Consider the following 49,323-nt stretch of genomic DNA (forward strand, 5'->3'; position numbering starts at 1 on the left):
TCGAGGATCTGGGTATCCACACCCGGGAGCGCCGTTGGGATCTGCAGGTTAAACATCGGCAGGGTAAAGGTCTCCGCGTTGTCCAGCGAGCCATTGAGGATGGCGTCGATGATGGCGCGGGTATCTTTAATCGAGATACGCTTGCCGGTGCCGTTCCAGCCGGTATTGACCAGATAAGCCTGCGCGCCGGCCGCCTGCATACGTTTAACCAGCACTTCGGCGTACTGTGTCGGATGCAGCGACAGGAAGGCGGCGCCAAAGCAGGCGGAGAAGGTTGGCGTGGGCTCGGTCACGCCGCGTTCGGTGCCGGCCAGTTTGGCGGTAAACCCGGACAGGAAATGGTACTGGGTCTGATCGGCGGTCAGGCGGGAGACCGGCGGCAGGACGCCGAACGCATCGGCCGTCAGGAAGATCACTTTGGTGGCGTGACCCGCTTTGGAAACCGGTTTAACAATGTTGTCGATATGGTCGATGGGGTATGAGACGCGGGTGTTTTCAGTCTTCGAACCGTCATCGAAATCGATCGTGCCATCGGCGCGCACCACCACGTTTTCCAGCAGAGCATTGCGGCGAATGGCGTGATAGATATCCGGCTCGGCCGCTTCAGAGAGCTTGATGGTCTTGGCGTAGCAGCCCCCTTCGAAGTTAAACACGCCGTCGTCATCCCAGCCATGTTCATCATCGCCAATCAGGCGGCGTTTTGGATCGGTGGAGAGGGTGGTTTTGCCGGTGCCTGAGAGGCCGAAGAAAATGGCGACATCGCCTTTTTCGCCGACGTTGGCTGAGCAGTGCATGGAGGCGATGCCCTTCAGGGGCAGCAGGTAGTTCATGATCGAGAACATCCCTTTCTTCATTTCGCCACCATACCAGGTGCCGCCGATCAGCTGGATGCGCTCGGTGAGGTTGAAGGCGATGAAGTTTTCTGAGTTCAGACCTTGCTCTTTCCACTGCGGATTGGTGCACTTCGCGCCGTTCATCACGATGAAGTCGGGCTCGAAGTCCGCCAGCTCTTCATCGCTCGGGCGGATGAACATGTTTTTAACGAAGTGCGCCTGCCAGGCCACTTCGGTAATAAAGCGCACGCTGAGACGGGTATCGGCGTTGGCGCCGCAGAAGGCGTCGACGATAAACAGCCGTTTACCGGACAACTGATGGGTCACCAGCCCTTTCAGATGCTGCCAGGTTTCCTGTGAAAGCGGCTTGTTGTCGTTTTTACCTTTGCCTTTATCGGACCACCAGACGGTATCGCGGGTGGTGTCGTCGCGAACGAGATACTTATCTTTCGGAGAACGACCGGTAAAAATGCCCGTGTCGACGGCGATAGCACCCAGACTGGTTAATACGCCACGTTCGTAACCTTCCAGGCTGGGGTCGAGCTCTTCCTGAAACAACATATCGTAGCTGGGGTTGTGGACGATATCCTGAACGTCATTGATACCATAAGCCTTGAGATCCTGCGGGGTTAAACCATGATTAACGCGCATGTCACTGCTCCTTAGCCAAGATGTACTGCTGTAAATTGTAGGGTTTATTACCGGGTATTGACCGCGACCAGGCTCATAGATTTACGTATCTCGACATTCCTCAGAATGACGAAAAAAACGGTGACTCCTGTCACGAAGTGAAGTGGATTATCTCAGGAAATGGGCGGATGTTGGGGGTAGATGTTTATTAATGGTTAAAAAGTAATTAAAAAAACTACTGAATTGTGAATGTAATCGCTTTCCTGGAATAAAATTACGTAACTCTTTCAGGGAAAATCGATTCAACTCGTGAATAAATAAAAGTCAGGCACAAGGCGACGAACAACATCGCCACCCTGTACCTGTGGAAGACGCGGGGATTAATGGACCTGTGGGTCGGCCGGAGAGGCGTTATTACGGATCTCGGCAATATCCATGGCATTGAAGATATAGTGGTTACCGCAGTAGTCGCAGTGCATATCAATCTCGCCTTCATCGGCGAGGATGCTATCTATCTCTTCATCCGGCAGGGTCTTCAGCGCGCCAGCGCAGCGTTCACGAGAACACGTACATTTGAACTCGACGCTCTGCGGCTCGTAGACCGTGACCTCTTCCTCATGGTACAGGCGCCACAGCACATCGTTCGCCGGCAGGGTGAACAGCTCTTCCGCCTTGATGGTCTCGGTGAGCGTCGCCAGGTGCTCGAAGTCGGTCGTCTGGGTATCCTGCGCCGGCATCACCTGCAGCAGCATCCCACCGGCCATCGGCTGACCTTCATGTTCCCCGGTGCGAATGATGAGGCGCGTCGGCAGCTGCTCTGAACGCTGGAAGTAATCTTCCAGGCAGGCGGCCAGCGTATCGCCTTCCAGACCGACCACACCCTGATAACGTTCACCCTCTTTCGGGGAGATGGTAATGACCAGATAGCCGTTGCCGACCATCGTTTTCAGATCCGCATCGTCCGCAATATCGCCCTGCACGCGCGCGACGCCGCGCAACTGCTGCTGGTTATTGCCGTTGATCACCGCCAGCTGTAAAGGGCCATCGCCCTGCAGCTGAACGGTAATATCACCAGCAAACTTCAGCGTCGCGGTCAGCAGGCTGGTGGCGACCAGCAGCTCCGCCAGCACCGTTTTCACCGGCTGTGGATAGGTGTGATTCGCCAGAATCTGTTCCAGGGTTTCCGACACCGTCACCAGCTCGCCGCGTACGGCATAGTTTTCAAACAGATAACGATGTAATTGATCGTGTTGAGTCATAATCATCTCTCTTTCTGGCGCGAGTTACTCACTCTCGCCGTGTTTAAATCTCATCAGGTCGCGGCGCTCTTTCTTGTCCGGACGTCTGTCAGGGTGCGGCATGGTCAGGGCGTTCATTTTGCGCGCCAGGGCCACTTTTTCACGCTTCTCGATACTTTCCGCTGTCTCTTCATACAGGGCGACGGCTTCACTTGCCGGGCGGCGCTGTTCGGTAATACCGACGATCCGTACCGTACGCTCGTCATTGCCCTGGCGCAGCGTCAGCATGGCGTCCAGCTCGACAATTTTCCCGGGTTTGCTGCGTTGTCCGTTGTAATGCACCTTGCCGCCTTCAATCATCTCCCGCGCCAGCGCGCGGGTCTTGTAAAAGCGGGCGGCCCAAAGCCATTTGTCTAGTCTGACGGTTTCGCTGGGCTTCTCTTTCATCGCCTCTCCTTCGGGGTAAGCGAAGGGATCAGTCGCCGGTAATCATTCAGCCCTGGGTGGCGCAGATACTGCTTTTCCGCCAGCCCGGAGTCGGGATTGGTAATGCCCAGGCAGTAACGAATGCCAAATTCCCTCGCGGCATCCAGAATCGCCTCGCTGTCGTCGACAAACAGCGTTTTATGGGCCTCAAGGCCAGTCTCCTCCGCCACGGCGCGCCACAGGCGCTGATCCTCTTTCGGATAACCAAATGTGTGGGTGGAAAGTAATAAATCAAGGTGCGCATCCAGGCCGGTGTGTTTGAGCTTCACCGCCAGATTGTGGGGATGGGCATTGGTCAACAGAATGCGTCGCTTACCGCAGGCCTTGAGCGCATCAAGGAACGGCACCGTATCCTCGCGCAGCGTGGCGCGCGGACCCTGTTCGCTGGTCATCGCACAAATATCCAAACCCAGGCGCTCGCTCCAGTAATCCAGACAGTACCAGTTTAGCGTATGCTGCACGGCGTGATACTCCTGGCGCATGGCGTCTTTCGCCTCCTGCAGATTGAGGCCGCGGGCGGCTCCCCAGGTTTCAGGCACCAGCGTTTGCCAGAAATAGTTGTCAAAAGCGAGGTCCAGGAGCGTGCCGTCCATATCCAGCAGAACGGTATCAACCTCCTGCCAGGCGATATCAAAATGCATGATGACTCTCCAGCGAGCAGAAAATGGGCGACAGGGTATCATACCCTGTCGCCGGGAAAATTAATCTTGCGGGTCAGACGCGGGGAGCAGTACCGGGTTCAGGCAGCTTTCGTAATATTTCTGAATCTCTTCCATACGCTGGCGATGGCGTTGATAACGACGCAGCGCCTGTACGCCGTGGTAAGCCATGCACCCCAGCATCGACAACAGCAGCAGCGTAATGCCCAGATAGCGCCACAGTCCGCTGCGGTCGGGGATGCGGTGCAGATTGATATGCTGGGTGCCGTTGGCGTCGGTAAACAGATTGGTGACGATCCCTTCGGCGTGGAAAGGGGTATGCATGAGCATACCGGCCAGCCGCCGCAGCTCGCTCCACTGCTCATGTGCCGGATAATCATACAGGCTCACCGCCGGCCACGGCTGATTGACCAGCACGCTGCCTTCATCGCTGGCGATCAAGAAACCGCCGGGCGCCGGGCTGTTTAGCGCCTGCGCGGCTCGCGAAGTTTCACGCATTACAAAGGGGGCGGTGGAAGTGGTCACCAGATTCTCCAGCGACTCCGCGCTGACCGGGCGCAGCAGCACGTTCACGCCGTCCAGTTTTCCGGCGGTGGCGCGCTTGGTTAATGCCTCCCAGTTACGGGTATTCCCGAGATTGACCAGCGCGTTTTTCAGGCGCAGGCAGTCATCCTTTGCCGAGCAGAGATCGTTGGTTTTCAGGACGATATCGCCGAAATCATCCAGCAGCACCATGCCTGATTTCTGAATCGCGGAGCGCAGCGCCGGGCTGACGCGGGAGTCATCGTCGGTTTCCGGGTGCAGCTGGCGCTGGACGGACTGCATCAGGGCGGTCGCTTTGCTGACAATATCAGACTCCGGCAGCGGCAGAGGAGGGGCGTCGTTCCATACAATCTGTGAACAATCGAAAGGCAGGAACGGCGAATCCTCTTTGGCCGACCAGCTACCCGGCGTACGGATATTACACATCCCGGTGCCTGTCAGGCGCAGCGTATCGCCAATGCGCACATGGGCTTTTGCCAGCTGGTCGACGGTTGTCGCTTCAATCGTCTGGGCGCCCTTCAACCACGACAGGGTGAACTTAAACGGCATATTTAGCGGTACGCTGACCCACAGCATGATCACCACTACCAGCGCGCCGGCGGCGATAATCGCGCTGCGCAGCCAGTACTGTAGCGGGAAGTTTTTCACTTCATCATGGAGCGACAGGTAGCGTCCCTGGCGGGCCACGTGACGGTTGAGATAGATATCAATATCGGTCTGCTGTCCCAGGTCCTGGGCGATCCATGGCTGCCAGTGGCGCGGATAGATGAGATCGATAATACCCAGCGAAATGTTATTGATATGTTCCTGATCGTTTTCGCCAAACAGACCCCAGCGTTTGGGAACGCCCCGCAGGCAGTGAATTTCGCGCAACGCGGCGCGGCGCGGCGGGGCATAGATCCCCCCCACGCCAGCGGCGAGAAGCAGTACCCCCGCGGCCACCAGCCAGGGGGTAAAAACGGCTGGCCCAATCAGGCTGAAATAAAAGAACAGGAAGGAGGCGACGATCAGGATCGCTTCGCGCAGCCCATCCGGCCGGTTGAGGGCGTGTTCTTCCCGACTTTCCCGACGGATCTGCCGTAGCTCTACCTGTTCGCTCTCTTCGCCGCGAATGGAGGCCTGGGTGGCCGATGCGCGTTCCAGGGCGTAGCTTTGCGCCTCCTGACGATAGTCGCTCAGGCTATGTCCGTTAAGGGTGATAACCAGCGGCAGGCTGTCGGTGGGGATCAACTCAACGCTGTTTTCGTCGTTGATATGCTGTTCCCAGAACGGCGGCAGATGGACTTCCACCGAATCGAGAAAGTAGCGCCATTTATTCGGCGCGTCGGTAGTGATCCCGTAGCGAGTGATGGCTCGCGTCACCGCGTAGACCGTATCACTCTGTTCATTCAGCGCCAAAGCGACGGGTGCGGTCGTTGCGCCGGACGCCGGGACCTGCAGGGTGCGACTGAGCTCCGCAAGATACTTTTCGATAGCCTGACGCTCATCGGCAGGAAGCGGCCGCGTAGTGGCGTCGCTAAAGGCGTGCAGTAGAGGAAGGCGTCGGCGTCTGGCGTGAGCGCGGTACCACCATCCGATGAGCAATACGCAGATTAGCAGAGCTGTAAGGAAAATCAGAAAGGTGCCCATGCCCATCCCATCATAGTTATTTTTTCTTACGATATCGTCGGTGAACGTGAAGACTAACGTCAAGCTGCAGTGTTAGTGGCGCACCTGGTTACAGGGTAGTGAATATGTCATGCAGCAACGTATAAGCTTACCAAAAACGTTAATGCGCAGAAATCGGTAAATTCTCAAACAGAATTCAAGCTATTGACTTTTTTATCTTTATTACTTTCCCCTTTGCCGGTAAAAGGTTACAACTCTGTAAATAAGTAGCGATTTGGATTGCCGAAAGCGTGTTGCGTATCGCACAATGACTGCTTAATCACAGCATAGACCGATGACAATGAGCAAATCATTACAAAAACCCACCATTCTCAATGTTGAAACTGTCGCCCGTTCGCGCCTCTTTAATGTCGAAAGCGTCGATCTGGAATTCAGCAACGGTGTGCGTCGCGTTTATGAACGTATGCGGCCATCCACCCGTGAAGCGGTGATGATTGTGCCGATTGTTGATGATCACATTATTTTGATTCGCGAGTATGCCGTCGGCACGGAATCCTACGAGCTGGGTTTCTCCAAAGGGTTGATTGACCCGGGTGAAACCGTGGATGAAGCAGCGAATCGCGAGCTGAAAGAAGAGGTTGGCTTTGGCGCCAATAAGCTGACGTTTCTGAAGAAGCTCAGTATGGCCCCCTCTTACTTCTCCAGCAAAATGAATATCCTGGTGGCGGAAGACCTCTATCCTGAGTCACTGCCGGGCGATGAACCTGAGCCGCTGCCGCAGGTGCGCTGGCCGCTGGCGCAGCTGATGTCGCTGCTGGATGAAGAAGATTTTAACGAAGCCCGTAACGTCAGCGCGCTGTTTTTAGTGCGCGAGTGGCTGCTGGCTCAGGGCCGGCTCTGAGAGAAAGCGCGCCGTTAGCAGCAATAAAAAAGCGCCCGCAGGCGCTTTTTTTGTCAGAACAGTTCGTGGGTTTCACCACCGCCGTCAGTCAGGGTGGTGCCCACCTCATGGACCGCCTGCTGCGTGGGCTGGGTTCCTTCAATGAAGTATTCCGCGCGGCTGTTGCCCCCGTTAGCCAGCTGACCAGTGCTGCGGTCGATATTCACCGTGACGATCCCAGGCGGCGGGGTTAACGGCTCTTCCGGCACTCCTTCCAGCACGCTCTTCATAAAGCTGTCCCAGGCCGGCTGGGCACTTTTAGCACCGCCCTCATAGCCGGAGATCTGATCTTTAATCGCCCCGGAGGCGGTGGTGCGGCCAAGATCGCGACGATGATCGTCAAAGCCGATCCATACCGAAGTCACTACACCTGGGCCGTAGCCTGAGAACCAGGCATCCTTCGAGCTGTTGGTGGTCCCGGTTTTCCCGCCGATGTCATGCCGCTGCAGATCGCGTCCGGCACGCCAGCCGGTTCCCATCCAGCCCGGTTCGCCAAAGATGTTGCTGTTCAGTGCGCTTTTTATCAGGAACGACAGGGGCGTATTAATCACATGCGGCGCGTATTCCTGGGCGCCGCTCTGTGCAACCAGCGACTGGTTGGCCTGCTCCAGCTGCGGCTGTGGCGGCACGTTCCCGTTCTGCGGTTCCGTCGAGGTGGCGACATCTTCCACATCTTTATTTTCCAGCACGTTGGATTTTGGCGTATCACCGTAAATGACCGGTAAATCACACTGCGGGCAGGCGATTTTCGGACGTTCTTCGAAGAGAACGCCGCCCTGATCATTCTCAATCTTACTGATAAAGAACGGGTTGACCAGGAAGCCGCCGTTGGCCATCACCGAATATCCGCGGGCAACCTGCAGGGGCGTAAAGGAGGCGGAGCCCAGGGCCAGCGATTCTGTGTGGACAATGTTTTGCGCCGGGAAGCCAAAGCGCTGCAGATACTCGGCGGCATAGTCAACGCCCATGGCGCGCATAGCGCGCACCATCACCACGTTTTTCGACTGTCCAAGCCCCTGGCGTAAACGAATCGGACCGGCATACTGCGGCGGCGAGTTCTTCGGCCGCCAGTCGGATCCTGCGCCTGCGTCCCAGCGCGAGATCGGCACATCGTTGAGCATACTGGCCAGCGTTAAGCCTTTATCCATCGCGGCGGTATAGAGGAACGGCTTAATGTTGGAGCCGACCTGACGCAGCGCCTGAGTGGCGCGGTTGAACTTGCTCTGGTTAAAGTCAAACCCGCCGACGAGAGCAATAATCGCGCCGTTTTGCGGATTAATGGAGACCAGCGCTGAGTTGACGTCCGGGACCTGTGACAGCCACCAGCCGTCAGCCACTTTACGAACCCAGATCTGCTGCCCGGCCTGCAGGACGTCGTTGACTTTACGCGGGGTCGCCCCCTGCTGCGTATCCGAGATAAAGCGCCGGGCCCAGCGCACGCCGTCCATCGTCAGAGAAACCGAGTCGCCGTTAGCCAACAGCGCGACGGCCTCCTGGGCATTCGCGGAAGTGACCACCGCCGGGAAAAGCGGGCCGTAGCCAGACTGACGCTTCAGCGAGTCGATGATTTTCTTCGTCTCCCACGGCGTTTCACCGACTTTCCACAGCACGCTGGCCGGGCCGCGGTAGCCGTGACGCATATCGTAATCCAGCACGTTATTGCGTACCGCCTGCTGGGCTGCCTGCTGATTCTTGCGAGTAATGGTGGTGTAAACCCGGTAGCCATCTTCATAGGCCTGCTCGCCGTAGCGATTCACCATCTCCTGGCGCACCATTTCGCTCAGGTAAGGGGCGGAGAAAGCGATTTTCGGCGCGTGATAGCTGGCGTCGATCGCTTCGCTGCGCGCCTCATCATATTGCGCCTGGGTGATGTACCCCTCGCTCAACATACGCGACAGCACCACGTTGCGACGGGCGGTCGCGCGATCCATGGAATAGAGTGGGTTAAAGGTAGAAGGCGCTTTCGGCAGACCGGCAATCACCGCCATCTCACTCAGGGTCAACTGGTCGATAGGTTTGCCAAAATAGACCTGCGCCGCGGCGCCGACGCCATAGGCGCGGTAGCCGAGGTAGATCTTGTTCAGATACAGCTCAAGGATTTCATCTTTGTTCAGCAACTGCTCGATGCGGATAGCCAGAAAGGCCTCTTTAATCTTACGCATCAACGTCTTCTCGGGGCTGAGGAAGAAGTTACGTGCTAACTGCTGGGTGATGGTGCTGGCGCCCTGGGAGGCATGGCCTGAAAACATCGCCACGCTGGCGGCGCGGAAAATACCCACCGGATCGACGCCGTGATGCTCATAGAAACGGCTGTCTTCAGTGGCGATAAACGCTTTCACCAGCTCGGGGGGAATTTGCTGCAGCGTCACAGGGATACGGCGTTTTTCGCCATATTGCGCAATAAGCTCACCGTCGGCGCTATAGACCTGCATCGGGATCTGCAAACGCACATCCTTCAGGGTTGCGACGTCGGGGAGTTGCGGCTCTATGTATTTGTAGAGGCCAAAAATCGAGCCTGCTCCCAGCAGTACGCAACAGACTGCAAGGATCAATAGATACTTTACGAACTTCACCGGTGTTTTCCCATTTAGTTTTATTTGGGCAGTTTATAAACAAACGCGCGGTAGTATAAAGGCAAGCCAGGTGCATTGATATAGCCGGACAGTTTTGCCGGATAAGGAGATCGTAAGCATGGCTTTCAGAAACTGGCGGATCGGGATGCATATCCAGCAGGATAGCATCGCCATTGTCGCGCTATTGCATGAACGCTCACACTGGGCGCTGCGCCGCTGGTGGCGTATTCCGCTGCCGCCAGGCCTGGTACGGCAGGGGATGGTGGTGGACGTCAGCGCCCTTGGCGCACAGCTTAGCGCCTGGCGGCGGGAGCTACCGGTGCAGCATCAGGTCAGTATCGCTTTCCCCGCCGTTCGCACGCTGCAAAAGCGCCTGCCTTATCCCCAGTTCGCCCTGCGGGATCGTGAACAGGCGACGTGGATAGCCAGCGCGATGACCCAGCAACTGGCGATGCCCGCCGCCTCCTTAAGCATTGATTATGCTCCCACCTCGCGGGATGACGGTTGGCAGGTCACGGCGGCGCAGCGGCTGGACATCAATGTCCTGCGGGCGCTGGCAGGACGGCTACGACTGCGGGTCGCGGCCATCGTGCCGGATGCCAGCGCGCTCGGCGCGTTTGTCCCCTTGCTGAACCCGCAGTCGCAGGGCCTCGCGTGGCGGGATGAAAATCACTGGCTATGGGCGACGCAGGAGGCCTGGGGTTGTGTCACCTGCGATGAGGTGAAGTCGTTAAGCCAGCTGGCGGAGCAGCTTCAGGTTCCTTTGCGTCTGTGCGCTGACGCTGGCGACGAGGCCAGCAACTTAGATGTCTGGCAGGTCATTCACCGCCGGCAGCCTCCTCTGCCGGTCGATGGCGATCGCTACGCTATCGCCCTTGGGCTGGCGCTGGGGAGTGAACACCATGACGCATGCCGTTAATCTTCTCCCCTGGCGCGACCTGCGGCGGCGCCAGCGCCTGCGCTTCATCCTGCTGATTGCTACCGGCATTATGCTGCTGGGATTGATGATCCTGCAGGTATGTCGCACGGTCCGTCTGCAGCATCTCGCCCTGGCGACACTCCACGCGACGGCCGACGCGCAGTTGCTCGCCTCGCTTAAACAGCGCGAGCTTCCAATGCGCGAGGCGTGGCAGCAGCACCAGCGTCATCGTCAACAGCAACGGCGTAGAGCGGCGATCGCCGCCTGGCAACCCAGGCTGCTGGCGCTGGCGGCAGATCTGCCCGCGCAGGCGTGGCTGACGCGGCTGGATTACCAGGGCGCGGTTCTGACCGTGAATGGCCTGGCCCTCAACCTTCAGGCGCTGGCCGGACTGGAGCGCATTCTGACCAATGTGGCGGGATTCGCGCCGGCAAAAGCGGGCGGAACGCAGCGCGACGCCGAGGGACGCTGGCAGTTCAGTTTTACCCTTGCAGAAGAGCGTGCCGATGTGGATTAGCAGCCGGCGCAGCCAGGCGGTGCTGCTGACCCTGCTCGCGATGGGGGGGCTGGGCTTCGGCGTTACGCTCTGGTGCGCTGCCGGGCCGCCGCTGGCGGCAGTGTCCCGCGACCCCGTCCTGCAAACGCAGTGGCGCCGGGTGATGGCATTGCGCATGCCTGCCGGTGAAACACCCGGAGGGCGCATCGACAAGCAGCCGTTTTCGCCGATAGCCATTCCGCTTGCCGGGGTGAAGCTTATCGCCTGGCGACCTCAGGGAAGCGGGGGCGAGATGGAGCTGACCCTGCCCTGGCAGACGCTGCCCGCGTTTTTTTCCTGGCTGGCGCGCTGCGGGATGAACCCGCGATCGTTCTCGCTGGAGCGTGAGGCGCAGGTGCTCCGCCTGCGTTTGCAACTGGAGGCGGAAGATGGGACGTAAACGCTGGGCTTTACTGTGGCTGCCGCTGTCGCTGCTGGCGGCCGAGCGCGATCCTTTTCAGCCGGTAGAGGATCCCTGCCGCACGGCGCAGTTATCACAATGGCGCTATGGCGGCGCGGCCGGGGATGGCGCAGGCTGGACGGGGTTTCTGCAGGACGGGAGCGGCAAATGGCGGCGGGTGCGCATGGATGATCAATTGCCCACGGGCTGGCGGGTGAGCCGGCTGACGACCGGCGAGCTGGAGATCGTCACGCCTGCGGGGTGTGAACCGCCAGCGTGGCGCTGGCAACGTGAAGGGAAACAATATGATGCGATGGATAAGCCTACTGCTTCTGCTGCTGCCGCTGGCGGCGGGCGCCGCCCGAAATGAAAAGACAATTTCGCTGGTGGTTGATGACGCGCCGGTGGCTCATGTGCTGCAAGCGCTGGCCGAAATGAACCACAAGAACCTTGTTGTGGCGCCGGACGTTAGCGGTACGCTCTCCCTGCATCTGCAAACGGTCCCCTGGACCCAGGCGCTGCGGGCGGTGGCGGATAGCGCAGGCCTCTCTTTGCAACAGCAGGGGACGGTCATCTACGCGCATACCCAGGCCTGGCAAAAGGCGAATCAGGCGCAGCGTGAAGCGGAACAGGAGAAACGCCTGCAGAACCTGCCCCTGCAGGCCGAGAACGTGACCCTGCACTATGCCGATGCCGAGGAGCTGGCTAAAACGGGCGGTAAGTTGCTTAGCGCCAGGGGGCACCTGATGGCGGACAAACGGACCAACCGGCTGCTGATCCGCGATGATGCCCGGCATCTGCCGGCATTGAAAGACTGGGCGCAGGAGATGGATTTGCCCGTCGGACAGGTGGAGCTGGCCGCTCATATCGTGTCGATGAGCGAAACCAGCCTTCGCGAGCTGGGGGTGAAGTGGCGGCTGGCGGAGGCCGGAGGCTCGCCGGGATCAGGACAAATTACCACCCTGAGCAGCGATATGTCGGTGAACGATGCCAGCACCCGTGCGGGGTTTAACATCGGCAAGATTAACGGTCGCTTACTCGAACTGGAACTTTCCGCGCTGGAGCGCAAGCAGCAGGTCGATATTATCGCCAGCCCTCGTTTGCTGGCCTCGCATATGCAGCCCGCCAGCATCAAGCAGGGGAGCGAGATCCCCTATCAGGTTTCCAGCGGTGAAAGCGGCGCCACGTCGGTGGAGTTTAAAGAGGCCGTGCTGGGCATGGAGGTGACGCCGACGGTGCTGCAGCAGGGGAGAGTGCGGCTGAAGCTGAGGATCAGCGAAAATACGCCGGGTCAGGTGCTGAAGCAGGATAATGGCGAGGCGCTGGCCATCGATAAACAGGAGATAGAAACCCTGGTGGAAGTTCGCAGCGGCGAGACGTTAGCGTTGGGCGGCATCTTTTCGCAGAAAAACAAAACCGCCCGTGACAGCGTCCCGCTGCTTGGCGATATCCCGGTGCTGGGGCGTCTGTTTCGTCGCGACGGGAAAGATAATGAACGCCGTGAACTGGTTGTCTTTATTACGCCACGGATTCTGGCGGTACGTTAAGCAGGTTTTTCATGCTAAACACGTTTCAGGTGTTTGACGTGAGGACGGATTTAGCATACAAGGGGTACCGATTTGAGAGTCGGGTACGACATCAATCCTCCCTTTATTGTCCGGCGATTTTATTCAGTTGCCAAACCAGCCGGAGTATTGAGATAATTTTTAGTCTGACTCTCGCTCTATTGCATATGAGGTTTCAGTTCATGCCCTGCGGCGCTGGGTGTCTGCGAAGCGGGTTTATCATTAACGAATAGTCTTAGTAGTACCGAAAAAATGGCAGAGAAACGCAATATCTTTCTGGTTGGGCCTATGGGTGCCGGCAAAAGCACTATTGGGCGTCAGTTAGCCCAACAGCTCAACATGGAATTTTACGATTCCGATCAAGAAATTGAGAAACGCACTGGCGCTGATGTGGGCTGGGTCTTCGATGTTGAAGGCGAAGAGGGCTTCCGCGACCGTGAAGAAAAAATTATCAATGAGTTGACGGAAAAACAGGGGATTGTGCTGGCGACTGGCGGCGGCTCTGTAAAATCCCGTGAAACGCGTAACCGTCTCTCCGCCCGCGGCGTGGTGGTCTACCTGGAAACGACAATCGAGAAGCAGTTGGCCCGTACGCAGCGCGATAAAAAGCGTCCTTTGCTACAAGTCGATGCGCCGCCTCGTGAAGTGCTGGAAGCGCTGGCTGACGAGCGTAACCCGCTGTATGAAGAGATCGCCGATGTGACTATCCGCACAGACGATCAGAGTGCGAAAGTCGTCGCGAACCAGATTATTCATATGCTGGAAAGCAATTGATTCTGGCTTAATAAAAGTGCGTCAGAGTAAAAGTCACTGAGGTGGACGTCGCGTTATGGAGAGGCTTACTGTTACCCTCGGGGAACGTAGTTACCCGATTACCATCGCGGCTGGTTTGTTTAACGATCCAGCTTCCTTCCTGCCACTCAAGTCGGGCGACCAGGCTATGCTGGTCACCAACGAAACGCTGGCGCCGCTTTATCTGGATACCGTCCGCTCTGTGCTGGAGCAGGCAGGGGTCAACGTTGACAGCGTGATCCTGCCCGATGGCGAGCAGTATAAAAGCCTGGCGGTGATGGATACTGTTTTTACCGCGCTGTTGCAAAAACCGCATGGCCGCGACACCACGCTGGTGGCGCTTGGCGGTGGCGTAATTGGTGATTTAACCGGTTTCGCCGCGGCAAGCTATCAGCGCGGGGTGCGTTTTATCCAGGTCCCTACCACTCTGCTGTCACAGGTCGATTCGTCGGTCGGCGGCAAAACCGCAGTGAACCATCCTCTCGGCAAAAATATGATTGGCGCCTTCTGGCAGCCGGTTTCGGTGGTGGTTGATCTTAACTGTCTGAAGACCCTCCCGGCGCGTGAACTCGCTTCCGGACTGGCTGAGGTCATCAAGTACGGTGTGATCCTCGACGGCGAATTCTTCAGCTGGCTGGAAAACAACATTGATGCGCTGCTGGCGCTGGATGAAAAAGCGATGGCGTACTGTATTCGCCGTTGCTGTGAGCTGAAAGCGGAAGTTGTGGCTGCCGACGAGCGTGAAACCGGGTTACGTGCTTTACTCAATCTTGGACATACCTTCGGCCATGCTATCGAGGCGGAAATGGGCTACGGTAACTGGCTGCACGGCGAAGCGGTGGCGGCAGGTATGGTGATGGCGGCGCATACGTCCGAACGGCTGGGGCAGTTCCGCGCGCAGGATACACAGCGCATTATCGATCTGCTCAAGCGTGCAGGCTTACCGGTACGCGGCCCGCAGGAGATGAGTGCGCAGGCGTATTTGCCCCATATGATGCGCGATAAAAAAGTACTGGCGGGCGACATGCGGCTGGTGCTCCCGCTCGCAATAGGAAGCAGCGAGCTGCGCGGCGGAGTGCCGCATGATGTGGTTCTTGGCGCGATTGCTGATACTCAGCAGGCGCAACAATAAGAAGGTCTGGCCGCGTTCGCGCGGCGTTATCATTTCGGGTGATGTGCAATAATCGTGAGCATAAGCCTTTTAGTGGGGTGTTAAATGGATGATTTCAAACCAGAAGACGATATGAAAGCCGATCGCAACGATCGTCGTGCTGGTCGTTCCCGTCAGTCTTCCGAGCGTGATGCCGATCCGCAGATCAATTTTGACGACGTCGATCTTGATGCCGATGAAGGCCGTCCGACGCGCGCCGGTAAGGCCCGTCGCGAGCGTGAAGAGGAAGAGTTCGAAGAAGAACTGGATGCGGAAGACGAGGAACTGCTCGAAGAGCAGCCTGTAGAGCGTCGTCCGCGCAAGCGTAAAAAAGCGCCGGCCAAACCTGCCTCCCGTCAGTACATCATGATGGGCGTGGGGATTCTGGTGCTGCTGCTGTTAATCGTGGGTATTGGTTCTGCGCTGAAATCGCCATCCTCGTCCAGCCAGCAGACCGCTTCCGGCGAGAAGAGCATTAATTTGTCTGACGATCAGTCCACCAGCACGCCTGCTGCCGGTCAGGATCAGACTGCTGCGGCCAACACCACCCCACAGCAGGACGTAACGGTTCCGCCTATTGCCGCGAACCCGACGCAGGGCCAGGCAGTATCAGAGCCGCAGGGCCAGCAGCGTATTGAAGTTCAGGGCGATCTGAACAATGCGCTGACCCAGCAGCAGGGCCAGCTGGACGGCGCCGTGGCTAACTCGACGCTGCCAACTGAACCGGCAACCGTCGCGCCGATCCGTAATGGCGCCAATAGCACTGCGGCGCCGCGCCAGGCGACCGAGCGTCAGACGGCTGCAACGCCGCGTCCGACAGAGCGTAAGCACACCGTTATCGAAGCGAAGCCGCAGACGAAGCCTCAGGCCGTGGCAAAAGCGCCGGTAGAAACGAAGCCGGTTCAGCCGAAGCATGTTGAAAGCGCGGCGACTACCGCCCCGGCGAAAACCACCGTAACCGAAAGCAAACCGGTGGCAACAGCGCAGAGCAAACCGGTAGCAACAGCGTCCACCACCACTGCCGCGCCAGCCGCAACGGCAGCGCCAGCCGCGAAGAGCGGTAAAACAGCAGGTGACGTGAGCTCAATGAAATCTGCGCCGTCGGGTAACTATACCCTGCAGCTCAGCAGCTCCTCTAACTACGACAACCTGAACAACTGGGCGAAGAAAGAGAAGCTGGATAGATATGTTGTCTATGAAACGTCGCGTAACGGCCAACCGTGGTACGTGCTGGTGAGCGGTATCTATGCTTCGAAAGAAGAAGCGAAACGCGCTGTCACCTCGCTGCCGGCGGACGTGCAGGCGAAAAATCCATGGGCAAAACCACTGCATCAGGTACAGGCTGACCTGAAATAATGCCGTGGGGTAGTCTTAAGCGCAGGATGCTGTCGGAGCTTTCTCCACAGCCGGAGAACGTGTAATTAGTTAGGCAGCATGAAAAAGAATCGCGCTTTTCTGAAGTGGGCAGGGGGGAAGTACCCCCTGCTTGACGATATTAAAAAGCATTTGCCGGAAGGCGAGTGCTTAATCGAGCCCTTTGTGGGCGCCGGGTCGGTATTTCTCAATACCGACTTTTCTCGTTATATCCTCGCGGATATCAACAGTGACTTAATTGGCCTGTACAACATCGTTAAATTGCGTACCGACGAATACGTCGCCGCTGCGCGTGAGATGTTTGTCCCGGAAAACAACGTCGCTGAGCGCTACTACCAGTATCGTGATGAATTCAACCAAAGCCAGGATCCGCTGCGTCGCGCGGTGCTGTTCCTGTATCTGAATCGCCACGGCTACAACGGCCTGTGTCGCTACAATCTGCGCGGCGAGTTTAATGTGCCGTTTGGCCGCTATAAAAAGCCCTATTTCCCCGAGGCAGAGCTCTATCATTTCGCCGAGAAAGCGCAAAACGCCGAGTTTTACTGCGAATCGTATGAAGAGTGCATGCAACGTGCAGATAGCCGCGCGGTGGTATATTGCGATCCACCCTATGCGCCGCTGACGGCGACGGCGAACTTTACCGCCTACCACACCAACAGCTTCAATCTGGAACAACAGGTACTGCTGGCGCAAAAGGCGGAATCGCTGATGAAAAAGCGGATCCCGGTGCTGATTTCCAACCACCGCACACCGTTGACGCAGGAATGGTATAAAAACGCGGCAGAAACACATATTGTGAAGGTTCGGCGCAGCATCAGCAGCAACGGTGGTACGCGTAAAAAGGTGGATGAGCTGTTAGCGCTCTACCGTCCGCCTAAGACCAAATAAATTTCAAGGAGATGCGGATGAAGCAGTATTTGATTGCCCCTTCGATTCTGTCAGCTGATTTTGCCCGTCTGGGTGAGGATACCGCGAAGGCGCTGGCGGCGGGTGCGGATGTCGTGCACTTCGACGTCATGGACAACCACTACGTGCCGAATCTGACGATTGGCCCGATGGTGCTGAAGTCGCTGCGCAATTACGGTATTACCGCGCCAATCGACGTCCACCTGATGGTAAAGCCGGTCGACCGCATCATTCCTGATTTTGCCGAAGCCGGCGCCAGCATCATCACCTTCCATCCTGAAGCCTCCGAACACGTCGATCGCAGCCTGCAGCTGATTAAAGAGCACGGCTGTAAAGCGGGCCTGGTGTTTAACCCGGCGACGTCCCTGAGCTACCTCGATTACGTGATGGATAAGCTGGACGTGATCCTGCTGATGTCGGTTAACCCGGGCTTTGGCGGCCAGTCCTTTATTCCCCAGACGCTGGATAAACTGCGTGAAGTACGCCAGCGCATCGATGCTTCTGGCTACGATATTCGCCTGGAAGTGGATGGCGGCGTGAAAGTCAGCAATATTGGCGAAATCGCCGCGGCGGGTGCGGATATGTTTGTTGCCGGTTCGGCGATCTTCGGTCAGCCGGACTACAAGAAAGTGATTGATCAAATGCGTAGTGAATTAGCGAAGGTGAGTCATGGATAAATTACAGGCGATCCGCGGCATCGCGTTTGATCTCGACGGCACGCTGGTGGACAGTGCGCCGGGTCTAACCTCGGCGGTTGATAACGCCCTCTACGCCCTGGAGTTGCCGGTGGCGGGAGAAGAACGCGTTGTCACCTGGATCGGCAACGGCGCCGATGTCCTGATGGAGCGGGCGCTGACCTGGGCTCGTCAGGAGCGTGCGACGTTACGGGCGGCGATGGGTAAGCCTTCCGTCGACGATCATGATATTCCGCAAGACGAACAGCTGCGCATTTTGCGTAAACTGTTTGACCGCTATTACGCCGAAACGGCGGAAGAGGGTAGCTTCCTGTTCCCGGCGGTGGCCGATACGCTCGGCGCGCTGCATGCCAAAGGCCTGCCGCTGGCACTGGTCACCAATAAGCCGACGCCGTTTGTCGCCCCGCTGCTGGACGCGCTCGATATCGCGAAATATTTTACCGTCGTGATTGGCGGCGATGACGTGCAGAATAAAAAGCCGCATCCGGAACCGCTGCTGCTGGTGGCGGAAAAGCTCTCTCTGGCTCCTGCCGAGCTGCTGTTCGTCGGCGATTCGCGCAATGATATTCAGGCGGCCAAAGCGGCAGGCTGCTGCTCTGTCGGCCTGACCTACGGTTATAACTATGGCGAACCGCTTGCGCTGAGCGAGCCGGACTATCTCTTCGACCAGTTTAATGAACTCTTACCCGCTCTCGGGTTACCGCACAGTGAAACTCAGGAATTGAAACATGACTAAGCCCATCGTTTTTAGTGGCGCACAGCCCTCAGGTGAACTGACCATTGGCAACTACATGGGTGCGCTGCGTCAGTGGGTAAACATGCAGGACGATTACCACTGCATCTATTGCATCGTGGACCAACACGCCATTACCGTGCGCCAGGATCCGCAGCAGCTGCGCAAGGCGACCCTGGATACCCTGGCGCTGTATCTGGCCTGCGGCATCGATCCGCAAAAAAGCACCATCTTCGTTCAGTCGCACGTGCCGGAACACGCCCAGTTAGGCTGGGCGCTGAACTGCTACACCTATTTCGGCGAACTGAGCCGCATGACCCAGTTTAAAGACAAGTCCGCACGCTACGCGGAAAACATCAACGCCGGTCTGTTTGATTACCCGGTACTGATGGCCGCTGACATTCTGCTGTATCAGACCAACCAGGTTCCGGTAGGGGAAGATCAGAAACAGCACCTGGAGCTGAGCCGCGATATCGCCCAGCGTTTTAACGCCATCTATGGCGATGTCTTTAAAGTGCCTGAGCCGTTTATTCCGAAGTCCGGCGCACGCGTGATGTCGCTGCTGGAGCCGACCAGGAAGATGTCTAAGTCCGACGACAACCGCAACAACGTCATCGGCCTGCTGGAAGATCCGAAATCGGTGGTCAAGAAGATCAAACGCGCGGTGACCGACTCCGACGAGCCGCCGGTGGTACGCTACGACCTGAAAGAAAAAGCGGGTGTCTCCAACCTGCTGGATATCCTCTCCGCGGTCACCGGGAAAACCATTCCGGAGCTGGAGCAGCATTTTGAAGGCAAAATGTATGGCCACCTGAAAGGCGAAGTCGCTGAAGCGGTATCGGGTATGCTGACTGAGCTGCAGGAGCGCTATCACCGTTTCCGTAACGACGAAGCGTTTCTCAACCAGGTAATGAAAGACGGCGCAGAGAAAGCCAGCGCGCGCGCTTCTCAGACCCTGAAAGCGGTATACGAAGCGATTGGTTTTGTCGCCAGGCCGTAAGCGACGCAACAGCTAAAAAGGCGGGATATTATCCCGCTTTTTTTATGTCTGTCGTCCATGTGGGGAGGCGAAGGTTAGTGGTTCGAGAACCAGTTCAGTTTATCCCGCAGGCCAACCACGCGACCGACGATGATCAGCGCCGGACTAGCCATCTGCTGCGCCAGGATATCCAGTTGCCCTAAGGTGCCGCTGACCACTTTTTGCGACACGGCGGTGCCGTTCTCGACGATGGCGGCGGGCATATCTTCCGCCATGCCGTGAGCAATGAGCTTCTCGCGGATCGCCGGCGCCTGGTTCAGGCCCATGTAGAACACCAGGGTTTGCTTCTCCACTGCCAGGTTTGCCCAGTCCAGCTCGCCGCCGGTTTTCAGATGGCCGGTGACCAGGCGGACGCCCTGGGCGAAATCGCGGTGTGTTAACGGGATCCCCGAGTAGGCGGAGCAGCCGGAGGCGGCGGTGATGCCTGGAACAACGGAGAAGGGGATGCCCGCCTCACAGAGGGTTTCCAGCTCTTCCCCTCCGCGGCCAAAGATAAAGGGATCGCCGCCTTTCAGCCGGACCACGCGTTTTCCTTTTTGCGCTTCACGCAGCAGGATCTGGTTGATCTCCTCCTGCGGGACGCAGTGGTAGCCAGAACGTTTGCCGACGAACACCCGGTCGGCATCGCGACGCACCAGATTCATGATGTCGTCGGAAACCAGCCGGTCATAAACCACCACGTCGGCCTGCTGGATCTGCTGCAGGCCTTTGAGCGTGAGCAGCCCGGCGTCGCCGGGGCCGGCGCCAACCAGCACCACCTCGCCGCGATGCTCCAACGGCTCCGTCAGCAGCTGCTCGGTGGTATCCGCCACCGCCTGCCGATCGTCATTGGCCAGCGACTGCGCCAGCCGGTCGTTCACAAACAGCTTCTCCCAAAAGCGGCGGCGTTCGCCCACGCTGGCAAACTGCTGCTTAACGCGCGCGCGCAGATGGCCGGCATAGCGGGCCAGCTGGCCGAGATGCAGGGGTAAGACTGACTCCAGCTTCTCGCGCAGCAGGCGCGCCAGCACCGGCGATGTCCCGCCCGAAGAGACGGCGACCATCAGCGGCGAGCGGTCGATGATGGACGGCATAATAAAGCTGGCCTGGCGCGGGGCATCCACCACGTTACAGAAGATACGCCGCGCTTCGGCTGCGTCGCTGACCTGCTGGTTCACCGTCTCATTATCGGTAGCGGCGATGGCCAGCCAGCAGGTGTCCAGCAGCGAGGGGATAAACTCACCCTGCACCAGGGTTAGCATCTGTGAATCGGCCCACACCTGAAACTGCGGGGTGAAGTCGAGCGCATTGACCGTGACGTTTGCGCCAGCATCCAGTAGCAGACGGGCCTTGCGTTCGGCGACATCCCCGCCGCCAACCAGTAAACAATCCCGCTGGCGCAACTGGCAGAATATGGGTAAGTGATCCACAGAATAACCTCATGAAAATAAGGGGTAGAAAATGCGTGGTCGTAGAATAGCAGCAAAGGTAATACAAAACATGCGACTTATCCCGCACTCATGCGTTGTCGGTCAGAAGTGTTGCTTATGTCTCCCCCCGTAGCCGGGGGGAGGAAGAGGACTTACGCTTTAAGCTGCACCTGGCCGTCTTTCACCCGGGCGTCGAAGCGGGCGATGGAGTGGCTGGCATCTTCCATGCACAGGCCGTCGCTCAGGCGGAAGCGCTGCTTTTTCAGCGGGCTGGCAACCCATAGCGCGCCGTCATGTTCGGCGATAATCCCGCGAGACAGCACGCTGGCGTTGAAGAACGGGTCAATGTTGCTGATGGCGAATACCCTGTCGTCCTGGTAGGGACGGAAGACTGCCACCTGTTGCTGGCCGAGCTGCGCGCAGACGCCGGTGGCCGGCAGGATGTCGTCAATTTTGCAGATGTTTACCCACTGGCTCATACGTTTTCCTCCACCAGCGTGACCGGGATGCGCTCATAGGGCGTGGCCGGGCGGTGCTGGTCACGTTCCGGCACCACCTGAACGTTCGGGTCGCGCTGGTCGCTGTTGATAAAGTGTTTGAAGCGGGTCTGCGCCGCCGGGTTGTTGACGGTTTCGGTCCACTCGCAGGCGAAGGCGGCGCGCAGGCGAGCCAGCTCCTCTTCCAGATGGTCGTTCAGGCCCAGCTTGTCATCGATGATGACGCTGCGCAGATAGTCGATGCCGCCTTCCATGTTGTCCAGCCACGGCGCGGTGCGGGTCAGCTTATCGGCGGTGCGGATGTAGAACATCATAAAGCGGTCGAGATACTTAATCAGCGTCTCGCGATCAAGGTCCGCGGCCAGCAGATCGGCGTGGCGCGGCTTCATCCCGCCATTACCGCACACGTACAGGTTCCAGCCTTTCTCGGTGGCGATGATCCCCACGTCTTTGCCCTGGGCCTCCGCACATTCGCGGGTGCAGCCGGAGACGCCGAACTTCATTTTGTGCGGGGTGCGGATGCCTTTGTAGCGGTTTTCCAGTTCCACGCCGAAGCCGACGCTGTCGCCGACCCCGTAGCGGCACCAGGTGCTACCGACGCAGGTTTTCGCCATCCGCAGCGCTTTGGCGTAGGCGTGGCCGGTTTCGAAGCCCGCTTCAATCAGCTGACGCCAGATCTCCGGCAGGTCGTCTTTCTGCGCGCCAAACAGGCCGATGCGCTGGGAGCCGGTGATTTTGGTGTACAGATTGAATTCACGCGCGATACGGCCCACGGCGACCAGCCCTTCCGGCGTGATTTCGCCGCCAGCGGAGCGCGGGATCACCGAGTAGGTGCCATCTTTCTGAATGTTGGCAAGGAAGTTGTCGTTGGTGTCCTGCAGCGGCGTGTGCTGCGGTTTGAGGATGTACTCATTCCAGCAGGAGGCCAGCAGAGAGCCGACGGTCGGCTTACAGATCTCGCAGCCATAACCCTGACCGTGTTTTTCCAGCAGTTCGTCGAAGGTTTTAATGCCTTCCACGCGGATCAGGTGGAACAGCTCCTGGCGGGAGTAAGCGAAGTGTTCGCACAGGTTGTTGTTGACCTCGATGCCCTGTTTCGCCAGTTCGGCATTGAGCACCTGCGTCACCAGAGGGATACAACCCCCGCAGCCGGTTCCGGCTTTGGTTTCCGCTTTCAGCGCCGCGACGGTGTGGCAGCCTTTGTTGATGGCGGCGATCAGGTCGCCTTTACTGACGTCAAAGCAGGAGCAGATCTGCGCGCTGTCCGGCAGTTTATCGACGCCGATCGACGGCTTGCCGCTGCCGGCGTGGGCCGGAAGGATCAGAGAATCCGGATTTTCCGGCAGCTCGATAGCGTTGAGCACCAGTTGCAGCAGATTGCCATAGTCGCTGGTGTCGCCGACCAGCACCGCGCCGAGCAGCGTTTTATTGTCGGCGCTGACGATCAGGCGCTTATAAACTTCTTTGCTTTCGTCGAGATAGACGTAGCTGCGGGCGCCCGGCGTACGGCCGTGGGCATCGCCGATCCCACCCACGTCCACACCCAGCAGCTTCAGCTTGGCGCTGAGGTCGGCGCCGGTGAAGCTGTTTTCACTGCCGAGGAGATGGTCGACGGCCACCTGGGCCATTTTATAACCCGGGGCGACGAGGCCATACACGCGGTTGTTCCAGCTGGCGCATTCCCCGATGGCGTAGATGTCCGGGTCGGAGGTCTGGCAGCTATCGTTGACCATGATGCCGCCGCGCTGGGCGACCGCCAGCCCGCACTGGGTGGCCAGCTTATCGCGCGGGCGGATCCCGGTTGAGAAGACGATGAAATCGACCTGCAGCTCGCTACCGTCGGCGAAGTGCATGGTTTTACGAGCCTCGGTGCCCTGCTGGACGATCTCTTTGGTATTTTTACTGGTGTGAACTTTCACGCCCATGCTTTCAATTTTGCGCCGCAGCTGCTCGCCGCCCATCTGGTCGAGCTGCTCGGCCATCAGCATCGGCGCGAACTCGATCACGTGGGTTTCCACGCCGAGGTTTTTCAGGGCGCCTGCGGCTTCCAGGCCTAGCAGGCCACCGCCGACCACCGCGCCGCGTTTGCTGCGACGGGCGCAGGATTCAATCGCGTTAAGATCTTCAATGGTGCGATAAACGAAGCAATCCTGAGTTTCCGCGCCTTTAATCGGCGGGATCCAGGGGTATGAGCCGGTCGCCATAATCAGCTTGTCGTAGAACACGGTGCGCCCGGCGCTGGAGTGGATCACCTTCTCCTGGCGGTTGATGGTGATCGCCCGTTCGCCGACCAGCACCTTGACGCCGTGTTTCTCATAGAAACCTTCGCGCACCAGCGACAGCTCTTCTGCGGTATGGTGGGAGAAATAAGACGACAGGTGGACACGGTCGTAGGCGATACGCGGTTCTTCACAGAACACGGTAATGTCGAACTGTCCGGCAGGCGCCTTATCGAGAAGCTCTTCGATAAAGCGATGGCCAACCATGCCGTTACCGATGATAGCGATTCTGACTTTGCTCATTTTTGCCTCGATTTCTTTTCTATTACCGCCTACCTTAACGATTCAGCCATCAGGCTTATTGATGCAAATCAATGACAACTTCACCTACCACTTAATGGGTATATAATTGATTTGTCTGTATTTTTCTAAGTTATGGAAAACGCTGGCTTTTCCTTTTTGCTGATTTTGTGTACAAGAATTGGATGGGCCGCGATTGGGGTTGGGCAGAAAACTAGCCATATTGAATGGAGAAGGTGATATGACAGCAGCGCCGCTTTGGTTAATTCAGAACGTACGCCTGGCAGACCGCGACGGCCTGTGGCAAATAGCGATTGATAAGGGCCGCTTTGGCGAGATCACGCCGATGGGCGAGGCGCGCGACGAAAGCTACGAGGTGTTGAACGCTCGCGGCGGGCTAGCGATCCCGCCTTTTATTGAGCCGCATATCCACCTGGATACCACCCAGACGGCCGGCGAGCCGCACTGGAACCAGTCCGGCACCCTGTTCGAGGGGATTGAGCGCTGGGCGGAGCGAAAAGCGCTGCTCAGCCATGAGGACGTCAAAGCCCGGGCGTGGAAAACCCTGAAGTGGCAGATCGCCAATGGCGTGCAGTTTGTCCGCACTCATGTCGACGTCTCCGATCCCACGTTAACGGCGCTGAAGGCGATGCTGGAGGTCAAACGGGAGGTGGCGCCATGGGTCGAGTTGCAGATAGTTGCTTTTCCACAGGAGGGGATCCTCTCTTACCCCAATGGCGAGGCGCTGCTGGAGGAGGCCCTCAAGCTGGGGGCGGACGTCGTTGGGGCCATCCCGCATTTTGAGTTCACCCGTGAATATGGGGTGGAGTCGCTGCATATCGCCTTCCGGCTGGCGCAAAAATATGATCGCCCGCTGGATATTCACTGCGATGAAATTGACGATGAACAGTCGCGCTTTGTTGAAACCGTTGCCGCGCTGGCGTTAAAGGCGGGGATAGGGGCGCGGGTGACGGCCAGCCATACCACCGCCATGCACTCCTATAATGGCGCTTATACCTCGCGCCTGTTCCGCCTGCTTAAGCTCTCCGGTATCAACTTTGTCGCCAATCCGCTGGTGAATATTCATCTGCAGGGCCGGTTTGATGACTACCCTAAGCGACGGGGGATTACCCGGGTGAAGGAGCTGATGGCGGCGGGGATCAACGTGTGCTTTGGTCATGATGACGTCTTTGACCCGTGGTACCCGCTGGGGACCGGCAATATGCTGCAGGTCCTGCATATGGGCCTGCACGTCTGCCAGCTGATGGGCTACCAGCAGATCAACGACGGTCTGAAGCTTATCACCGCCAACAGCGCCCGCACGTTTGGCCTGGAGGATTACGGCATTGTCAGCGGCAACCCGGCTAACCTGATCATTCTCCCGGCGGAGAATGGCTTTGAGGCCGTCCGCTGCCAGGTGCCTGTGCGCTGGTCAATTCGTCAGGGAAGGGTGATCGCGACCACCCAGCTGGCGCAAACCTGGATCCAGACCGACCGCGGTGGCGAGGAGCTCTCTTTTATGAGGAACAGCCCCCTTGCGGACGCAAAGGGGCCGAAGGCTTAGTGAGACGCCGCCTGAGCGTTGTTCTGGCGGTGACGGGAGACGAAGCCGAGGATAAAGCACATCACGAATACCACGGCATAGAGGCCGTTAGCGGTGTGCAGCGCTGCCAGTGGACCGCTGGCAGCCACAATCGGGCCGGTGACCACGAAAGTGAGCATGGTGCCGATGGTGCCGCAGGTGAGGATAAAGTTCACCAGCTTCGGCGAAGCGACCCGCGTCTGCTGCGAGCCGAGCGTAATGATCGAGGTGTAGATGGCGCTGGAGAAGAAGCCCAGGGTCAGAATAAACCACGGCATATGCTCCGGGGAACCATTGATAAACAGGTACATCAGCACCGTCGCGAGCCCGGCGAGGACGGTTAAGATACGCTGCAGGTCGAAGAAGCGCAGGATGAAGCTGAATGACCACATGCCGATCATGTAGGACATCCAGAAATCGCTCACCAGTTTACCGGCATCCCCGAGGCTCATGCCCAGGCTCTTCGCATATTCCGGTACCCAGGAGATAAAGCCCAGCTGACCGAGGATGTAGCACAGCGCCGCAACGGAGAGGAACAGCACGCCGATGCCCCACTTCTCTTTCACTACCGGCTGGCTGTTTTCGCTCTGCGCTTTTTTGCCCAACACCGGAAAATCACAGCCGAAAGTCAGGACGAAAATGGCGACATACACCAGACCAATACAGGCGTAGACCCAGTACCACTCGATGCTGCGCGCCAGCAGGACGGCGGCGACCATCGGGAAAATCATTCCCGCCATGCTAAAGAAGGAGTCGGTAAACAGCAGACGCGCTCCGCGCTGACGGCCTTCATACATATGGGTGATCAGGAAGGTCCCGATCGACATGGTGATCCCGCTCACCAGCCCGAGAACGAACATCGACGCGGAAAACAGCGCCAGGCTGTGGCTGAGCATCAGGCCGGCCACCGCCAGCACCATCAGAATAAAGCCAAAGCGCAGCTGAGTTTTCAGCGGCACGATTTCCATCAGCCAGGCATTGAGGAAGATAGAGATCAGAATACCGGCGTTCAGAAAGGTAAAGGTGTTGCTCATACTGGAAACGGGCAGATGGAAATAATCCGCAATGTTACCCATCACCATCCCGGTGACGATCACCAACGCGCCGGTCAGGGCGTAGGAGAAGAAGCTGATCCATGTGAGCTTAATACGGTTGCTGTTAGTCATGACTGGCCTGTGAATAGAAAGGTAAAGCGCGTTGACGCTGCGCCGGGCGGACAGATTTTATTCGTTCAGGTGATGTAATCAAATGTTTATTGTGAAAGTGGTTATCTTTTGCATGGTTTAATGTGACATGCATCACACTTTATTCGCCGCACAGGAGAACGTTTGCGCGGTTACAATTATTACAGCTAAGTAAAATTTGGTAAAAGGCTGGCCCAGGATGCAAAGGCTCTTTAGAATCAAGGCACTCGCTTTTATTCTGCTCCGTTAAGGAATTTCCATGCTCAAATCAACACTGGCGGCGATGGCTGCCGTTTTCGCCATTTCAGCGTTCTCCCCGGCCATGGCGGCAAAGGGCGATCCGCATGTGCTGCTGACCACCTCGGCAGGGAACATTGAGCTTGAGTTAAACAGTCAGAAAGCCCCGATTTCCGTGGATAACTTCCTGAAGTACGTCAACAGCGGCTTCTACAACAACACCACCTTCCACCGCGTGATCCCGGGTTTCATGGTGCAGGGCGGCGGCTTTAACGAGCAGATGCAGCAGAAACAGCCTAACCCGCCGATCAAGAATGAAGCAGACAACGGCCTGCGCAACACCCGCGGGACCATCGCGATGGCGCGTACCGCCGACCAGGATAGCGCCACCAGCCAGTTCTTCATCAACGTGGCGGATAACGCCTTCCTTGACCATGGTCAGCGCGACTTTGGCTATGCGGTGTTTGGCAAGGTAGTGAAAGGTATGGACGTCGCGGATAAGATCTCCCAGGTCCAGACCCATAACGTCGGCCCATACCAGAATGTGCCGACCAAACCGGTCGTTATCCTCTCTGCGAAAGTGCTGCCCTAATCCTTCCACGGCGCGGTGTGCTATCGCCGCGCCCGGTTGCCTCCCGGCATAACCTGAAATTGCTGCTTATACTTGTGGCACACAGGGGACGATAAGGGGGGCGACGATGCGTCCACTCACCGAAAAGCAAAAATCCCGACTCTGGGAACAGACACGCAATACCAATTTTCAGGCCAGTCGTCGCCTTGAAGGCGTGACGGTGCCGCTGGTTACGTTGACTGCCGAAGAGGCGCTGGCGCGTCTGGCGACGCTGCGGAGGGAGTATGAGCGATAAATTCGGCGATGAACGCGATCCTTACCTCTACCCGGCGCTGAATGTCCTGCGCAACCGCCTCGGCATCCGGCAGGCTAAAAATCTGCAACAGGCCGCCTTTGAGATGACGGCGTTGCGGGCGGCAACCTTGCCGCTGGGGCCGCGGGTGCGCGGCTTACCCTATCTGTGCGCGATTCATCATCAGCTGTATCAGGATCTGTTTGACTGGGCCGGCCGGTTACGTGAAGTGAACCTCTACCTGGGCGATACGCCGTTCTGCCACTTTGCCCGGATCGAGGAGGAGGGGAACGCCCTGATGCAGGCCCTTGAGCAGGAGGATTATCTCAATGGCCTGCCGCGCGAGATCTTTATTGAACGCCTGAGCTGGTTCTATGGCGAAATTAATGTGCTGCACCCTTTTCGTCTTGGCAATGGCCTGACCCAGCGCATTTTCTTTGAACAGCTGGCAATACATGCCGGCTACCTGCTTGACTGGCGTGACGTCGACCCCGCCGGCTGGAGCGCGGCCTGCCAGCAGAGCGCGATGGGCGATCCGGCTCCGCTGGTGGCGATCTTTCGCAAAGTGGTAAGCGAAGCGCGGGAATCTGAGTAGAATAGCCCGGTTTTGATTGTTCCGGAGCCGCTATGATCCTGCTTATCGATAATTATGACTCTTTCACCTGGAATCTGTATCAGTACTTCTGCGAACTGGGTGCGGAAGTACTGGTCAGGCGCAATGATGCGTTGACGCTGGAGGAGATAGCGGCGCTGGCGCCGGAGAAAATCGTGATCTCGCCAGGCCCCTGCACGCCGAATGAGGCGGGGATTTCCCTCGCGGTTATCCGCCACTATGCGGGGAAAACGCCGCTACTGGGCGTCTGTCTCGGGCACCAGGCGATAGCCCAGGCGTTTGGCGCGACCATCGTACGGGCGGCACAGGTGATGCATGGTAAAACCTCGCTTATTGAGCATAACGGCGAAGGGGTGTTTCAGGGGCTGAATAATCCCCTGACGGTGACCCGTTATCACTCGCTGGTGATTGACCCGCCGACGCTCCCGCCCGAGTTTATCGTCACCGCCCGCAGCGCCAGCGCTGAGATTATGGGGATCCGCCACCGCGACTGGGATCTTGAGGGCATGCAGTTTCATCCGGAAAGCATCCTCAGCGAGCAGGGCCATCAATTGCTGGAAAACTTTCTGAAGCGGTGATTTTCAGTTGCCATTGACTGATTTTCTATGCATATTTTGTGATTATATTTTCATGATTACATCTGCATAACGAAGAGGGATGGGCAAGACATGGCAACTGAACAACCGGCAATCACCCGCGCCACATTCGATGAAGTTATTTTGCCGATTTATGCACCAGCAGAATTCATCCCGGTGAAAGGGAAAGGCAGCCGCGTCTGGGATCAGCAGGGCAAAGAGTATGTTGATTTTGCCGGCGGTATCGCGGTGACGGCGCTCGGCCATTGCCACCCGGCGCTGGTGGCGGCGCTCCACGAGCAGGGCGAAACGCTGTGGCACACCAGCAACGTCTTTACCAATGAGCCAGCGCTGCGTCTGGGACGTAAACTTGTCGAGGCCACCTTCGCCGAGCGCGTGGTGTTTATGAACTCCGGTACGGAAGCCAATGAAACGGCCTTTAAGCTGGCGCGTCACTATGCGGTGACCCGCCATAGCCCGTATAAAACCAAAATCATTGCCTTCCATAATGCCTTCCATGGCCGCTCCCTGTTTACCGTTTCCGTCGGTGGGCAGCTGAAGTACTCCGATGGTTTCGGCCCGAAACCGGCGGATATTGTCCATGTTCCCTTCAACGACCTGCAGGCGGTAAAAGCGGTGATGGATGACCACACTTGCGCAGTGGTGGTGGAGCCGATTCAGGGCGAAGGCGGCGTGACGGCAGCGACGCCGGCCTTCCTGCAGGGGCTGCGTGAGCTGTGCGATCAGCACCAGGCGTTGTTAGTCTTTGATGAAGTGCAGTGCGGTATGGGACGTACCGGATCGCTGTTCGCCTATATGCATTACGGTGTGACGCCGGATATTCTGACCAGCGCCAAAGCGCTCGGCGGCGGCTTCCCGGTCAGCGCCATGCTGACCACCCATGAGATCGCCAGCGCCTTCCATGCGGGTTCCCATGGCTCAACCTACGGCGGCAACCCGCTGGCCTGCGCGGTCGCCAACGCCGCCTTCGATCTAATCAATACCCCGGCGGTGCTGGATGGCGTGAGCGCGAAGCGCGAACTGTTCGTCAAACACCTGCAGCATCTGGATGCTGAATTTGATCTGTTCAGTGATATTCGCGGGATGGGCCTGCTGATTGGCGCCGAACTCAAGCCGCAGCACAAGGGCCGCGCGCGTGATTTCCTCTATGCCGCTGCGCAAGCCGGCGTCATGGTGCTCAACGCCGGGCCGGACGTGATGCGTTTTGTTCCCTCGCTGATCATCGACGAGCAGGATATTGCCGAGGGGATGGCGCGCTTTGCCCAGGCAGTGGCAAAGGTGATTAACGGCTGATTTTCCGCAGCCAGATGCCATGATGTGGCCGTTGACGCCATGCTACTGACGATATGGTATGCATGGTGTTCAGATGGCCCAGAATGCGTTGCAGGTGCTGCTCCAGGGTGCTTAACGGACCGTTCGGCACCTCTGTTTCCGGCGACTCCAGAATATTGGCATCCCCTGCGCTGCCGGGACCATCGCTGTCCAGCCGTTGCTGGCAGCGTTGCAAGGCAATCTCACAAGATTCGAGATAGCGCTGGGCAAGATCCGGGGTGAGCATCGTATGCTCCCGGGCCAGGGTGGTCATAGCGTTGATGTGTTCGACGATAAACTGACTGTGCGTCACCCACAGCTTCATATCTTCCAGATAATGGGTATTAAAACCGGGCTCCTGCATCGCCTGATTCAGGGAGTTGTAGAGCGCGTTATGCGCCTGGTTGACGCGCATGCGTTGATAGGCCAGCGCGGGGGCTTTTGGATCGGCGCTGAGGATCAGGCGAATCGCCTGCTGGTCGGCCTCCAGCGCATCGTGGGCGTTTTTTTTCAGCAGGCCGCTCTGCCACTGCGGCCACAGCCAGACCATCCCGCCGAAGGCGATCAGGCAGCCGATAAGCGTGTCGATAAGCCGGGCGACAATAAACTGTTCGCCGTTGAGCGTCAGCAGTTGCAGGGTATACACCGCCGTCACCGTAAAGCCTACCATCGCCCAGCCATAGTGTTTACGGATGATCAGATAGCTGAGCAGGGTAATCAGCAGCATGCCACTCAGGGTATAGCTCTCCGGAACGTGAAAGTGCAAGGTTAGCCCGGCGATGACCAGGCCGGCGAGCGTTCCCGCCGCCCGGTGAACAATTCGCACCCGCGTGGCGCCGTAGCCGTTTTGCGTGACGAAGAGCACCGTCATCAGGATCCAGTAGGGCTTCGGCAAATGCAGGGCGTTGCCCATCAGGCTGGCGACGCTCAGCATGACGCTGATGCGCGCGGCATTGCGCAGTGCGGGTGATTTCAGCGACAGATAGTTCTTTAGCGCGGGAAACAGCGGTAAACGACGCTCTTTGTCGGCCATCAGATCCCGGGCATACAGGGGGCGCTGGGTATGCAGCACCCGGGCGATACGGCTAAAGTGCCAGGCGCAGAACTGACCGACCGGGTTGTCCGGATGCTGGCGGGCGATCTTTTCCAGAGCCTCAATCTGTTTATCCATCTGAAAACGCTGCGGAAAGCGATGATAGAGAATATCATCCGCCAGCACGCGCAGGCGGGCAGCGACGGTTTGCGCATTCCAGCGGATCACCGCTTCGGCATGGCTGCGTTCCACCAGCTTTTGTACCTCTTCTGGCTGATGCAGGCTAACCGAAATATGTTCCTGTAGATCCAGCCCAACCTGGAACGCCCGCAGCAGACGCTTGTGGTCGTTGCGTTGGTTGGCGGCCAGCATATGCATCTGCTGATAGCACTGGGTAATCAGGTCGACTACCTTCTGCTGGCGGGTGAGCAGCGGCGGCAGGGCGGTCGACGGATCGGTATGCTGGGTCAACAGACTGTATTTGGCTTCACAATAGTCAGCCAGTTCCCGGTAAAGCAGGCTGAGCGACTCCCGCAGCGGCTGTTCGCGCCACAGCCAGAACCAGAGCCAGTTAAACACGCCGTACCACAGCGTACCGAAAGCGTAGATCAGCAGTGGTTCCCAGATGGGCATATTGCCCGCCAGGCTCAGGGTAAAGATAGCGGCGATCAGCGACGCGGGCAGCAGGCGCGCGTGCAGCGAACTGATCTCCGCGGTGACGCCGAGCAATAGCGCCAGACCGCTGAGAATAAGCGGCAGGGGAATGGCCTGGGCGAGCAGCAACTGCACCACCAGACTGCATCCGGCAAACAGACAGCCGCCGATAATCAGGCGTTTGAAAAAGCGCTTATGCGGGGTATCAAGACCGGCAATGTTGCAGCAGGCGGGCACTAAGGAAAACAACAGCCCCTGCTGGAGATGGCCGAGCAGAAGACCGATGGCCACAGGCAGACACAGCACCAGCGTTTGCCGCAGTGCATAGTTGACTTCCGGGTGGTAAATCAGCCTGCGCCACATGAGGGAAAAACAAAAACGGCGTACTGCAGGAGCAATACGCCGCTTAGCAACTTAACGGGTGCCGTAGACGACGATAGTTTTACCGTGTGCGGAAATCAGGTTCTGATCTTCCAGCATTTTCAAAATACGGCCAACTGTTTCACGAGAGCAGCCGACGATCTGACCAATTTCCTGACGGGTAATTTTAATTTGCATACCGTCCGGGTGGGTCATGGCATCAGGTTGCTTCGCCAGGTTCAGCAGCGTCTGGGCGATACGGCCCGTCACGTCGAGGAAGGCGAGGTTGCCCACTTTCTCAGACGTGACCTGCAGACGGCGAGCCATTTGCGAAGAGAGGCGCATCAGAATGTCCGGGTTAACCTGGATCAACTGACGGAATTTCTTATAAGAGATTTCGGCCACTTCACATGCGGTTTTCGCCCGTACCCAGGCGCTACGCTCCTGACCCTCTTCAAACAGGCCTAATTCACCGATGAAATCGCCCTGGTTGAGGTAGGAGAGGATCATCTCTTTACCTTCTTCATCCTTGATGAGTACAGCCACGGAGCCTTTAACGATGTAGTACAGCGTTTCTGCTTTTTCACCCTGGTGGATCAGCGTGCTCTTTGATGGGTACTTATGAATGTGGCAATGAGACAAGAACCATTCAAGGGTAGGGTCTGTTTGCGGTTTGCCAAGCACCATGCGCGGTTATCCTCTGTTATAAGCTATCTCCGGGCGCCGACACTACACGGCGTCCGGGCATGCAATCGTATTGTTTCCCTATACCTGGGAAGCTGGCTGATGATTTTTCGACAGCCCGTAATGTGAACTCCTCTGCATACATGCAGTACATCAATGTAATACTGTAGCATCCAGACTGTTTTAGCATAGCTTTCGCCGCATGTCTCCTGGTGTCTCGCTTCAGCATGACGCAGGTCGCCTTCCGTTGCGAGAATTGTTATGTGCGCGTAATCTGACAGGAAAATTGCGATACTGGAGTTAAATTTTATGCAAGCGCGTGTGAAATGGGTTGAAGGGTTAACCTTTATCGGGGAGTCCGCGTCAGGACACCAGATTCTGATGGATGGCAACTCCGGGGATAAGGCACCCAGCCCGATGGAGATGGTGCTGATGGCGGCGGGCGGTTGCAGTGCGATCGATGTGGTTTCTATTCTGCAAAAAGGTCGCCATGAGGTGACCAACTGCGAAGTGAAGCTGACGTCGGAGCGCCGCGAAGAGGCGCCGCGTCTGTTTACGCATATTAATCTGCACTTTATCGTCACCGGTAAGGCGCTGAAAAATGCCGCGGTCTCCCGGGCGGTGGATCTGTCGGCAGAGAAATACTGCTCGGTGGCGCTGATGCTGGAAAAAGCGGTGAAGATCACCCACTCCTATGAAGTGATCGAGGCGTAGTCTTCGCCTGCCGTTGTGAAGCATCTCAACCCCGGCCTGGCCGGGGTTTTTTCTGTTAGCCGATCTTGCGGCCTTCCATCAGGCGCTCGACCAGCGGCGTCATGATAAGCTCCATCGCCAGCCCCATTTTACCGCCCGGCACCACCAGCGTGTTCATGTGCGAGATAAACGACCCCTGCAGCATCGCCAGCAGCCAGGGGAAGTCGATATTCTGCAGGTTACGGAAATGGATCACCACAAAGCTCTCGTCCAGCGAGGGAATAGTTTTCGCGGCAAACGGGTTGGAAGTGTCTACCGTCGGCACGCGCTGAAAGTTGATATGGGTGCGGGAAAATTGCGGGGTAATGAAGTTGATGTAGTCTTCCATCGAGCGGACGACTGAGTCCATCACCGCCTCCCGGGAGTGGCCGCGCTCGCTGGTGTCGCGAATAAGCTTTTGGATCCACTCGAGGTTAACGATAGGCACTACGCCGACCAGCAGGTCGACATGGCTGGCGACATCATGATGCGGCGTGACAACCCCGCCGTGCAGCCCCTCATAGAACAGTACGTCTGTCGGCTCCGGCAGCGGCTGCCAGGGGGTGAAAGTCCCTGGCACCTGATTCCACGGTACGGCTTCGTCATAGGTATGCAGGTATTTCCGCGACTGGCCTTTTCCGTGGCGGCCATAGTCGACAAAGGTCTGCTCCAGCAGGCCAAAGTCGTTCGCCTCCGGGCCAAAGTAGCTGATATGTTTGCCCTGATCCCGCGCCTTGCGGATCGCCATGTCCATTTCCGGGCGGGTGTAGCGATGAAAGCTATCGCCTTCCACCTCCGCGGCGTGCAGGTTTAGCTGCGCGAAGATTTTGCGAAAGGCAAGGCTGGTGGTGGTAGTGCCCGCGCCGCTGGAGCCCGTGACGGCGATCACCGGATGTTTGGCAGACATAACAACTCCCTGGTTAAACGATGTAGTGGCGTCGCCTTAGCCGTTAAACAGCGCGCGCGGCATAATATTGACCGTCTCATGCAGTTCCGACCACACAAGAACCGCCTCTCCGCGTTTCAACTGCTGTTTTACATCGGCGACTTTATCGGCAAGTGAACGTTCATGTTCACCATAATCGGTGCCTTCACGTAACACAAAGCTTTCAATCAGGTTATCCAGCGTTTCGGGATCCAGATCCTGCCAGGGAATAATCATACGGGGACCTCCAGCCAACGGTTTAACCAGTCCGGGATACGTCTTTCCAGCCACATCTCCGGCTTACGCAGGGTGCCGCCGACGAAACCAACGTGGCCGCCTTGCTCAGTTAATTGATACTCAACGTTCGCCGGCAGTTGCTCCTGCGGTGGTATGGAGTGGTGATCCATAAATGGATCGTCTTTCGCGTGAATGATGAGCGTTGGCTTAGTGATATCGCTGAGCCGCGGCATGGCGCTGCATTGCCGGTAATAATCCAGCGCATCGGCGAAACCATGGATTTTGGCGGTGATCATATCGTCAAATTCCCGGATGCGGCGCATCCCTTTAAGCTGGCGTAAATCGACAGGCAGTGAGCCAGGATACGCTTTCAGCTTGCGTGAGGCATTGGCTTTTAACAGATTGAGCAGATAGCGCTGATAAACCCGCGAGAAGCCCTTATCCATATGATAGCTGCAGGCTTCCAGCATAAAAGGCGCGGAGACGATCACCGCCGCATCCAGCGGGCAGCGGTCGCCTTCTTCTGCCAGCAGGCAGCCCAGCATATTGCCGCCCAGTGAATAGCCGACGGCCGCAGTCGGCGCGGGACCAAACTCGCGCTGTAGCCAGTGCAGAAACCAGGTGCCATCTTCTGTTTCGCCGGAGTGATAGATGCGGTTATTGCGGTTAGGTTCGCCGCTGCAGCCGCGGAAATGCATAACCACGCCCAGCCAGTCGCGCTGCATCGCCGCGTGGATCAGACCATGGGCGTACGGGCTGTGCAGGCTTCCTTCGAGACCATGAAAGACGACGAGGCGCGGCTTATGGCGCGCCTGATGCGGGTCTTCGCTCCAGGCCAGATCGACAAAATCGCCGTCCGGCAGCTCAAGGCGCTGCCAGTGCGGGGTAAAGCGCAATTTACGGCGGATCAGCCGCGGCAGCATGGTTTGCAGATGACGATTGCCCACGCCGCGCATCGGATGGAACTCACGCGAATCGTTTTCGGGGGGCGTCATGTCTGTGGGGATGATTTCAACCATAGCACCAGAACAATTAATAAACGTGATGATGACTATACCGCGCAGGGCGCACAGGGGTTAGCCAATATGTGGTCTTGTGGCCAGCGACGCCAGGTTACAGCAAAAACAAATCATTGATGTCACTGATGGCAGGCCATGGAGAGGGCAGAAACCCACCCTGCCAGCGGCATCGTACGCGCAGGCAGGATGAGGAAGTCAATATTAGCCTTCCTGAAGCATCTGCTCCAGCTGCTCCTGGGCCTCCAGCCAGGCCATTTCACACTCCTCCAGCCCGGACTTCGCGCTGGCCTGCTGCTGCAGGCATTCGGTTAGTTCGGCTTTACGTGAGGCGTCATAAAGCTCACTGTCGCCAAGTTTTTCTTCCGCACTGGCCAACTGCGCGTTGAGCTTGTCCATCTCTTTTTCCAGACGGGCGATCTCTTTGCGCAGCGGTTGGGTCTGGCTGCGCAGTTCCGCTTCCCGACGCTTCTGGTCCTTGCGCGCCTGGGCGCTGTTGCCGCTCTCTTTTGGCGCGTCGCTGCTCTGTGATTCCTGTTTTTGCGAGTCGCTGAGCCACTGCTGATAATCTTCCAGATCGCCGTCGAACGGCTCGACTTTACCGTCATGGACGAGGTACAGATCGTCGGTGGTGGAGCGGATCAGGTGACGATCGTGCGACACGACAACCAGCGCCCCTTCAAAGTCGATCAGCGCTTCGGTTAAGGCCTGACGCATATCGAGGTCAAGGTGGTTGGTCGGTTCATCGAGCAGCAGCAGGTTAGGGCGCTGCCAGACGATCAGGGCCAGTACCAGGCGCGCTTTTTCTCCACCAGAGAAGCGGCGGGTCTCTTCGCTGACCTTATCGCCCTGGAAACCAAAGCCGCCCAGATAATCACGCAGCTTTTGTTCCAGCTCCTGCGGCGCCAGGCGAGCCAGGTGCTGCAGCGGCGATTCATCGGCACGCAGGAACTCAAGCTGATGCTGGGCAAAGTAGCCGAGCTTGATACCTTTTGCGAGGCCGATCTCGCCGCTCACCGGCTGGAGTTCACCTGCCAGCAGCTTAATCAGCGTCGACTTCCCGGCGCCGTTGCGGCCCAGCAGGCCGATGCGCGAGCCCGGCACCAGATTGAGCTTGATGGAGTCGAGGATAATACGCTCGCCGTAGCCGGCGCTGACTTTCTCCATCTTCAGCAGCGGGTTAGGTAGACTCTCTGGCTGGCGGAAACTGAAGTGGAATGGGTTATCTACGTGCGCCGGGGCGATAAGCTCCATCCGCTCCAGCATTTTGATACGGCTTTGCGCCTGCTTGGCCTTGGTGGCCTTCGCGCGGAAGCGGTCGATATAACTTTGTAGATGCGCAACGCGCTGCTGCTGGCTTTCGTACATCGCCTGCTGCTGAGAGAGACGGGTAGCGCGCTGCACTTCGAACGAGCTGTAGTTACCGGTGTACTCAAACATCGTCTGCTGTTCGATATGGATAATTTTGTCGACGATAGGATCGAGAAAATCGCGATCGTGGGAGATCAGGATCAGCGTACCTGTGTAACCCTTAAGCCATTTTTCGAGCCAGATGACGGCATCGAGGTCGAGGTGGTTAGTCGGTTCATCGAGCAGCAGCAGATCGGAGCGGCAAATCAGCGCCTGGGCGAGGTTAAGGCGCATACGCCAGCCGCCGGAAAAATCGCTGACTGGCCGCTCCAGCTGTTCGTTGCTGAATCCCAGACCGTGCAGCAGGCTGGCAGCGCGCGAACGGATGGTCCAGGCGTCGATGGCGTCCAGCTTGCCGTGGACCGTGGCGATGGCATGGCCGTCGTTGCGCTCATTTGCCTGCTGGAGCGCGGCTTCCAGCTGGCGGTATTCACGATCGCCATCAATAACATAATCGATAGCCGGCTGAGGCAGCGCCGGGGTTTCCTGATTCACCCATGCCAGCTGCCAGCTGCCTGGAAAGGTCATACTGCCGCCGTCAGCGCTTATCTCGTTTTTCAAAAGCGATAGCAGCGTCGATTTCCCGCAGCCGTTTTTGCCCACCAGACCGACCTTTTGGCCAGGGTTGATGGTAGCGGTGGCGTTGTCCAGCAGGACGCGTACGCCGCGACGAATTTGTAACGAGGAGAAAACAATCATAAGGCGCCGTATGTTCAGACTATGTTAATTTGTCATTATGATAATGTAGTGTGGAAGCGAATCGCTTCACCGGGCCGCCATGGTAGCCCAAAACGAAGACGATACACAAAGTCATTCTGGCGGTGTCAGAACACCGGGGCTGCGCAGGCCGCCAGAAGACCTACGGGAGGGGAATGATGTCTCAGACAGCGAAAGTGTTGCTGCTGTATGCCCACCCAGAATCTCATGATTCCGTGGCCAACCGGGTTTTATTAGAGCCGGCCTTACAGTTGCCGAACGTCACCGTGCACGATCTTTACGCGCACTATCCGGATTTTTTTATCGATATCGCTCATGAACAGGACCTGCTGCGCCAGCATGAGGTGATTGTTTTCCAGCATCCTTTATATACCTGGAGCTGTCCGGCGCTGCTCAAGGAGTGGCTGGATCGTGTGTTAAGCCGCGGCTTCGCCAGCGGTGCCGGAGGAAACGAACTGGCGGGAAAGTACTGGCGTAGTGTGATCACCACCGGCGAACCTGAGAGCGCCTACCGTCGCGATGCCAATCGCTATCCGATGAACGATATTTTACGTCCTTTTGAACTGACCGCCGGCATGTGCCGTATGCACTGGATGAGCCCCATTATTGTCTACTGGGCACGGCGGCAACAGCCAGAGGAATTGCGTAGCCGCGCTCGGGCCTACCGGGACTGGCTGGCCAATCCCCTTACCGCCGGAGGTATACATGGCGGGATCTGATTTGCTGCTGGCGGGCGTTCTTTTTTTGTTCGCCGCCGTTATTGCCGTACCTCTGGCCTCAAGATTGGGTATTGGCGCGGTGCTGGGCTATCTGCTGGCCGGGATTGCGATTGGCCCGTGGGGACTTGGGTTTATCAGCGATGTGGATGAAATTCTCCATTTCTCTGAGCTCGGCGTAGTGTTTCTGATGTTTATCATCGGCCTGGAGCTTAATCCGGCCAAGCTATGGCGGCTGCGGAGCTCCATCTTCGGCGTCGGCGCGGCGCAGGTGATGCTCAGCGCGGCGATCCTTGGCGGTCTGCTGATGACGACCGGGTTTTCATGGCAGGCGGCGGTGGTCGGCGGGATCGGCCTGGCGATGTCTTCCACCGCCATGGCGCTGCAGCTGATGCGTGAGAAGGGAATGAGCCGCAGCGAATCGGGGCAGTTAGGCTTTTCGGTCCTGCTGTTTCAGGATCTGGCGGTGATCCCGGCGCTGGCGCTGGTGCCCCTGCTGGCCGGTTCCGCGGATGAGCATGTTAACTGGCTGACGGTCGGTATGAAGGTCCTGGCCTTTGCCGGGATGCTGATTGGCGGACGCTATCTGCTGCGGCCGGTGTTCCGTTTCATCGCCAGCTCAGGGGTCAGGGAAGTATTTACTGCCGCCACGCTACTGCTGGTCCTTGGGTCGGCGCTGTTTATGGAGGCGCTGGGGTTGTCGATGGCGCTGGGTACCTTTATCGCCGGCGTGCTGCTGGCGGAAAGCGAGTATCGCCACGAACTGGAAATCGCTATCGATCCGTTCAAGGGGCTGCTGCTTGGGCTGTTCTTTATCTCCGTCGGCATGGCGCTGAACCTTGGCGTGCTGTATACCCATCTGCTGTGGGTGGCGGTGAGTGTGATGGTGCTGGTGGCGGTAAAAATGCTGGTGCTCTATCTGCTGGCCCGTCTCTATGGCCTGCGAAGTTCAGAGCGGATGCAGTTTGCGGGCGTATTAAGCCAGGGCGGTGAGTTCGCGTTTGTCCTCTTTTCGCTGCCCGCCTCTCAGCGGTTGTTCCAGCATGACCAGATGGCGCTGCTGCTGGTGGCGGTGACGTTATCGATGATGACGACGCCGCTGCTGATGAAGGGGATAGATAAGCTATTGTCGCGACGGCTGAATCCGGCAGATGATACCGATGAGGCGCCGTGGGTGGAGGATGACAAGCCGCAGGTGATTATTGTCGGGTTTGGTCGCTTTGGTCAGGTTATCGGTCGCCTGCTGATGGCCAATAAGATGCGTATTACAGTGCTGGAGCGGGACATCAGCGCGGTGAATCTGATGCGAAACTATGGCTACAAAGTCTATTTTGGCGACGCTACCCAGCTGGAGCTGCTGCGCTCGGCGGGAGCGGAAGAGGCGCAGTCGATCGTCATCACCTGTAATGAGCCGGAAGACACCATGCGGCTGGTGGAAATGTGTCAACAACACTTTCCACATCTGCATATTCTGGCCCGCGCACGCGGTCGCGTTGAGGCGCATGAGCTGCTGCAGGCCGGTGTGACGCAGTTTTCTCGTGAAACCTTCTCCAGTGCACTGGAACTGGGGCGCAAAGCGCTCATCACCCTGGGGATGCATCCTCACCAGGCCCAGCGCGCGCAACTGCACTTCCGACGGCTCGATATGCGAATGCTGCGCGAGTTAATGCCAGTGCATACTGATACGGTACAGGTATCTCGCGTGCGGGAAGCCCGACGCGAACTGGAAGAGATTTTTCAGCGTGAAATGCAGAAAGAAAGCCGGCAGCTGGACGGCTGGGACGAGTTTGAATAAAGGTAAATCATATGGCAGTGCGTAAACGTTTTATTGCCGGGGCGAAATGTCCGGCGTGCCAGGCGCAGGATTCGCTGGCGATGTGGCGTGAGAATAATGTCGATGTCGTTGAATGCGTTAAGTGCGGTCATCAGATGCGTGAGGCGGATAAAGAGGCCCGTGAGCATGTACGCAAAGAGGAGCAGGTGATTGGCATTTTTCATCCCGACTAGCGTTATCCGTCGGCTTTTTTTAAGCTAGAGGGTACACGGCTGCAGAATTCCGCTACAATCTGCGCCACTATTCTTCCCATCTCAGGAGATATCATGAAAGTAGCAAAAGACCTGGTGGTCAGCCTGGCCTATCAGGTACGTACAGAAGACGGTGTGTTGGTTGATGAGTCTCCGGTAAGCGCGCCGCTGGATTACCTGCACGGTCACGGCTCCCTGATTTCCGGTCTGGAAAACGCGCTGGATGGCCACGAAGTGGGCGACAAATTTGACGTAGCTGTCGGCGCTAACGACGCTTACGGCCAGTATGACGAAAACCTGGTGCAGCGTGTACCGAAAGACGTCTTTATGGGCGTTGATGAACTGCAGGTTGGTATGCGCTTCCTGGCGGAAACCGATCAGGGTCCAGTACCGGTAGAAATCACTGAAGTTGAAGACGACCACGTTGTGGTTGATGGCAACCACATGCTGGCTGGCCAGAACCTGAAGTTCAATGTGGAAGTTGTCGCTATTCGTGAAGCAACGGCTGAAGAGCTGGAGCATGGTCACGTGCATGGCGCTCATGGCCACGATCACGATCATGACCATGGTCATGACGGTTGCTGCGGCGGCCACGGCCACGATCATGGTCACGACCATGAACACGGCAAAGGTGGTTGCGGTAACGGCGGTTGCGGTTGCCACTAATGGCGTCGCGTTCGCGCGGATAGCCAAAAAAAGCGGGGAAACCCGCTTTTTTTACGTCTCAATAATGGGGAGGCGGCGTCTCTTCTGCCTGAGAGGCGATATGGGACGGTTGGGTCGCCTTCAGTTTCTCGATCATCAGACGCATATGCTCCCGCATCTTCGCCATCTCTATCTCGTGGGCGGTCACGGTTTTATTGAGGTCTTCGATGGTGATTTCCTGAAACGCCAGCCGGCTTTCCAGCTCTGCAAGGCGCGTTTCTAATGTGCTATCGTGCATGGGTAACCTCTTTAGTCTGATCCTGCGAGCGGATTCTACTTAAGTTTCTCTTTTCGCGCAGCATCGCTGCGTCTGACAGGAAACTTATTCATACAAAAATAGTCCTAAAAGAGGCGATATTCAGGAACGTCCGTATGTAGATTTTAACGGCAACGTTCTATAGTACGTTTTTTGCTTTTTACGATAACCCTGGGGTGAGAGGCCCCGGCCCTGGAGAAATGGATGAAATCACTGTTTAAAGTAACGCTGCTGGCGACCACAATGGCCGTCGCCCTGAATGCACCGCTGACCTTTGCTGCAGATGCGGCGGCGAAGGCAGCCCCAGCGGCTGAGAGTAAATCGGCATTTAAAAATGACGATCAGAAATCCGCCTATGCACTGGGCGCGTCTCTCGGGCGTTACATGGAAAACTCCCTGAAAGAACAAGAAAAGCTGGGCATTAAGCTGGACAAAGCCCAGTTGATCGCCGGCGTACAGGACGCGTTTGCCGATAAGAGCAAGCTGTCCGACCAGGAGATCGAACAGACTCTGCAGGCCTTTGAAACGCGCGTGAAGACCGCGGCTCAGCAGAAAATGGAAAAAGACGCGACTGAGAACGAAGCCAAAGGCAAAACCTTCCGCGATAGCTTTGCTAAAGAGAAGGGCGTGAAAACCTCGAAAACTGGCCTGCTGTATAAAGTCGAGAAAGAAGGCACTGGTGATGCGCCGAAAGACAGCGACACCGTGGTGGTTAACTACAAAGGCACCCTGATCGACGGTAAAGAGTTTGATAACTCTTATACCCGCGGTGAGCCGCTCTCTTTCCGCCTGGACGGCGTGATCCCGGGCTGGACGGAAGGCCTGAAGAACATCAAGAAAGGCGGTAAAATCAAGCTGGTCATTCCACCGGATCTGGCTTACGGCAAAACCGGCGTTCCGGGGATCCCGGCCAACTCTACGCTGGTCTTTGACGTAGAACTGCTGGATATCAAACCGGCGCCGAAGGCGGATGCACAGCCGGAAGCCGCTGGCGACGCGAAAGCCGCAGACGCGAACGCTGACGCTAAGAAGTAATCGGGTTCAGGCCGCCGTCTCGTCAGAGGCGGCGGCTTTTTTATTGAGCGCAGATATAATTAAAACTGGAAAGATCCTCAGGCGCTGTATTACTTTAGATAGCTTAATAATGATGATGAGCCTGCCCTGACAATAACGACAGGCTCCTGAAAAGGAGTGCTTTTTTTCATGTCCAGGTCGCTTTTAACCAACGAAACCAGCGAGCTTGACCTGCTGGATCAACGTCCCTTTGACCAGACCGATTTCGATATTCTTAAATCTTATGAAGCGGTGGTGGACGGGTTGGCGATGCTCATCGGTTCGCACTGTGAAATCGTGCTGCATTCTTTGCAGGATCTTAAATGCTCTGCCATCCGTATCGCCAATGGTGAACATACCGGCCGCCAAATCGGTTCACCGATTACCGATCTTGCGCTGCGCATGCTGCACGATATGACGGGCGCCGATAGCAGCGTTTCCAAATGCTACTTCACCCGTGCCAAAAGCGGCGTACTGATGAAGTCGGTGACGATAGCCATTCGCAATCGCGATCATCGGGTGATCGGTCTGCTGTGCATCAACATGAATCTGGATGTGCCTTTTTCACAGATCATGAGCACCTTTATTCCGCCAGAAACGCCGGAGGTCAACTCACCGGTGAACTTTGCTTCCTCGGTTGACGATCTGGTCGCGCAGACGCTGGAATTCACCATTGAAGAGGTGAACGCCGATCGCAGCGTGTCTAATAATGCGAAAAACCGCCAAATCGTGCTGAATCTCTACGAAAAAGGGATCTTCGATATCAAAGACGCCATTAACCAGGTGGCCGATCGTCTGAATATCTCCAAGCATACCGTCTACCTCTATATCCGCCAGTTCAAGAGCGGCGATTTCCAGGGGCTGGATAAGTAATGCGTTTTGCCCTCACGGTGACTGGCCCTGCCTATGGGACCCAGCAGGCGAGCAGCGCCTGGCAGTTTGCCCAGGCCGTATTGCAGGAAGGTCATGAACTGGCATGCGTTTTTTTCTATCGCGAAGGCGTGCTCAACGCTAACCAACTGACGGCGCCCGCCAGCGATGAGTTCGATCTGGTGCGCGCGTGGCAATCATTGCACGATGAACAAGGTGTGGCACTACACATCTGCGTGGCGGCTGCCTTGCGTCGAGGCGTAACGGACGAGCGTGAGGCGCAACAGCTCGCGCTGGCCAGCCACAATTTGCAACCCGGCTTCACGCTGAGCGGGCTCGGCGCGCTGGCGGAAGCCGCGCTCACTTGCGATCGGATGGTGCAGTTCTGATGAAACGTGTGGCTTTTATTTTTTCCTCCGCGCCGCATGGCAGCGCCGCCGGCAGGGAAGGGCTCGATGCCTTATTAGCAACCTCCGCGCTCACCGACGAGATTGGCGTGTTCTTTGTAGGCGACGGCGTTTTTCAACTGCTGCCCGATCAACGGCCGGGTGCAGTGCTGGCTCGCGACTACATAGCCACCTTTAAACTGCTGTCACTGTATGACATCGATCAGTGCTGGCTGTGTGCCGACTCCGCGCGGGAGCGCGGTCTGGACCCCGCTACTCCGTGGGCGGTGGATGTCGAATGCCTGGCGCCGGATACCCTGCGCGCCCGTCTGCATGAATTTGATGTGATTTTGCGTTTCTGAGGTCCCCATGCTCCATACGCTCAGTGTTTCTCCCTGGCATGCCGATATTGCAGCAATGCTTCGCGTGATGGATCACGGCGACGATCTGTTATTGCTGTCTGATGGCGTCACGGCGGCCATCGCCGGCGGTCGCTTCCTTGAGATCCTGCAATCCGCCCCCATAACCCTCTATGTGCTGCAAGACGACGTTGACGCCCGCGGGCTGGCTGGTCAAATTGCGGACAGTGTCGGTAGGGTTAGCTATACTGATTTCGTCAGACTCACGGTAAAACATGCCGGTCAGCTGGCCTGGTGATGGCGGGATCGTTGTATATTTCTTGACACCTTTTCGGCACCGCCCTAAAATTCTGCGTCCTCATATTATATGAGGCGATTTATTACGTGTTTACGAAGCAAAAGCTAAAACCAGGAGCTATTTAATGGCAACAATTAACCAGCTGGTACGCAAACCACGCGCACGCAAAGTTGCAAAGAGCAACGTGCCTGCGCTGGAAGCCTGCCCGCAGAAACGTGGCGTATGTACTCGCGTATATACCACCACTCCTAAGAAACCGAACTCCGCACTGCGTAAAGTTTGCCGTGTGCGTCTGACTAACGGTTTCGAAGTCACCTCCTACATCGGTGGTGAAGGTCACAACCTGCAGGAGCACTCCGTGATCCTGATCCGTGGCGGTCGTGTTAAAGACCTTCCGGGTGTTCGTTACCACACCGTTCGTGGTGCGCTTGACTGCTCCGGCGTTAAAGACCGTAAGCAGGCTCGCTCCAAGTACGGCGTGAAGCGTCCTAAGGCTTAATGGTTCTCCGTTAAGTAAGGCCAAACTGATTTACCTTAATGTCATACTAAACTCTTAGAGTTTTGGACAATCCTGAATTAACAACGGAGTATTTCCATGCCACGTCGTCGCGTCATTGGTCAGCGTAAAATTCTGCCGGATCCGAAGTTCGGATCAGAACTGCTGGCTAAATTTGTCAATATCCTGATGGTAGATGGTAAAAAATCTACTGCAGAAGCAATCGTATACAGCGCGCTGGAGACCCTGGCTCAGCGCTCTGGTAAAAATGAACTGGAAGCTTTCGAAGTCGCTCTCGACAACGTGCGCCCGACTGTAGAAGTTAAGTCTCGCCGCGTTGGTGGTTCTACTTATCAGGTTCCAGTTGAAGTTCGTCCGGTTCGTCGTAATGCTCTGGCAATGCGTTGGATCGTTGAAGCTGCTCGTAAACGCGGTGATAAATCCATGGCTCTGCGCCTGGCGAACGAACTCACTGATGCTGCAGACAACAAAGGTACTGCAGTTAAGAAACGTGAAGACGTTCACCGTATGGCCGAAGCCAACAAGGCGTTCGCACACTACCGTTGGTAATCCCTTCGGAGTCATAGTCACCAGGCGGGCGCTTCAGATGAGTCGCCCGCTCTGGATAACTTAACTGAACGCCTAAAGAAATAAACGAGGAATCAAATGGCTCGTACAACACCCATCGCACGCTACCGTAACATCGGTATCAGTGCGCACATCGACGCCGGTAAAACCACTACTACCGAACGTATTCTGTTCTACACTGGTGTAAACCACAAAATCGGTGAAGTTCATGACGGCGCCGCTACCATGGACTGGATGGAGCAGGAGCAGGAACGTGGTATCACCATCACTTCCGCTGCGACTACTGCATTCTGGTCTGGTATGGCTAAGCAGTATGAACCGCACCGTGTAAACATCATCGACACCCCGGGGCACGTTGACTTCACTATCGAAGTAGAACGTTCCATGCGTGTTCTTGATGGTGCGGTAATGGTTTACTGCGCAGTTGGTGGTGTTCAGCCACAGTCTGAAACCGTATGGCGTCAGGCAAACAAATATAAAGTTCCGCGCATTGCGTTCGTTAACAAAATGGACCGCATGGGTGCGAACTTCCTGAAAGTTGTTGGTCAGATCAAAACCCGTCTGGGCGCGAACCCGGTTCCGCTGCAGCTGGCGATTGGTGCTGAAGAAGGTTTCACCGGTGTTGTTGACCTGGTGAAAATGAAAGCCATCAACTGGAACGATGCAGACCAGGGCGTTACCTTCGAATACGAAGATATCCCGGCTGACATGCAGGACCTGGCTGACGAATGGCACCAGAACCTGATCGAGTCCGCTGCGGAAGCTTCCGAAGAGCTGATGGAGAAATACCTGGGTGGTGAAGAACTGACTGAAGAAGAGATCAAAAAAGCTCTGCGTCAGCGTGTTCTGAACAACGAAATCATCCTGGTAACCTGCGGTTCTGCGTTCAAGAACAAAGGTGTTCAGGCGATGCTGGATGCGGTAATTGATTACCTGCCATCCCCGGTTGATGTTCCGGCAATCAACGGTATTCTGGACGACGGTAAAGATACCCCGGCTGAGCGTCACGCAAGCGACGAAGAGCCGTTCTCTGCACTGGCGTTCAAAATCGCTACCGACCCGTTTGTTGGTAACCTGACCTTCTTCCGTGTGTACTCCGGTGTGGTTAACTCTGGTGATACCGTACTGAACTCCGTGAAAGCTGCACGTGAGCGTTTCGGTCGTATCGTACAGATGCACGCTAACAAACGTGAAGAGATCAAAGAAGTTCGCGCGGGCGACATCGCTGCTGCTATCGGTCTGAAAGACGTAACCACTGGTGACACCCTGTGTGACCCGGATGCGCCGATCATTCTGGAGCGTATGGAATTCCCTGAGCCGGTAATCTCCATCGCCGTTGAGCCGAAAACCAAAGCTGACCAGGAAAAAATGGGTCTGGCTCTGGGTCGTCTGGCTAAAGAAGACCCGTCATTCCGCGTATGGACTGACGAAGAGTCTAACCAGACCATCATCGCCGGTATGGGTGAGCTGCACCTCGACATCATCGTTGACCGTATGAAGCGTGAATTCAACGTTGAAGCGAACGTCGGTAAACCTCAGGTTGCTTACCGTGAAGCGATTCGCGCGAAAGTTACCGATATCGAAGGTAAACACGCCAAGCAGTCTGGTGGTCGTGGTCAGTACGGTCACGTTGTGATCGACATGTACCCGCTGGAGCCGGGCTCTAACCCGAAAGGTTACGAGTTCATCAACGACATCAAAGGTGGTGTAATTCCTGGCGAATACATCCCGGCCGTTGATAAAGGCATCCAGGAACAGCTGAAAGCTGGTCCGCTGGCAGGTTACCCGGTAGTTGATATGGGTATCCGTCTGCACTTCGGTTCTTACCACGACGTTGACTCCTCTGAGCTGGCGTTTAAACTGGCTGCGTCTATTGCCTTTAAAGAAGGCTTTAAGAAAGCAAAACCAGTTCTGCTTGAGCCGATCATGAAGGTTGAAGTAGAAACTCCGGAAGAGAACACTGGTGATGTTATCGGTGACTTGAGCCGTCGTCGCGGTATGCTGCGCGGTCAGGAATCCGAAGTAACCGGCGTTAAGATCCACGCTGAAGTACCGCTGTCCGAAATGTTCGGTTATGCAACTCAGCTGCGTTCTCTGACCAAAGGTCGTGCATCATACACCATGGAATTCCTGAAGTATGATGATGCGCCGAACAACGTTGCTCAGGCCGTTATTGAAGCCCGTGGTAAATAATCCACAGGATTAAAACCTAAGTCCCGTGCTCTCTCCGAAGGGGAGAGCACTATAGTAAGGAATATAGCCGTGTCTAAAGAAAAATTTGAACGTACAAAACCGCACGTCAACGTTGGTACTATCGGCCACGTTGACCATGGTAAAACTACCCTGACTGCTGCCATCACTACCGTTCTGGCTAAAACCTACGGTGGTTCTGCTCGTGCATTCGACCAGATCGATAACGCACCGGAAGAAAAAGCTCGTGGTATCACCATCAACACCTCTCACGTTGAATATGACACCCCGACTCGCCACTACGCGCACGTAGACTGCCCGGGCCACGCCGACTATGTTAAAAACATGATCACCGGTGCTGCGCAGATGGACGGCGCGATCCTGGTTGTTGCTGCGACTGACGGCCCGATGCCGCAGACTCGTGAGCACATCCTGCTGGGTCGTCAGGTAGGCGTTCCGTACATCATCGTGTTCCTGAACAAATGCGACATGGTTGATGACGAAGAGCTGCTGGAACTGGTTGAGATGGAAGTTCGTGAACTGCTGTCTCAGTACGATTTCCCGGGCGACGACACCCCGATCGTTCGTGGTTCTGCTCTGAAAGCGCTGGAAGGCGACGCAGAGTGGGAAGCGAAAATCATCGAACTGGCTGGCCACCTGGATACCTATATCCCGGAACCAGAGCGTGCGATTGACAAGCCGTTCCTGCTGCCGATCGAAGACGTATTCTCCATCTCCGGTCGTGGTACCGTTGTTACCGGTCGTGTAGAGCGCGGTATCATCAAAGTCGGTGAAGAAGTTGAAATCGTTGGTATCAAAGACACCGCGAAAACCACCTGTACTGGCGTTGAAATGTTCCGCAAACTGCTGGACGAAGGCCGTGCTGGTGAGAACGTTGGTGTTCTGCTGCGTGGTATCAAACGTGAAGAAATCGAACGTGGTCAGGTACTGGCTAAGCCGGGCAGCATCAAGCCGCACACCAAGTTCGAATCTGAAGTGTACATCCTGTCCAAAGACGAAGGCGGCCGTCATACTCCGTTCTTCAAAGGCTACCGTCCGCAGTTCTACTTCCGTACTACTGACGTGACTGGCACCATCGAACTGCCGGAAGGCGTAGAGATGGTTATGCCGGGCGACAACATCAAAATGGTTGTTACCCTGATCCACCCGATCGCGATGGACGA

50 protein-coding genes (1 of these 50 only partly in view) are annotated in these 49,323 nt (G+C 57.0%); 33 read left to right on the forward strand and 17 right to left on the reverse strand.

Annotated elements, in window-relative coordinates; genetic code table 11:
* The 5 genes from pckA to N438_RS25655 form a co-directional block, all read right to left on the reverse strand.
* A protein-coding gene (gene pckA / locus N438_RS25635; protein WP_008807006.1) for a phosphoenolpyruvate carboxykinase (ATP) crosses the window boundary here: on the reverse strand, positions 1 to 1,484 show its 5' portion. The gene continues 139 nt to the left of window position 1, outside the view; only the first 1,484 of its 1,623 coding nucleotides appear in the window; it begins with the start codon at positions 1,482 to 1,484; its stop codon lies off the left edge, out of view.
* A gap of 359 nt (positions 1,485 to 1,843) precedes the next feature.
* Positions 1,844 to 2,728 (reverse strand): Hsp33 family molecular chaperone HslO, encoded by an 885-nt coding sequence (gene hslO / locus N438_RS25640; RefSeq protein WP_008807007.1) that lies wholly within the window; start codon positions 2,726 to 2,728, stop codon positions 1,844 to 1,846.
* 18 nt (positions 2,729 to 2,746) lie between these two features.
* The gene (gene hslR, locus N438_RS25645; protein WP_008807008.1) at positions 2,747 to 3,148 is read right to left on the reverse strand and encodes a ribosome-associated heat shock protein Hsp15; all 402 of its coding nucleotides are present in this window, start codon (positions 3,146 to 3,148) and stop codon (positions 2,747 to 2,749) included.
* Positions 3,145 to 3,828 (reverse strand): GMP/IMP nucleotidase, encoded by a 684-nt coding sequence (gene yrfG / locus N438_RS25650; RefSeq protein ID WP_004181456.1) that lies wholly within the window; start codon positions 3,826 to 3,828, stop codon positions 3,145 to 3,147. The genes hslR and yrfG overlap by 4 nt, the downstream gene beginning before the upstream one ends.
* Before the next feature lie 60 nt (positions 3,829 to 3,888).
* Positions 3,889 to 6,018, reverse strand: a complete 2,130-nt coding sequence (locus tag N438_RS25655) for an intracellular growth attenuator family protein (RefSeq protein ID WP_016161902.1) — start codon at positions 6,016 to 6,018, stop codon at positions 3,889 to 3,891.
* Positions 6,019 to 6,337: 319 nt separating this feature from the next.
* On the opposite strand from N438_RS25655, the gene nudE reads away from it, so the two are divergent.
* Positions 6,338 to 6,898, forward strand: coding sequence for an ADP compounds hydrolase NudE (nudE, locus tag N438_RS25660; RefSeq protein ID WP_012967138.1), 561 nt, complete (start codon positions 6,338 to 6,340; stop codon positions 6,896 to 6,898).
* Positions 6,899 to 6,951: 53 nt separating this feature from the next.
* Here nudE and mrcA read toward each other — a convergent pair whose 3' ends face one another.
* A complete protein-coding gene (mrcA, locus tag N438_RS25665) occupies positions 6,952 to 9,510 on the reverse strand; it encodes a peptidoglycan glycosyltransferase/peptidoglycan DD-transpeptidase MrcA (RefSeq protein ID WP_008807011.1) in 2,559 nt (852 codons plus the stop codon).
* A 118-nt stretch (positions 9,511 to 9,628) separates the two neighbouring features.
* On the opposite strand from mrcA, the gene N438_RS25670 reads away from it, so the two are divergent.
* From N438_RS25670 to trpS, 12 genes are all read left to right on the forward strand, one after another.
* On the forward strand, positions 9,629 to 10,429 hold the full coding sequence (locus N438_RS25670; RefSeq protein ID WP_012967139.1) for a hypothetical protein: 801 nt from the start codon (positions 9,629 to 9,631) through the stop codon (positions 10,427 to 10,429).
* Complete coding sequence (locus N438_RS25675; protein WP_012540413.1) at positions 10,413 to 10,946, forward strand: PilN domain-containing protein; 534 nt, start codon at positions 10,413 to 10,415, stop codon at positions 10,944 to 10,946. Before N438_RS25670 ends, N438_RS25675 begins: the two co-directional genes overlap by 17 nt.
* A complete protein-coding gene (locus tag N438_RS25680; protein ID WP_008807014.1) occupies positions 10,936 to 11,364 on the forward strand; it encodes a hypothetical protein in 429 nt (142 codons plus the stop codon). Before N438_RS25675 ends, N438_RS25680 begins: the two co-directional genes overlap by 11 nt.
* Entirely contained in the window at positions 11,354 to 11,734 is a 381-nt protein-coding gene (locus tag N438_RS25685; protein ID WP_040968923.1) for a HofP DNA utilization family protein, read from the forward strand. Before N438_RS25680 ends, N438_RS25685 begins: the two co-directional genes overlap by 11 nt.
* A complete protein-coding gene (gene hofQ, locus N438_RS25690) occupies positions 11,670 to 12,911 on the forward strand; it encodes a DNA uptake porin HofQ (RefSeq protein ID WP_042946941.1) in 1,242 nt (413 codons plus the stop codon). The genes N438_RS25685 and hofQ overlap by 65 nt, the downstream gene beginning before the upstream one ends.
* A gap of 270 nt (positions 12,912 to 13,181) precedes the next feature.
* The gene (gene aroK, locus N438_RS25700) at positions 13,182 to 13,703 is read left to right on the forward strand and encodes a shikimate kinase AroK (protein ID WP_002920267.1); all 522 of its coding nucleotides are present in this window, start codon (positions 13,182 to 13,184) and stop codon (positions 13,701 to 13,703) included.
* Between the two features lie 55 nt (positions 13,704 to 13,758).
* On the forward strand, positions 13,759 to 14,853 hold the full coding sequence (gene aroB, locus N438_RS25705) for a 3-dehydroquinate synthase (RefSeq protein ID WP_008807017.1): 1,095 nt from the start codon (positions 13,759 to 13,761) through the stop codon (positions 14,851 to 14,853).
* Between the two features lie 84 nt (positions 14,854 to 14,937).
* Positions 14,938 to 16,227: a cell division protein DamX gene (damX, locus tag N438_RS25710; protein ID WP_008807018.1), complete on the forward strand. Its 1,290-nt coding sequence runs from the start codon at positions 14,938 to 14,940 to the stop codon at positions 16,225 to 16,227.
* Between the two features lie 78 nt (positions 16,228 to 16,305).
* Positions 16,306 to 17,133, forward strand: coding sequence for an adenine-specific DNA-methyltransferase (gene dam / locus N438_RS25715; protein ID WP_008807019.1), 828 nt, complete (start codon positions 16,306 to 16,308; stop codon positions 17,131 to 17,133).
* Between the two features lie 17 nt (positions 17,134 to 17,150).
* Positions 17,151 to 17,828: a ribulose-phosphate 3-epimerase gene (rpe, locus tag N438_RS25720; RefSeq protein WP_060619279.1), complete on the forward strand. Its 678-nt coding sequence runs from the start codon at positions 17,151 to 17,153 to the stop codon at positions 17,826 to 17,828.
* Positions 17,821 to 18,582 carry a phosphoglycolate phosphatase gene (gph, locus tag N438_RS25725; protein ID WP_012540418.1) on the forward strand — a complete coding sequence of 254 codons (762 nt, stop codon included), beginning with the start codon at positions 17,821 to 17,823 and terminating at the stop codon, positions 18,580 to 18,582. The genes rpe and gph overlap by 8 nt, the downstream gene beginning before the upstream one ends.
* Positions 18,575 to 19,579: a tryptophan--tRNA ligase gene (gene trpS, locus N438_RS25730; RefSeq protein WP_008807022.1), complete on the forward strand. Its 1,005-nt coding sequence runs from the start codon at positions 18,575 to 18,577 to the stop codon at positions 19,577 to 19,579. Before gph ends, trpS begins: the two co-directional genes overlap by 8 nt.
* 74 nt (positions 19,580 to 19,653) lie before the next feature.
* On the opposite strand, the gene cysG is transcribed toward trpS, so the two are convergent.
* From cysG to nirB, 3 genes are all read right to left on the reverse strand, one after another.
* Positions 19,654 to 21,027, reverse strand: a complete 1,374-nt coding sequence (cysG, locus tag N438_RS25735; protein WP_012967144.1) for a siroheme synthase CysG — start codon at positions 21,025 to 21,027, stop codon at positions 19,654 to 19,656.
* A 152-nt stretch (positions 21,028 to 21,179) separates the two neighbouring features.
* Positions 21,180 to 21,506: a nitrite reductase small subunit NirD gene (nirD, locus tag N438_RS25740; RefSeq protein WP_008807024.1), complete on the reverse strand. Its 327-nt coding sequence runs from the start codon at positions 21,504 to 21,506 to the stop codon at positions 21,180 to 21,182.
* The gene (gene nirB, locus N438_RS25745; protein ID WP_008807025.1) at positions 21,503 to 24,046 is read right to left on the reverse strand and encodes a nitrite reductase large subunit NirB; all 2,544 of its coding nucleotides are present in this window, start codon (positions 24,044 to 24,046) and stop codon (positions 21,503 to 21,505) included. The genes nirD and nirB overlap by 4 nt, the downstream gene beginning before the upstream one ends.
* Before the next feature lie 238 nt (positions 24,047 to 24,284).
* On the opposite strand from nirB, the gene N438_RS25750 reads away from it, so the two are divergent.
* Positions 24,285 to 25,607: a cytosine deaminase gene (locus N438_RS25750; protein WP_012540421.1), complete on the forward strand. Its 1,323-nt coding sequence runs from the start codon at positions 24,285 to 24,287 to the stop codon at positions 25,605 to 25,607.
* Here N438_RS25750 and tsgA read toward each other — a convergent pair.
* On the reverse strand, positions 25,604 to 26,791 hold the full coding sequence (gene tsgA / locus N438_RS25755; protein ID WP_002920240.1) for an MFS transporter TsgA: 1,188 nt from the start codon (positions 26,789 to 26,791) through the stop codon (positions 25,604 to 25,606). The two genes, N438_RS25750 and tsgA, sit on opposite strands and share 4 nt — an antisense overlap.
* Before the next feature lie 277 nt (positions 26,792 to 27,068).
* Between tsgA and ppiA the strand changes: the two genes are divergently transcribed.
* From ppiA to N438_RS25780, 5 genes are all read left to right on the forward strand, one after another.
* Positions 27,069 to 27,638 carry a peptidylprolyl isomerase A gene (gene ppiA, locus N438_RS25760; protein WP_002920238.1) on the forward strand — a complete coding sequence of 190 codons (570 nt, stop codon included), beginning with the start codon at positions 27,069 to 27,071 and terminating at the stop codon, positions 27,636 to 27,638.
* A 106-nt stretch (positions 27,639 to 27,744) separates the two neighbouring features.
* Positions 27,745 to 27,912: a YhfG family protein gene (locus N438_RS25765; protein WP_012540423.1), complete on the forward strand. Its 168-nt coding sequence runs from the start codon at positions 27,745 to 27,747 to the stop codon at positions 27,910 to 27,912.
* Positions 27,902 to 28,504, forward strand: coding sequence for a putative adenosine monophosphate-protein transferase Fic (locus N438_RS25770; protein ID WP_012540424.1), 603 nt, complete (start codon positions 27,902 to 27,904; stop codon positions 28,502 to 28,504). Before N438_RS25765 ends, N438_RS25770 begins: the two co-directional genes overlap by 11 nt.
* Before the next feature lie 32 nt (positions 28,505 to 28,536).
* Complete coding sequence (gene pabA, locus N438_RS25775) at positions 28,537 to 29,100, forward strand: aminodeoxychorismate synthase component 2 (protein ID WP_032731331.1); 564 nt, start codon at positions 28,537 to 28,539, stop codon at positions 29,098 to 29,100.
* Between the two features lie 90 nt (positions 29,101 to 29,190).
* Positions 29,191 to 30,411 carry an aspartate aminotransferase family protein gene (locus tag N438_RS25780; protein ID WP_116696582.1) on the forward strand — a complete coding sequence of 407 codons (1,221 nt, stop codon included), beginning with the start codon at positions 29,191 to 29,193 and terminating at the stop codon, positions 30,409 to 30,411.
* Here the strand turns inward: N438_RS25780 and N438_RS25785 are convergent.
* A complete protein-coding gene (locus N438_RS25785; protein WP_012540426.1) occupies positions 30,401 to 32,479 on the reverse strand; it encodes a YccS/YhfK family putative transporter in 2,079 nt (692 codons plus the stop codon). The two genes, N438_RS25780 and N438_RS25785, sit on opposite strands and share 11 nt — an antisense overlap.
* A gap of 51 nt (positions 32,480 to 32,530) precedes the next feature.
* A complete protein-coding gene (gene crp, locus N438_RS25790) occupies positions 32,531 to 33,163 on the reverse strand; it encodes a cAMP-activated global transcriptional regulator CRP (protein ID WP_000242758.1) in 633 nt (210 codons plus the stop codon).
* Between the two features lie 306 nt (positions 33,164 to 33,469).
* On the opposite strand from crp, the gene N438_RS25800 reads away from it, so the two are divergent.
* Positions 33,470 to 33,874, forward strand: a complete 405-nt coding sequence (locus N438_RS25800; protein WP_044613556.1) for an OsmC family protein — start codon at positions 33,470 to 33,472, stop codon at positions 33,872 to 33,874.
* Between the two features lie 55 nt (positions 33,875 to 33,929).
* Here N438_RS25800 and N438_RS25805 read toward each other — a convergent pair whose 3' ends face one another.
* The 4 genes from N438_RS25805 to N438_RS25825 form a co-directional block, all read right to left on the reverse strand.
* Positions 33,930 to 34,799 (reverse strand): phosphoribulokinase, encoded by an 870-nt coding sequence (locus N438_RS25805; protein WP_008807033.1) that lies wholly within the window; start codon positions 34,797 to 34,799, stop codon positions 33,930 to 33,932.
* Positions 34,800 to 34,835: 36 nt separating this feature from the next.
* Complete coding sequence (locus N438_RS25810) at positions 34,836 to 35,054, reverse strand: YheU family protein (protein WP_002920151.1); 219 nt, start codon at positions 35,052 to 35,054, stop codon at positions 34,836 to 34,838.
* Positions 35,051 to 36,049, reverse strand: coding sequence for a hydrolase (locus tag N438_RS25815; protein WP_162550501.1), 999 nt, complete (start codon positions 36,047 to 36,049; stop codon positions 35,051 to 35,053). The genes N438_RS25810 and N438_RS25815 overlap by 4 nt, the downstream gene beginning before the upstream one ends.
* Before the next feature lie 225 nt (positions 36,050 to 36,274).
* Complete coding sequence (locus N438_RS25825; protein WP_008807036.1) at positions 36,275 to 38,179, reverse strand: ABC transporter ATP-binding protein; 1,905 nt, start codon at positions 38,177 to 38,179, stop codon at positions 36,275 to 36,277.
* 173 nt (positions 38,180 to 38,352) lie between these two features.
* Between N438_RS25825 and kefG the strand changes: the two genes are divergently transcribed.
* The 4 genes from kefG to slyD all read left to right on the forward strand — a co-directional run bounded on the left by kefG (position 38,353) and on the right by slyD (position 41,604).
* Positions 38,353 to 38,916 carry a glutathione-regulated potassium-efflux system ancillary protein KefG gene (gene kefG / locus N438_RS25835; protein WP_008807037.1) on the forward strand — a complete coding sequence of 188 codons (564 nt, stop codon included), beginning with the start codon at positions 38,353 to 38,355 and terminating at the stop codon, positions 38,914 to 38,916.
* Positions 38,903 to 40,708 carry a glutathione-regulated potassium-efflux system protein KefB gene (gene kefB, locus N438_RS25840; RefSeq protein WP_012967149.1) on the forward strand — a complete coding sequence of 602 codons (1,806 nt, stop codon included), beginning with the start codon at positions 38,903 to 38,905 and terminating at the stop codon, positions 40,706 to 40,708. Before kefG ends, kefB begins: the two co-directional genes overlap by 14 nt.
* 11 nt (positions 40,709 to 40,719) lie before the next feature.
* Complete coding sequence (locus N438_RS25845; protein ID WP_002920143.1) at positions 40,720 to 40,920, forward strand: YheV family putative zinc ribbon protein; 201 nt, start codon at positions 40,720 to 40,722, stop codon at positions 40,918 to 40,920.
* A 93-nt stretch (positions 40,921 to 41,013) separates the two neighbouring features.
* A complete protein-coding gene (gene slyD / locus N438_RS25850) occupies positions 41,014 to 41,604 on the forward strand; it encodes a peptidylprolyl isomerase (RefSeq protein ID WP_008807039.1) in 591 nt (196 codons plus the stop codon).
* 58 nt (positions 41,605 to 41,662) lie between these two features.
* On the opposite strand, the gene N438_RS25855 is transcribed toward slyD, so the two are convergent.
* Positions 41,663 to 41,881, reverse strand: coding sequence for a protein SlyX (locus N438_RS25855; protein ID WP_002920136.1), 219 nt, complete (start codon positions 41,879 to 41,881; stop codon positions 41,663 to 41,665).
* 222 nt (positions 41,882 to 42,103) lie between these two features.
* Between N438_RS25855 and fkpA the strand changes: the two genes are divergently transcribed.
* From fkpA to tuf, 9 genes are all read left to right on the forward strand, one after another.
* Complete coding sequence (fkpA, locus tag N438_RS25860; RefSeq protein WP_012540430.1) at positions 42,104 to 42,934, forward strand: FKBP-type peptidyl-prolyl cis-trans isomerase; 831 nt, start codon at positions 42,104 to 42,106, stop codon at positions 42,932 to 42,934.
* 168 nt (positions 42,935 to 43,102) lie between these two features.
* A complete protein-coding gene (locus N438_RS25870) occupies positions 43,103 to 43,825 on the forward strand; it encodes a transcriptional regulator (protein WP_002920130.1) in 723 nt (240 codons plus the stop codon).
* Complete coding sequence (gene tusD / locus N438_RS25875) at positions 43,825 to 44,211, forward strand: sulfurtransferase complex subunit TusD (RefSeq protein WP_008807041.1); 387 nt, start codon at positions 43,825 to 43,827, stop codon at positions 44,209 to 44,211. Before N438_RS25870 ends, tusD begins: the two co-directional genes overlap by 1 nt.
* Entirely contained in the window at positions 44,211 to 44,570 is a 360-nt protein-coding gene (gene tusC, locus N438_RS25880; RefSeq protein WP_012967152.1) for a sulfurtransferase complex subunit TusC, read from the forward strand. The genes tusD and tusC overlap by 1 nt, the downstream gene beginning before the upstream one ends.
* A gap of 7 nt (positions 44,571 to 44,577) precedes the next feature.
* On the forward strand, positions 44,578 to 44,865 hold the full coding sequence (tusB, locus tag N438_RS25885) for a sulfurtransferase complex subunit TusB (protein WP_008807043.1): 288 nt from the start codon (positions 44,578 to 44,580) through the stop codon (positions 44,863 to 44,865).
* 124 nt (positions 44,866 to 44,989) lie between these two features.
* Positions 44,990 to 45,364: a 30S ribosomal protein S12 gene (gene rpsL, locus N438_RS25890; RefSeq protein WP_002920115.1), complete on the forward strand. Its 375-nt coding sequence runs from the start codon at positions 44,990 to 44,992 to the stop codon at positions 45,362 to 45,364.
* Positions 45,365 to 45,460: 96 nt separating this feature from the next.
* The gene (rpsG, locus tag N438_RS25895) at positions 45,461 to 45,931 is read left to right on the forward strand and encodes a 30S ribosomal protein S7 (protein WP_008807044.1); all 471 of its coding nucleotides are present in this window, start codon (positions 45,461 to 45,463) and stop codon (positions 45,929 to 45,931) included.
* 96 nt (positions 45,932 to 46,027) lie between these two features.
* Positions 46,028 to 48,142 (forward strand): elongation factor G, encoded by a 2,115-nt coding sequence (fusA, locus tag N438_RS25900; protein WP_008807045.1) that lies wholly within the window; start codon positions 46,028 to 46,030, stop codon positions 48,140 to 48,142.
* Between the two features lie 69 nt (positions 48,143 to 48,211).
* A partial coding sequence (tuf, locus tag N438_RS25905) for an elongation factor Tu (RefSeq protein ID WP_049011284.1) occupies positions 48,212 to 49,323 on the forward strand: 1,112 nt, incomplete at its 3' end.

Source organism: Klebsiella sp. GL120222-02, assembly GCF_003097195.1.
GTDB lineage: Bacteria > Pseudomonadota > Gammaproteobacteria > Enterobacterales > Enterobacteriaceae > Klebsiella > Klebsiella variicola.

Excerpts from the sequence above, each read along its gene's own strand:
- tsgA (WP_002920240.1), bottom strand. The coding sequence starts at position 26,791 with ATGACTAACAGCAACCGTATTAAGCTCACATGGATCAGCTTCTTCTCC.
- fkpA (WP_012540430.1), top strand. The coding sequence starts at position 42,104 with ATGAAATCACTGTTTAAAGTAACGCTGCTGGCGACCACAATGGCCGTC.
- pabA (WP_032731331.1), top strand. The coding sequence starts at position 28,537 with ATGATCCTGCTTATCGATAATTATGACTCTTTCACCTGGAATCTGTAT.
- yrfG (WP_004181456.1), bottom strand. The coding sequence starts at position 3,828 with ATGCATTTTGATATCGCCTGGCAGGAGGTTGATACCGTTCTGCTGGAT.
- damX (WP_008807018.1), top strand. The coding sequence starts at position 14,938 with ATGGATGATTTCAAACCAGAAGACGATATGAAAGCCGATCGCAACGAT.
- N438_RS25765 (WP_012540423.1), top strand. The coding sequence starts at position 27,745 with ATGCGTCCACTCACCGAAAAGCAAAAATCCCGACTCTGGGAACAGACA.
- N438_RS25750 (WP_012540421.1), top strand. The coding sequence starts at position 24,285 with ATGACAGCAGCGCCGCTTTGGTTAATTCAGAACGTACGCCTGGCAGAC.
- N438_RS25680 (WP_008807014.1), top strand. The coding sequence starts at position 10,936 with ATGTGGATTAGCAGCCGGCGCAGCCAGGCGGTGCTGCTGACCCTGCTC.
- N438_RS25855 (WP_002920136.1), bottom strand. The coding sequence starts at position 41,881 with ATGCACGATAGCACATTAGAAACGCGCCTTGCAGAGCTGGAAAGCCGG.
- ppiA (WP_002920238.1), top strand. The coding sequence starts at position 27,069 with ATGCTCAAATCAACACTGGCGGCGATGGCTGCCGTTTTCGCCATTTCA.
- N438_RS25685 (WP_040968923.1), top strand. The coding sequence starts at position 11,354 with ATGGGACGTAAACGCTGGGCTTTACTGTGGCTGCCGCTGTCGCTGCTG.
- hslO (WP_008807007.1), bottom strand. The coding sequence starts at position 2,728 with ATGATTATGACTCAACACGATCAATTACATCGTTATCTGTTTGAAAAC.
- aroB (WP_008807017.1), top strand. The coding sequence starts at position 13,759 with ATGGAGAGGCTTACTGTTACCCTCGGGGAACGTAGTTACCCGATTACC.
- N438_RS25675 (WP_012540413.1), top strand. The coding sequence starts at position 10,413 with ATGACGCATGCCGTTAATCTTCTCCCCTGGCGCGACCTGCGGCGGCGC.
- N438_RS25655 (WP_016161902.1), bottom strand. The coding sequence starts at position 6,018 with ATGGGCACCTTTCTGATTTTCCTTACAGCTCTGCTAATCTGCGTATTG.
- trpS (WP_008807022.1), top strand. The coding sequence starts at position 18,575 with ATGACTAAGCCCATCGTTTTTAGTGGCGCACAGCCCTCAGGTGAACTG.
- N438_RS25800 (WP_044613556.1), top strand. The coding sequence starts at position 33,470 with ATGCAAGCGCGTGTGAAATGGGTTGAAGGGTTAACCTTTATCGGGGAG.
- nirB (WP_008807025.1), bottom strand. The coding sequence starts at position 24,046 with ATGAGCAAAGTCAGAATCGCTATCATCGGTAACGGCATGGTTGGCCAT.
- fusA (WP_008807045.1), top strand. The coding sequence starts at position 46,028 with ATGGCTCGTACAACACCCATCGCACGCTACCGTAACATCGGTATCAGT.
- gph (WP_012540418.1), top strand. The coding sequence starts at position 17,821 with ATGGATAAATTACAGGCGATCCGCGGCATCGCGTTTGATCTCGACGGC.
- N438_RS25785 (WP_012540426.1), bottom strand. The coding sequence starts at position 32,479 with ATGTGGCGCAGGCTGATTTACCACCCGGAAGTCAACTATGCACTGCGG.
- kefB (WP_012967149.1), top strand. The coding sequence starts at position 38,903 with ATGGCGGGATCTGATTTGCTGCTGGCGGGCGTTCTTTTTTTGTTCGCC.
- tusB (WP_008807043.1), top strand. The coding sequence starts at position 44,578 with ATGCTCCATACGCTCAGTGTTTCTCCCTGGCATGCCGATATTGCAGCA.
- kefG (WP_008807037.1), top strand. The coding sequence starts at position 38,353 with ATGATGTCTCAGACAGCGAAAGTGTTGCTGCTGTATGCCCACCCAGAA.
- N438_RS25670 (WP_012967139.1), top strand. The coding sequence starts at position 9,629 with ATGGCTTTCAGAAACTGGCGGATCGGGATGCATATCCAGCAGGATAGC.
- dam (WP_008807019.1), top strand. The coding sequence starts at position 16,306 with ATGAAAAAGAATCGCGCTTTTCTGAAGTGGGCAGGGGGGAAGTACCCC.
- hofQ (WP_042946941.1), top strand. The coding sequence starts at position 11,670 with ATGATGCGATGGATAAGCCTACTGCTTCTGCTGCTGCCGCTGGCGGCG.
- tusD (WP_008807041.1), top strand. The coding sequence starts at position 43,825 with ATGCGTTTTGCCCTCACGGTGACTGGCCCTGCCTATGGGACCCAGCAG.
- N438_RS25780 (WP_116696582.1), top strand. The coding sequence starts at position 29,191 with ATGGCAACTGAACAACCGGCAATCACCCGCGCCACATTCGATGAAGTT.
- aroK (WP_002920267.1), top strand. The coding sequence starts at position 13,182 with ATGGCAGAGAAACGCAATATCTTTCTGGTTGGGCCTATGGGTGCCGGC.
- N438_RS25770 (WP_012540424.1), top strand. The coding sequence starts at position 27,902 with ATGAGCGATAAATTCGGCGATGAACGCGATCCTTACCTCTACCCGGCG.
- rpsG (WP_008807044.1), top strand. The coding sequence starts at position 45,461 with ATGCCACGTCGTCGCGTCATTGGTCAGCGTAAAATTCTGCCGGATCCG.
- N438_RS25845 (WP_002920143.1), top strand. The coding sequence starts at position 40,720 with ATGGCAGTGCGTAAACGTTTTATTGCCGGGGCGAAATGTCCGGCGTGC.
- rpe (WP_060619279.1), top strand. The coding sequence starts at position 17,151 with ATGAAGCAGTATTTGATTGCCCCTTCGATTCTGTCAGCTGATTTTGCC.
- N438_RS25810 (WP_002920151.1), bottom strand. The coding sequence starts at position 35,054 with ATGATTATTCCCTGGCAGGATCTGGATCCCGAAACGCTGGATAACCTG.
- hslR (WP_008807008.1), bottom strand. The coding sequence starts at position 3,148 with ATGAAAGAGAAGCCCAGCGAAACCGTCAGACTAGACAAATGGCTTTGG.
- N438_RS25870 (WP_002920130.1), top strand. The coding sequence starts at position 43,103 with ATGTCCAGGTCGCTTTTAACCAACGAAACCAGCGAGCTTGACCTGCTG.
- tusC (WP_012967152.1), top strand. The coding sequence starts at position 44,211 with ATGAAACGTGTGGCTTTTATTTTTTCCTCCGCGCCGCATGGCAGCGCC.
- nirD (WP_008807024.1), bottom strand. The coding sequence starts at position 21,506 with ATGAGCCAGTGGGTAAACATCTGCAAAATTGACGACATCCTGCCGGCC.
- rpsL (WP_002920115.1), top strand. The coding sequence starts at position 44,990 with ATGGCAACAATTAACCAGCTGGTACGCAAACCACGCGCACGCAAAGTT.
- nudE (WP_012967138.1), top strand. The coding sequence starts at position 6,338 with ATGAGCAAATCATTACAAAAACCCACCATTCTCAATGTTGAAACTGTC.
- crp (WP_000242758.1), bottom strand. The coding sequence starts at position 33,163 with ATGGTGCTTGGCAAACCGCAAACAGACCCTACCCTTGAATGGTTCTTG.
- slyD (WP_008807039.1), top strand. The coding sequence starts at position 41,014 with ATGAAAGTAGCAAAAGACCTGGTGGTCAGCCTGGCCTATCAGGTACGT.
- N438_RS25815 (WP_162550501.1), bottom strand. The coding sequence starts at position 36,049 with ATGACGCCCCCCGAAAACGATTCGCGTGAGTTCCATCCGATGCGCGGC.
- N438_RS25805 (WP_008807033.1), bottom strand. The coding sequence starts at position 34,799 with ATGTCTGCCAAACATCCGGTGATCGCCGTCACGGGCTCCAGCGGCGCG.
- N438_RS25825 (WP_008807036.1), bottom strand. The coding sequence starts at position 38,179 with ATGATTGTTTTCTCCTCGTTACAAATTCGTCGCGGCGTACGCGTCCTG.